The 57,162-nt window shown below is 64.5% G+C and carries 48 protein-coding genes and 2 tRNA genes (2 of these 50 running past the window's edge); 21 read left to right on the top strand and 29 right to left on the bottom strand.

What is annotated here, in order from left to right; translation table 11 throughout:
• The 5 genes from LB572_RS09305 to LB572_RS09285 form a co-directional block, all read left to right on the top strand.
• Positions 1 to 1,050, top strand: partial view of a CynX/NimT family MFS transporter gene (locus LB572_RS09305; protein ID WP_140801637.1) — the 3' portion only. The gene continues 252 nt to the left of window position 1, outside the view; the window shows 1,050 of its 1,302 coding nt (coding positions 253-1,302); its start codon lies beyond the left edge, outside the window; it ends in the stop codon at positions 1,048 to 1,050.
• A gap of 117 nt (positions 1,051 to 1,167) precedes the next feature.
• Positions 1,168 to 1,899, top strand: a complete 732-nt coding sequence (locus LB572_RS09300; protein WP_224667521.1) for a dienelactone hydrolase family protein — start codon at positions 1,168 to 1,170, stop codon at positions 1,897 to 1,899.
• A 182-nt stretch (positions 1,900 to 2,081) separates the two neighbouring features.
• A complete protein-coding gene (locus tag LB572_RS09295; protein WP_224667520.1) occupies positions 2,082 to 2,642 on the top strand; it encodes an RNA polymerase sigma factor in 561 nt (186 codons plus the stop codon).
• Positions 2,643 to 2,644: 2 nt separating this feature from the next.
• Positions 2,645 to 4,834 carry a vWA domain-containing protein gene (locus LB572_RS09290; RefSeq protein WP_224667519.1) on the top strand — a complete coding sequence of 730 codons (2,190 nt, stop codon included), beginning with the start codon at positions 2,645 to 2,647 and terminating at the stop codon, positions 4,832 to 4,834.
• Positions 4,835 to 4,981: 147 nt separating this feature from the next.
• Positions 4,982 to 5,260, top strand: coding sequence for a hypothetical protein (locus LB572_RS09285; protein WP_224667518.1), 279 nt, complete (start codon positions 4,982 to 4,984; stop codon positions 5,258 to 5,260).
• A 10-nt stretch (positions 5,261 to 5,270) separates the two neighbouring features.
• On the opposite strand, the gene bmt is transcribed toward LB572_RS09285, so the two are convergent.
• The 3 genes from bmt to LB572_RS09270 form a co-directional block, all read right to left on the bottom strand.
• The gene (gene bmt, locus LB572_RS09280; protein WP_224667517.1) at positions 5,271 to 6,293 is read right to left on the bottom strand and encodes a betaine--homocysteine S-methyltransferase; all 1,023 of its coding nucleotides are present in this window, start codon (positions 6,291 to 6,293) and stop codon (positions 5,271 to 5,273) included.
• Positions 6,294 to 6,376: 83 nt separating this feature from the next.
• Positions 6,377 to 6,979: a DUF1989 domain-containing protein gene (locus LB572_RS09275; RefSeq protein WP_224667516.1), complete on the bottom strand. Its 603-nt coding sequence runs from the start codon at positions 6,977 to 6,979 to the stop codon at positions 6,377 to 6,379.
• A gap of 51 nt (positions 6,980 to 7,030) precedes the next feature.
• A complete protein-coding gene (locus LB572_RS09270; protein ID WP_140801631.1) occupies positions 7,031 to 7,888 on the bottom strand; it encodes a helix-turn-helix domain-containing protein in 858 nt (285 codons plus the stop codon).
• Between the two features lie 227 nt (positions 7,889 to 8,115).
• On the opposite strand from LB572_RS09270, the gene LB572_RS09265 reads away from it, so the two are divergent.
• Both LB572_RS09265 and LB572_RS09260 read left to right on the top strand, forming a co-directional pair.
• On the top strand, positions 8,116 to 9,126 hold the full coding sequence (locus tag LB572_RS09265) for a fatty acid desaturase (protein ID WP_224667515.1): 1,011 nt from the start codon (positions 8,116 to 8,118) through the stop codon (positions 9,124 to 9,126).
• Between the two features lie 74 nt (positions 9,127 to 9,200).
• Positions 9,201 to 10,037 (top strand): phosphate/phosphite/phosphonate ABC transporter substrate-binding protein, encoded by an 837-nt coding sequence (locus tag LB572_RS09260; RefSeq protein ID WP_224667514.1) that lies wholly within the window; start codon positions 9,201 to 9,203, stop codon positions 10,035 to 10,037.
• On the opposite strand, the gene LB572_RS09255 is transcribed toward LB572_RS09260, so the two are convergent.
• From LB572_RS09255 to LB572_RS09240, 4 genes are all read right to left on the bottom strand, one after another.
• Complete coding sequence (locus LB572_RS09255; RefSeq protein ID WP_224667513.1) at positions 10,005 to 11,345, bottom strand: M24 family metallopeptidase; 1,341 nt, start codon at positions 11,343 to 11,345, stop codon at positions 10,005 to 10,007. The genes LB572_RS09260 and LB572_RS09255 overlap by 33 nt on opposite strands.
• A gap of 15 nt (positions 11,346 to 11,360) precedes the next feature.
• Positions 11,361 to 12,764: an ArnT family glycosyltransferase gene (locus LB572_RS09250; protein WP_224667512.1), complete on the bottom strand. Its 1,404-nt coding sequence runs from the start codon at positions 12,762 to 12,764 to the stop codon at positions 11,361 to 11,363.
• Positions 12,765 to 12,956: 192 nt separating this feature from the next.
• Positions 12,957 to 15,527, bottom strand: coding sequence for a GcvT family protein (locus LB572_RS09245; protein WP_224667511.1), 2,571 nt, complete (start codon positions 15,525 to 15,527; stop codon positions 12,957 to 12,959).
• A gap of 103 nt (positions 15,528 to 15,630) precedes the next feature.
• Positions 15,631 to 17,208 (bottom strand): trimethylamine methyltransferase family protein, encoded by a 1,578-nt coding sequence (locus tag LB572_RS09240; RefSeq protein WP_140809283.1) that lies wholly within the window; start codon positions 17,206 to 17,208, stop codon positions 15,631 to 15,633.
• A 200-nt stretch (positions 17,209 to 17,408) separates the two neighbouring features.
• Here LB572_RS09240 and LB572_RS09235 point away from each other — a divergent pair, with 200 nt between their 5' ends.
• The 4 genes from LB572_RS09235 to LB572_RS09220 all read left to right on the top strand — a co-directional run bounded on the left by LB572_RS09235 (position 17,409) and on the right by LB572_RS09220 (position 23,711).
• Positions 17,409 to 18,581, top strand: a complete 1,173-nt coding sequence (locus tag LB572_RS09235; RefSeq protein WP_224667510.1) for an MFS transporter — start codon at positions 17,409 to 17,411, stop codon at positions 18,579 to 18,581.
• A 94-nt stretch (positions 18,582 to 18,675) separates the two neighbouring features.
• Positions 18,676 to 19,836, top strand: coding sequence for an MFS transporter (locus LB572_RS09230; protein ID WP_224667509.1), 1,161 nt, complete (start codon positions 18,676 to 18,678; stop codon positions 19,834 to 19,836).
• A 73-nt stretch (positions 19,837 to 19,909) separates the two neighbouring features.
• Positions 19,910 to 21,982 (top strand): prolyl oligopeptidase family serine peptidase, encoded by a 2,073-nt coding sequence (locus LB572_RS09225; protein ID WP_224667508.1) that lies wholly within the window; start codon positions 19,910 to 19,912, stop codon positions 21,980 to 21,982.
• 349 nt (positions 21,983 to 22,331) lie between these two features.
• Positions 22,332 to 23,711, top strand: a complete 1,380-nt coding sequence (locus LB572_RS09220) for an aspartate aminotransferase family protein (protein ID WP_224667507.1) — start codon at positions 22,332 to 22,334, stop codon at positions 23,709 to 23,711.
• 312 nt (positions 23,712 to 24,023) lie between these two features.
• On the opposite strand, the gene mmsB is transcribed toward LB572_RS09220, so the two are convergent.
• A complete protein-coding gene (mmsB, locus tag LB572_RS09215; RefSeq protein WP_224667506.1) occupies positions 24,024 to 24,908 on the bottom strand; it encodes a 3-hydroxyisobutyrate dehydrogenase in 885 nt (294 codons plus the stop codon).
• Between the two features lie 22 nt (positions 24,909 to 24,930).
• On the bottom strand, positions 24,931 to 26,097 hold the full coding sequence (locus LB572_RS09210; protein WP_140809271.1) for an isobutyryl-CoA dehydrogenase: 1,167 nt from the start codon (positions 26,095 to 26,097) through the stop codon (positions 24,931 to 24,933).
• Between the two features lie 139 nt (positions 26,098 to 26,236).
• On the opposite strand from LB572_RS09210, the gene LB572_RS09205 reads away from it, so the two are divergent.
• Positions 26,237 to 26,842 carry a dimethylsulfonioproprionate lyase family protein gene (locus tag LB572_RS09205; RefSeq protein ID WP_224667505.1) on the top strand — a complete coding sequence of 202 codons (606 nt, stop codon included), beginning with the start codon at positions 26,237 to 26,239 and terminating at the stop codon, positions 26,840 to 26,842.
• Complete coding sequence (locus LB572_RS09200; RefSeq protein ID WP_224667504.1) at positions 26,842 to 28,317, top strand: cobyric acid synthase; 1,476 nt, start codon at positions 26,842 to 26,844, stop codon at positions 28,315 to 28,317. The genes LB572_RS09205 and LB572_RS09200 overlap by 1 nt, the downstream gene beginning before the upstream one ends.
• Positions 28,318 to 28,593: 276 nt before the next feature.
• Here LB572_RS09200 and LB572_RS09195 read toward each other — a convergent pair whose 3' ends face one another.
• The 4 genes from LB572_RS09195 to LB572_RS09180 all read right to left on the bottom strand — a co-directional run bounded on the left by LB572_RS09195 (position 28,594) and on the right by LB572_RS09180 (position 31,125).
• Entirely contained in the window at positions 28,594 to 29,013 is a 420-nt protein-coding gene (locus LB572_RS09195) for a VOC family protein (protein WP_140809265.1), read from the bottom strand.
• A gap of 85 nt (positions 29,014 to 29,098) precedes the next feature.
• On the bottom strand, positions 29,099 to 29,932 hold the full coding sequence (locus LB572_RS09190; protein ID WP_140809263.1) for a helix-turn-helix domain-containing protein: 834 nt from the start codon (positions 29,930 to 29,932) through the stop codon (positions 29,099 to 29,101).
• Between the two features lie 184 nt (positions 29,933 to 30,116).
• The gene (locus LB572_RS09185; protein WP_224667503.1) at positions 30,117 to 30,287 is read right to left on the bottom strand and encodes a hypothetical protein; all 171 of its coding nucleotides are present in this window, start codon (positions 30,285 to 30,287) and stop codon (positions 30,117 to 30,119) included.
• Positions 30,288 to 30,339: 52 nt separating this feature from the next.
• On the bottom strand, positions 30,340 to 31,125 hold the full coding sequence (locus tag LB572_RS09180) for a TSUP family transporter (RefSeq protein ID WP_224667502.1): 786 nt from the start codon (positions 31,123 to 31,125) through the stop codon (positions 30,340 to 30,342).
• 202 nt (positions 31,126 to 31,327) lie between these two features.
• On the opposite strand from LB572_RS09180, the gene LB572_RS09175 reads away from it, so the two are divergent.
• Positions 31,328 to 31,759, top strand: coding sequence for a TerB family tellurite resistance protein (locus LB572_RS09175; protein ID WP_140807760.1), 432 nt, complete (start codon positions 31,328 to 31,330; stop codon positions 31,757 to 31,759).
• A gap of 64 nt (positions 31,760 to 31,823) precedes the next feature.
• Here LB572_RS09175 and LB572_RS09170 read toward each other — a convergent pair whose 3' ends face one another.
• From LB572_RS09170 to LB572_RS09150, 5 genes are all read right to left on the bottom strand, one after another.
• Complete coding sequence (locus tag LB572_RS09170; RefSeq protein WP_224667501.1) at positions 31,824 to 33,446, bottom strand: ABC transporter ATP-binding protein; 1,623 nt, start codon at positions 33,444 to 33,446, stop codon at positions 31,824 to 31,826.
• Positions 33,443 to 34,312, bottom strand: coding sequence for an ABC transporter permease (locus tag LB572_RS09165; RefSeq protein ID WP_224667500.1), 870 nt, complete (start codon positions 34,310 to 34,312; stop codon positions 33,443 to 33,445). The genes LB572_RS09170 and LB572_RS09165 overlap by 4 nt, the downstream gene beginning before the upstream one ends.
• The gene (locus LB572_RS09160; RefSeq protein WP_140807757.1) at positions 34,309 to 35,256 is read right to left on the bottom strand and encodes an ABC transporter permease; all 948 of its coding nucleotides are present in this window, start codon (positions 35,254 to 35,256) and stop codon (positions 34,309 to 34,311) included. The genes LB572_RS09165 and LB572_RS09160 overlap by 4 nt, the downstream gene beginning before the upstream one ends.
• 28 nt (positions 35,257 to 35,284) lie before the next feature.
• Positions 35,285 to 36,766, bottom strand: a complete 1,482-nt coding sequence (locus tag LB572_RS09155) for an ABC transporter substrate-binding protein (protein ID WP_224667499.1) — start codon at positions 36,764 to 36,766, stop codon at positions 35,285 to 35,287.
• 115 nt (positions 36,767 to 36,881) lie between these two features.
• On the bottom strand, positions 36,882 to 38,159 hold the full coding sequence (locus tag LB572_RS09150; protein ID WP_224667498.1) for an acetylornithine deacetylase/succinyl-diaminopimelate desuccinylase family protein: 1,278 nt from the start codon (positions 38,157 to 38,159) through the stop codon (positions 36,882 to 36,884).
• A gap of 262 nt (positions 38,160 to 38,421) precedes the next feature.
• On the opposite strand from LB572_RS09150, the gene LB572_RS09145 reads away from it, so the two are divergent.
• The gene (locus tag LB572_RS09145) at positions 38,422 to 38,853 is read left to right on the top strand and encodes a L,D-transpeptidase (RefSeq protein ID WP_140807754.1); all 432 of its coding nucleotides are present in this window, start codon (positions 38,422 to 38,424) and stop codon (positions 38,851 to 38,853) included.
• A 23-nt stretch (positions 38,854 to 38,876) separates the two neighbouring features.
• Here LB572_RS09145 and LB572_RS09140 read toward each other — a convergent pair whose 3' ends face one another.
• The 9 genes from LB572_RS09140 to LB572_RS09100 form a co-directional block, all read right to left on the bottom strand.
• On the bottom strand, positions 38,877 to 39,869 hold the full coding sequence (locus tag LB572_RS09140) for a lipid A biosynthesis lauroyl acyltransferase (protein ID WP_140807753.1): 993 nt from the start codon (positions 39,867 to 39,869) through the stop codon (positions 38,877 to 38,879).
• Between the two features lie 6 nt (positions 39,870 to 39,875).
• Positions 39,876 to 40,904 carry a zinc-binding dehydrogenase gene (locus tag LB572_RS09135; RefSeq protein WP_140807752.1) on the bottom strand — a complete coding sequence of 343 codons (1,029 nt, stop codon included), beginning with the start codon at positions 40,902 to 40,904 and terminating at the stop codon, positions 39,876 to 39,878.
• Between the two features lie 38 nt (positions 40,905 to 40,942).
• Entirely contained in the window at positions 40,943 to 42,214 is a 1,272-nt protein-coding gene (locus tag LB572_RS09130) for a beta-ketoacyl-ACP synthase (protein ID WP_224667497.1), read from the bottom strand.
• Between the two features lie 77 nt (positions 42,215 to 42,291).
• The gene (locus tag LB572_RS09125; RefSeq protein WP_224667496.1) at positions 42,292 to 43,479 is read right to left on the bottom strand and encodes a beta-ketoacyl-ACP synthase; all 1,188 of its coding nucleotides are present in this window, start codon (positions 43,477 to 43,479) and stop codon (positions 42,292 to 42,294) included.
• A gap of 115 nt (positions 43,480 to 43,594) precedes the next feature.
• Positions 43,595 to 43,876 (bottom strand): acyl carrier protein, encoded by a 282-nt coding sequence (locus LB572_RS09120; protein ID WP_040981809.1) that lies wholly within the window; start codon positions 43,874 to 43,876, stop codon positions 43,595 to 43,597.
• A gap of 236 nt (positions 43,877 to 44,112) precedes the next feature.
• On the bottom strand, positions 44,113 to 45,255 hold the full coding sequence (locus LB572_RS09115; RefSeq protein ID WP_224667495.1) for a slipin family protein: 1,143 nt from the start codon (positions 45,253 to 45,255) through the stop codon (positions 44,113 to 44,115).
• A 353-nt stretch (positions 45,256 to 45,608) separates the two neighbouring features.
• Positions 45,609 to 45,678: transfer RNA gene (locus LB572_RS09110), tRNA-Met, on the bottom strand.
• 2 nt (positions 45,679 to 45,680) lie between these two features.
• Positions 45,681 to 45,754: transfer RNA gene (locus LB572_RS09105), tRNA-OTHER, on the bottom strand.
• Positions 45,755 to 45,961: 207 nt separating this feature from the next.
• Complete coding sequence (locus LB572_RS09100) at positions 45,962 to 46,510, bottom strand: histidine phosphatase family protein (RefSeq protein ID WP_224667494.1); 549 nt, start codon at positions 46,508 to 46,510, stop codon at positions 45,962 to 45,964.
• A gap of 162 nt (positions 46,511 to 46,672) precedes the next feature.
• Between LB572_RS09100 and LB572_RS09095 the strand changes: the two genes are divergently transcribed.
• The 3 genes from LB572_RS09095 (at position 46,673) to LB572_RS09085 (ending at position 50,364) form a co-directional block, all read left to right on the top strand.
• Entirely contained in the window at positions 46,673 to 47,623 is a 951-nt protein-coding gene (locus tag LB572_RS09095) for an AEC family transporter (RefSeq protein WP_140807748.1), read from the top strand.
• Positions 47,624 to 47,787: 164 nt separating this feature from the next.
• Positions 47,788 to 49,245: an NAD-dependent succinate-semialdehyde dehydrogenase gene (locus tag LB572_RS09090; RefSeq protein WP_140807747.1), complete on the top strand. Its 1,458-nt coding sequence runs from the start codon at positions 47,788 to 47,790 to the stop codon at positions 49,243 to 49,245.
• A gap of 93 nt (positions 49,246 to 49,338) precedes the next feature.
• Positions 49,339 to 50,364 (top strand): aldose epimerase family protein, encoded by a 1,026-nt coding sequence (locus LB572_RS09085; RefSeq protein ID WP_224667493.1) that lies wholly within the window; start codon positions 49,339 to 49,341, stop codon positions 50,362 to 50,364.
• Positions 50,365 to 50,409: 45 nt separating this feature from the next.
• Here the strand turns inward: LB572_RS09085 and LB572_RS09080 are convergent, their stop codons facing one another.
• The gene (locus tag LB572_RS09080; protein WP_224667492.1) at positions 50,410 to 51,327 is read right to left on the bottom strand and encodes a sugar kinase; all 918 of its coding nucleotides are present in this window, start codon (positions 51,325 to 51,327) and stop codon (positions 50,410 to 50,412) included.
• A 158-nt stretch (positions 51,328 to 51,485) separates the two neighbouring features.
• Between LB572_RS09080 and LB572_RS09075 the strand changes: the two genes are divergently transcribed.
• Both LB572_RS09075 and LB572_RS09070 read left to right on the top strand, forming a co-directional pair.
• Entirely contained in the window at positions 51,486 to 51,929 is a 444-nt protein-coding gene (locus tag LB572_RS09075; RefSeq protein ID WP_140807744.1) for a FixH family protein, read from the top strand.
• A gap of 7 nt (positions 51,930 to 51,936) precedes the next feature.
• Positions 51,937 to 53,142, top strand: coding sequence for a cytochrome-c peroxidase (locus LB572_RS09070; protein ID WP_224667491.1), 1,206 nt, complete (start codon positions 51,937 to 51,939; stop codon positions 53,140 to 53,142).
• Here the strand turns inward: LB572_RS09070 and LB572_RS09065 are convergent.
• Positions 53,139 to 53,591 carry an Lrp/AsnC family transcriptional regulator gene (locus LB572_RS09065; protein WP_040981793.1) on the bottom strand — a complete coding sequence of 151 codons (453 nt, stop codon included), beginning with the start codon at positions 53,589 to 53,591 and terminating at the stop codon, positions 53,139 to 53,141. The two genes, LB572_RS09070 and LB572_RS09065, sit on opposite strands and share 4 nt — an antisense overlap.
• 164 nt (positions 53,592 to 53,755) lie before the next feature.
• Between LB572_RS09065 and putA the strand changes: the two genes are divergently transcribed.
• Positions 53,756 to 57,162, top strand: partial view of a bifunctional proline dehydrogenase/L-glutamate gamma-semialdehyde dehydrogenase PutA gene (putA, locus tag LB572_RS09060; protein WP_224667490.1) — the 5' portion only. It continues 202 nt past the right edge of the window; 3,407 of the gene's 3,609 nt are visible here — the first part of the coding sequence; the start codon lies at positions 53,756 to 53,758; the stop codon falls past the right edge of the window.

Raw genomic sequence — 57,162 nt, 5'->3', positions numbered from 1 at the left:
ACGACGCTGCCGGTGCTCTGTCTCGGCCTGTTTGCCCCGTTCGCGCCGAGGCTTGCCCAGCGCTACGGCGCCGAACGGGCCTTGCTCGGCGCGCTCGTCGTGCTGGCGCTGGGAACCGGACTGCGCTGGTTCGGATCGGTTCCATTGCTGTTCGCCGCGACCTTCCTTGCCGGCGGCGCCATCGCCATCGGCAACGTGCTGTTGCCTGGACTGGTCAAGCGTGACTTCGCCGACAGCGCCGCGGTCATGACCGGCCTCTACACCATGGCGCTTTGCGCGGGTTCGGCCGCCGCCGCCGGCCTCACGCTGCCGATCGAGCATTTCGTCACCGGTTCGTGGTCGAGCGCGCTCGGTGCCTGGGCGGTGCCGACCTTGCTCATGCTGGCGATATGGATCCCACAGGCCCTGGGCAGCCGGCGGCAGGCAAGCCATCGCGGCTTTCGCGTCGTCGGCCTCTGGCGCGATCGTCTTGCGTGGCAGGTGACCTTGTTCATGGGCCTGCAGTCGGCGCTGGCTTATTGCGTCTTCGGCTGGCTGGCGCCGATCCTGCGCGAGCGAGGCTTCGATGCGGCAACCGCCGGCGCCATCGCATCGGTGTCCGTGATGGCGCAGGTCATCACCTGCCTTGCGGTGCCGTCCATCGCCGTGCGGCTGAGCAACCAGCGCGGCATCAACGTGGCGCTTGTTGCGATCGCGGTGGCCGCGCTGTTCGGCATTCTTTTCGCGCCGACCTCGACGGTACTGGTCTGGGCTGTTCTGCAAGGCATCGGGCAGGGTGGTCTGATCGCAGCCGCCATGACCCTGATCGTGCTGCGTTCTCCGGACTCGCATGTCGCGGCGCATCTGTCGGGCATGGCGCAAGGTGTCGGCTATGTGCTTGCCGCCTTCGGCCCGCTGCTGGTGGGGTTGATCCGCGGCTGGACCGGTAGTTTCTCGGGATCGGCCTTCCTGTTCGTAGCGCTCGGGCTCGGCGCGGCAATCATGGGGTTCGGCGCCGGCCGCGCCTTGCATGTCGGCGCAAGAACCTTGCCCATCGAGGACCAGAGTTGACTTCGTGGGTGGGACGCCGTAGCGCCCGCACGAAATGTTGACCGCCGGATCCGGCTGATGTCTTGCCCTGGTCATTGGCGCGGATATGTATCGCCCATCCGATAAATGGAGCAGGCGATGGCGAAGCAGGACCTTCAGATCAAGACGCTTGACGGCGTGGCAAGGGCGGGCCTTTTCCGACCGTCCACCAAAGCCGGTGCCGGCGTCATCCTCTATATGGACGCCTTCGGGCCGCGCCCGGCGCTCGACGAGATGGCCGAGCGGCTTGCCGGCGATGGCTATGCGGTGCTGGTGCCCGATCTCTTTTATCGCAACGCGCCCTATGGGCCGTTCGACGCCAAGACCGCCTTCGCGGTGGAGGAAACCAAGACCAAATTGATGGCGCTTGTCACCGGCACGACGCAGGAGATGACCATTCGCGACAACGCGGCCTTCCTCAATGCGCTCACGGCCGAAGGCATCGATGGGCCGATCGGCGTCGTCGGTTATTGCATGGGCGGAGCGCGGGCGCTGAACGCGGCGGCAACCCATCCCGACCGCATCGCCGCCGCGGCGAGCTTCCATGGCGGCAATCTGGCCAGCGACGCGCCGGACAGCCCGCACCGCAAGGCCGCCTCGATCAAGGCGCGCGTCTATGTCGGGGTTGCCGGCGTCGATCGCAGCTTCCCGCCGGAACAGTCGGCGCGGCTGGCGGAAGCCTTGCGGGTGGCCGAAGTCGACCATGCTATCGAGAATTATGTCGGCGTCGGCCATGGCTGGTGCATCAAGGACCATAGCGTTTACGACGAGGCGGGCGCCGAGCGCCATTGGAAGCGGCTGGGGACGTTCTTCAAAGAAACGCTCGGATAACCATCTCTCGCAGGTCGCGGAGGGCGCGCCGTGCGGCGCGAGCCTTCGAATGTCAGCGCTGCCCCTCATCCGTCCTTCGGACACCTTCTCCCCGTAAACGGGGAGAAGGAAATGCGCTGCCGCAAAAAAATCTTTTCATCGCCCCAAGGATTGGTCATTAGCCTTCGTCCAACAGGCAAATGATGGCGATGATGCTGGACGACAGCGAAGCCTCCGATGCCGAATTGATCGGGCGGGCGAGGGACGGAGACAGGGGGGCTTTCGGCAGATTGCTCGAAAGGCACTATGGCTTCGTCTATCGCGCCGCCTATCGCTGGTGCGGCCGCAAGGCCGATGCCGAGGACATCGCCCAGGACGTCTGCGTGCGGCTCGGCCGCGCGATCCGCGACTATCAGGGCAGCGGTGCCTTCACGACATGGCTCTATGCCATGACGCTGAACGCGGCGCGAGACCTGATGCGCAAGCGCGCCCGCGACACCGCCAAGACCGATGCCTACGGCGCCTATGCGTCGATTGCGGGCGAAGCACTGGCCGAGGCCGACGATCCCGCCGAAACGCTTTGGGCGGCGGTGCGGACGCTGCCCGACAAGCAGCGCGACGCGGTGCTGCTGGTCTATGGCGAAGGCCTCAGCCACGCCGCGACGGCGGAGGTGATGGCGATCTCGGAGACGACGGTTTCCTGGCACATCCATGAAGCGAAGAAACGGCTGAAGGTGCTGATGCGTTCAGCCGGGGAAGTGTGACCATGGTCGACGACAACGAACTCGAAAGGCTGCGCGACATCGCGGTACCGGCGCCTGACGGTGAGGCGAAGGCGCGCGCGCTCGCGGCCGCGATGCAGGCCTTCGACTTGGACGAAAAAATTTCGGCTGTCCCCCAAGGAACGCCTGCGGGCCTTCGTCTCACGGAGCGAGCACAAAAGCTCTGGAGAGACATCATGCAACGGAAACTCATTGCCACACCGGCCATCACCGCGCTGGTCGCGCTGCCTATCGCCAGCTATGCCGCTTTCGAGATGCTGAAGGAACAGCCGCCCGTCATCGGCGGCAACGGAACGGTCACCGAGACCTTGGCCGACAAGCGGGCGGCGCAGAAGCCCGCGCCCGAACAGCCCGCGATCAACGAGCCGCTGGCAGCAGCGCCCGCCAAGGCGAAGAAGACCGACGCCGACGCTGAGTATCGAGCCAATTCGCAAGTGGTCCCGGCAACGCCGGCCAAGCCGGCGACGGAAGTGGACGGCCTGGTCAAGCAGGAAGCGGCGCCCGATGCGTTGCCCCCGCCGGCACCGGCCGAGAGCGGTCAGCTCGCGGCCGGCGGCAAGGACGGGTCGCGTTCCCGGGTGATGATGAACTTCAAGCCACAATCACAGGATGAAGCGGCGAGAGCCGACCAGGCTCCGGCCGGGGAAGCTGCTGCGATGCCGGCGTCTCCTCCCGCAATGGTCGATTCCAAGCTGATGGTGCAGCCCGCGCCCATGCCGGCCGACCAGATGCAGCCGCAGGAGGAAAACCGCGACCGCATCGAGACCTTCAAGACCAATCCGGTGCATGAAACGGCGCAGGACCCGGTCTCAACCTTCTCGATCGATGTCGACACGGCCTCCTATTCCTTCGTGCGGCGCTCGCTCAAGGAAGGCAGCCTGCCCGACCCGGACACGGTCCGCATCGAGGAGATGATCAACTACTTCCCCTATGACTGGAAGGGGCCGGATTCGGCCAAGACGCCATTCAATTCGACCGTCACCGTCATGCCGACGCCGTGGAACGAGCACACCAAGCTCATGCATGTCGCGATCAAGGGTTTCGACGTGAAGCCGGCTGAGCAGCCGAAGGCCAATCTGGTCTTCCTGATCGACGTCTCGGGTTCCATGGACGAGCCGGACAAGCTGCCGCTGCTCAAATCCGCCTTCCGCTTGCTGGTCAACAAGCTCAAAGCCGACGACACCGTCTCGATCGTCACCTATGCGGGTAATGCCGGCACGGTGCTGATGCCGACCAAGGCGGCGGAAAGGCAAAAGATCCTTGCGGCGATCGACAATCTGGCGCCCGGCGGATCGACGGCAGGCGAGGAAGGCATCCGCGAGGCCTACAAGCTTGCCCAGCAATCCTTCGTCAAGGACGGCGTCAACCGTGTGATGCTCGCCACCGACGGCGACTTCAACGTCGGCCAGACCGATGACGACGACCTCAAGCGGCTGATCGAGAAGGAACGCAAGACGGGCGTGTTCCTCTCGGTGTTCGGCTTCGGCCGCGGCAATCTGAACGACCAGATGATGCAGACCATCGCCCAGAACGGCAACGGCACGGCCGCCTATATCGACACGCTGGCGGAGGCCGAGAAGGTGCTGGTCGATGATGCGTCCTCGACGCTCTTCACCATAGCAAAAGACGTCAAGATCCAGGTCGAGTTCAACCCGGCCGCGGTCTCCGAGTACCGGCTGGTCGGCTATGAGACCCGTGCCTTGAAGCGCGAGGATTTCAACAACGACCGCGTCGATGCCGGCGATATCGGTTCGGGCCATTCGGTGACGGCGGTCTATGAGATCACGCCGAAGGGCAGCGGCGGTGAACAGGTCGACCCGCTGCGCTACGGCCAGGCCACGGTCGACAATGGCGGCGTCGCCAATGCCGGCGAATATGCCTTCGTCAAGATCCGCTACAAGCTGCCGAACGAGAACGTGTCGAAGCTGATCACCACGCCGGTCACTGCCGCCAACGAGGTCAAGTCCTTCGACGCGGCCGGCACCGACCAGCGCTTCTCGGTTGCGGTCGCCGCCTTCGGCCAGAAGCTGCGCGACGAGGATCAGACGGCGAATTTCGGCTATGACCGAATCGCCGAGATCGCCAACGCCGCGCGCGGTGCCGATCCGTTCGGCTACAGGGCGGAGTTCCTGTCGCTGGTGCGCCTGGCCGCATCGCTGGACGGCAACAAGTAGAGGGCCGAAGGGCAGGGACTGAATCGCGAAGGCCGGCGGGGCAAATCCTGCCGGCCTTTTTGCGATCGTTAAATTGCGTGGCTTTTCCGGAATATCATCGCAATGAGCTTCTGTTAGTCAATGCTGATAGAGTTTGAGGGATCAGCAGTGCATATCAATACAACCGGGAACGCGGGCGGGACGGTGTACAACATGCCGGTCCGGGCACCTTCTGCCCCCACGCCGGAATCCGCGCGTATCAGCAACGATGTCAGCGCGACGCGCAACACCGCACTTTCGGCGCTCAACAACGATCGTTTTCGCGCGATGCTGGAGCAGATCAGCGATCCGGGCGCGTCGGGCGCCCTGATAACGATGAGCTCCGACAGCCAGAACGTCGTCGATTTCAACACAGCGCTGTCGCGCTACGCTGAAAGCAGCGAATAAAGCAGGCCTGTCAGGCGCGGCTGCGCCTGCGTTCGCGGCGGCTTTCGCTGGTTTCCGGGGTATTTGCCGTCGCCACCTTGTTGCGCATCGGGCCGATACGCTCGACGATCGTCTCGACGGTTGGGCGCGTCGACTTGGTGTGCGCGTCGAGCGCCTTGCGCATGGCGGCGAGGTGGGCGAACGAGGTGCCGCAGCAGCCGCCGACAATTTTTGCGCCGGCATCGACCGCCAGCCGCACATAGTCGGACATCAATTCCGGCGTGCCGGAATAGTGGATCTCCGCGCCGCGGAATTCCGGAATGCCGCAATTGCCCTTGACGATCACGGTTGCCTCCGGCTTCGCCTCGGTCATGTCGAGCAGCGAGGCCAGGATATCGGAAGCGCCGACGCCGCAATTGGCGCCGACACCGAGCGGGGCCTGCGACAGGCCGTCGGCGACGGCGTGGATGTCCTTCGGCAGCAGGCCCATCATGGTGCGGCCGGCCGTGTCGAAGGAACCGGTATAGGTATAGGGCAGGCCGACGCGGATCGCGGCCTGCGCGGCGGCGCGGATCTCGTCGGGCGCCGACATGGTCTCGATCCAGGCGACTTCGGCGCCGCCGGCCTTGAGACCCTCGATCTGCTCGGCAAAGGCCTCGACGGCATCGTCGTAAGTCAGGGCGCCGAGCGGCACCAGCAATTCGCCGGTCGGACCGACGGAGCCGGCGACGATCACCTTGCGGCCGGCCTTGTCGGCAACGGAACGGGCGATCTCGGCGGCGCGCTTGTTCAGCTCGTGCACGCGATCCTGCGCATGATGCAGCTTCAGCCGGTGGCGGGTGCCGCCAAAGGAGTTGGTCAGAATGATATCGGCGCCGGCATCGACGAAATTCCGATGCAGGCTGGCGATCGTCTCGGGCGACGTCTCATTGAGCAGCTCCGGCGCTTCGCCGGCTTCCAGACCCATGGCGAACAGATTGGTGCCGGTGGCGCCGTCGGCCAGAAGCACACCCTTTTCGGCAAGCAGGGCGTCAATCGGGTTGGTCGCGGTCATGACTTTGACTTTCGTGTTCGAATTCAAATAACGATATAAAGAAGTCTTTATGTCCAGTCAACGAACTTGCGACCGCGAAGGCCTTACGAAGCCGGAGTGATCTCGACCTCGATCTCGGTGCAGGCATCGCCATTGGTCGGGTGGTGATCGACCGAGCAGGCGGTGACGACAAGCAGGAGGTCCTGTTCGGCGCGCAGCGTCACGCAGCCACCCGGCGGATTGATCGATGCCTCGACCACCAGGGTCCCGTCCGGTTGCGGCATGGAGTTCTGGAAGAGGTCGACCGGGTCGGGCGCGAAGGGCAGGTCGATGCCTTCCGCGCCGAGCGCCTTCATCAGATTGTCGCGGCAGTTCGGGTGGTTGGGCAGGCCGGCGCGTTCGTAGAGCGCGCTGTCGCAGGCCGGATAGAGCATGTCATGCGGTCCGGGCGAGGCGTCCTCGATCAGCGTCAGCATGATCTTGCCGGCGGCGCTATAGAAATGGTCGCCGGGTTTCGGGAACAGCCGCTCGGTGATGTCGCGGGTCTGCGAGGTGCTCAGCCAGTCGAGACGGTCCCCGGTCGAGAAGGCCCAGAGGTCCGAGACCTGCTGGCCCTTGGGATCGACGATGCGGATCAGATCGCCGCGCCTGACGCGCATGGAACGGCCCGACTGAGGAGGGACAAGGATGTGACGCGATGCTTGCATGGGTTTTCCTGAAACGATGAGCGGCGGCCAGGATGATATCTATGCCGGCAATCAGACAGAGCCTGACGGGAAAGACATTGCGGCCAGCTTCTGCGTGAAGCTTGCCGCCTCATGCGCGTTGATGTCGGCGGCGCGGATCAGATTGTCGAAATGGCTGGTAAGCGTCCGGACCGGCTGGGTGGCGTTCAACACCAGATACATGTCGCCGACATAGATCGCGGCCCTATAAGGACCGAAGATCGTGTAGGGGATCGAATAGCGCATGCGGCCGTCATAAAGAAACAGCCGGAAAGTCGGGTAAAGGTCGTCGAGCAGTGTTGCCATGTGCAGCAACTGCTTGCGCCTTTCGGCTTCCGGGAAACGATCCCAGACCCCGAGACCGCGCGCAAAGATCTCAAGCGTGTGGCGCGGCATGCAGACCTCCATGTCGGTCTCCGGCCGTCTTGTATAGTCGATGCGGTATTGCGTTTCGCCGGCCTGCGCCTCACGGCTCTTGTTGGTTATTCCGGCCTCATACTCAACAAGGGCTTCCGTGCGCAAAAGGTCAGGGATGCCTGCCGGCACGTAGCGGATTTTCGTGCCCGCCGCCTCGGCATGCCACTTGGCGAGCAACGTGCGGTCGAAGCCGTCGGGCGCCTCCTCGATCTCGAGGCTCTCTCTAATTTCGCCGGTGACGCCCTCGTCCTGGGAAAGGCCCAGCAGCCAATCAAGCGACACCTTGAACTCGGCCGCAATGTTGAGAAGCGTCTCGGCGCGCGGCAAGCGGGTCGAGGCGCCTGACAGGAGTTGTGAGAGCGCCGAGCGGTCGATGCCGACGGCAGTCGCGAAGGCCGACTGGTTGAGGTCGGACCGTGTCAAGAGCAATTTCAGCCGCTCCCTGAACAGGGTCGAAAGATCGCGCTTGTCCATGACGCTGCTCCTGCTTTGGAGAGGAAAAATTTGCGCTGAAGCCGATCTGAACGTGGCTCAGGCGGAAATGAATCCCCATATCTGTTTACAATGTATAACATATGCGGCTGAAAATGCGCACTCGCAACAGTTTGTGCGCTTTGTCGCGTTGATATAACGGCAGGCTCCTGACACAATGCTGTCAGGAATCGAGCTGGTTCCGGCGACTGAGGGCAGTGGTCGATAGCATGGCAAGCATGAATAAGAGACGTAGCAGCACACCGGCGGTCGAATGGCCGACTGTCTTCCTCACACTCTTCTGCTACGGTGCCTGGCTCGCCACGGGTTTCCTTCTCTGGCCATCCCATCCGCTTTTGGCGCTTGCCGTCCTGCCCTTCATCCTGGCTCTGCAATCCTCTCTGATGCACGAAGTGCTGCACGGTCACCCGACCCGCAATGCCAAGCTCAATGAAACCTTCGTCTTCCTGCCGATCGGGCTGGTCTGGCCGTTCCGGCGTTTCAAGACCATCCATTTGCGCCACCACGCCGATGAGCGGCTGACCGATCCGCTGGACGATCCGGAGAGCTATTACCAGGCGCTTTGGATGCATGAGGAACTGCCGCCGCCGATGAAGCTTCTGCTCAAGATCAACAACACCATGGTCGGCCGCTTCATCCTCGGACCGTGGCTGTCGTCGATCGGCTTCTTCATCGACGACGCCAAGCAGATCATCGCCGGGGACAAGGCGATCCGCAAGGCGTGGCTGCTGCACGCTATCGGCCTCGCCGTGGTGGTGCCGATCGTCACATTCGGTTTCGGCATTCCGCTCTGGCTCTACATATTGGTGCCGGTCTGGCTCGGGCAGTCGCTGATTTCGGTGCGTACCTATGCAGAGCATCAGTGGTCGGAACATCCGGAAGGGCGCACGGTGATCGTCGAGCGCTCTCCGCTCTCCTTCCTGTTCCTCAACAACAATCTGCATTTCGTCCATCACAAGAGCCCGACCATTGCCTGGTACAGGCTGCCGACGCTGTTTCGCGAGCGCCGCGAAGAGTGGCTGCGGATGAACAATGGTTATGCCTATCCGAACTATTTTGCGATGCTGAAAGCCCACGCCTTCAAGGCCAAGGAGCCGATCGTCCATCCGGTGCTGCGGCGCGCACCGGAACCTGGCCGCGCTTTCAAGCCGCGCGTGCGGGCGCGCAATGTCAGCGGGTTGGGAACAGCACCCGTTCCCGCGGAGCCGCCGAAAGAGTAATTTCGACTTTCCGCGGCCGCTTTCGTGGCGGAACACAGGCGCCGAAGGTTGCCTGTCTTTGAAAGCTATTCGACATGAGTAAGTTCGTTGCGGCCCTGCCGATGTATGACTGGCCCGAAGCGCGTGGCGAGGTCGATGCGCAATGGGCACGGCTTCGCGACGCCTTCCGGCAAAGGGGCATCGATGCGCCGGAGGCCGTCGTGCGCAGCAATGGCGAACTGCCGCCGGTGCCTGGCGGCATTCTCGACGACGCCGGCAAGCCGATCGCACCCGACCCGGCGACGCTCCCCCCGTACGAGTTCGATTTTCACCAGCTCTGGCTGAGCCCCGCGCTGCTCTTCGGGCAAACATGCTGGGGGCCGATGGAACTCGGCCTCGCTCCGCATGTGCAGGTGATTGCCCAACCAAGCTACGATGCGTTCGAAGGCGGGCAGGGCGAGCTCTATTCCAGCGCGCTGGTGATGGCTGCGGACGGTGGACCGTCGCTAGCCTCGCCGGCGGATGGCAAGGCTGTCATCCCGCTCGATCTCATTCGCGGCAAGCGCTTCACCTTCAACAATCCGGACTCGATGTCCGGGCTGATCGGGCTGACGCGCGACCTGGAGGCCATGGGCGCGAGCCTCGACATCTTCGCCTCGCGCAGCGAAAGCGGCGGCCACCGGTCGTCGATCGTGGCGGTCGCCGAAGGCAGGGCCGATGTCGCGGCTATCGACTGCGAAAGCTGGGCGCTGGCGCAGCGTTTCGAGCGGGCGGCGAAAGGCGTGAAGGTGGTCGGCTGGACGGCGCGGCGCAAGGGCCTGCCCTACATCACGGCCAGGACGACGCCGGAGAAAGTCATTGCCGCGATGCGCGACGCCGTCGCGGCGGTCGAAAGCGGATCAGAGCAGCCGCTCGTCCAGCTTGTAGGCTGAAAGCTTCTCGTTGCCGGTCTCGGTGATCAGGATCTGCTCCTCGATCTTGACGCCTTCGCGTCCGCCAAGCCTGCCGATATAGCTTTCGACGCAAAGTACCATGCCAGGTTCGAGCACGCCGTCCGGCGTGTCGGCGGTCCAGTCGCCTATATGCGGCAGCGTCGGATATTCGTCCGCCAGACCGACCCCATGATAAAGCACGCCGTAGCGCGTCGGGTAGCAGTCGTCCGGCGGCACCGCCGAGCGCTCGACGAGATCGCGGAAGGAGATGCCCGGCCGCATCAGGTCGGTGTTGTGGGCGATCTGGCCGGCGGCGATACGGAACAGGTCGCGCTGCTCGTTCGACGGTTGCCTGTCGCCGCAGAGCCATGTGCGCGAAAGGTCGGCGCAGAAGCCATAAGGGCCGATAAGGTCGGTGTCGAAGGCGACAAGGTCACCGTTCTCGACGACGCGCGAGGAGCATTCCTGGAACCAGGGATTGGTGCGCGGTCCGGACGACAGAAGACGCGTCTCGATCCACTCGCCGCCGCGCGCGATGTTGCCGCGATGCAGTTCCGCCCACAATTCGTTCTCCGAGATGCCGGGCTTCAGCGCGGCTTCCATCTCGCCCATCGCCGCCTCGCAGGCGACGATGGCGCGGCGCATGGCGAGGATCTCGTCGGGCGATTTGATGAGGCGCGCATTCTCCATCACGGCCTCGCCATTGCCTATCGCGATGCCGCGGCGCGCGAGCTCCTCCACGCCTTCGGGGTTGATGTGGTCGACGGCGATGCGGCGGTTGCCGCCGCCATGCTCGGCAACGAGCTCGGCGATGCCCGCGCCCCAGCGCCGCACCTTCTGCTCGGTAAGCTCGCCGCTGTACAGATACATCCACGACACGGCCGGGCGCACCTCGTCGACGACACCCGAGTGGTCGGACAGGTGCTCGCAGGAGAAATAGTCGAACAGCACCACCGGCCCTTCCGCTGCGACGAAACAATGGCGTGTCGGGTTGTGCGCGACCCAGAGCTGCATGTTGGTCGAGTCCGTCGCGTAGCGGATATTGACCGGGTCGTAGAGCAGGGCGCCGGCGCAGTCGCGGCGCTTCAGCTCGGCGCGGATGCGCTCCAGCCGGTATCTGCGCATGGCGGGCAGGTCAGGCGCTGCGATGCCGGCCGCGGCCCATTCCGCTTCGGCCGTCGCGCCATAGCCCAGCACATGCTGGTTGAGCGAGGCCGCCTTCTCGCGGGAGACCTCGCGAAGCGCTTCGACCGAGCCGGGTTCGAAGGGCATGATCTTGCGGTGGCGGCCGAAGCGTTGCTTGTCCATTCGTCCCCTGAACCCTTACTGCGCGGTCTTCTTGTGCAGTCTGGTGATCGTGACTTTGCGCGGCGGGAAGCCGAGCGCCTGCGGCACTTCGACAGTGCGGTGGACGGTGTCCATCACGTAGCCAGCTTTCGTCATTTCTTCAAAGACATCCGAGGGCGGTTCCCTGTCATCGGTCAGGACAAGCACCGCCGGCTCGCGGATCGACCGGGCGAAGTCCGGCGTCTCGTCATCGAGCGCGATGAGATCGGCATCGACCAGGCGAAGATTGCCGACCCAGAACCAGCTCGAGACCACGGTCTTGACCGGTCCGTCGGCGTTGATCTGCTTGTAAAGCGACTGGTAGTCCGTACGCACGATGCCGCCGCGGCTGTCGCCGCCGTGCAGGTGCATGTACCAGCTCAGCGGCAGCACCAGCATAGCAAGAAGAGCGCCGACGAAGACGATGGTGGCTTGCGTCTTTCGGCCCTTCTGGCCCATGGCGTCGAAGCGCATGGCAAGGGCCGCGGGCAGGAGGATGAAGATGGGCAGCATCCAGCGGTCGCGAAACTGCGTGATGCCAGCCGCCAACACGACTGCCACCATCACCACCAAGCCAAGGACGATCGCCCGCCACAACAGCTTTTCCGGCCACCGCACCGGCTGAGGCGACTCAGTCCGGTTTCTCATCGCCAGGACATAAGCGGCGGCAAAAATCACGGCAGGCAATCCGGCGAAATTGACGATCGCATTGGCCAGTCTGCGGCTGCCGAGAAGTGCTGTTTTCGCAATGCTGCCGCCTTCGGCGACGCCCAGGCCATCTTGGTGCGAGAGCAGATCTTCCAGATGCGTCAGGCTCCAATAAAGCGTCGGCAGGCAGGCAAGGACCGCTACCGCCACGCTGATCAGGAAACGGCGGTCGAAGATCGCCTCACGCGTTTCGCGAACCGAGAGGGATGCCAGGAACAGGGCGGCAAGGAAGATGACGATGTTGTATTTCGACAGCATCGCGGCCGCCGTCGCCAGGCCGAAAAACGCATAGGCAACGGCCGAACGCCGCTTCTCCACCTCGACAAGCGCCAGAAGCAACACCGAGGTGAAACAGAATATGGCGACCGAGTGGGTGAGGGCGTGCTGCATCTCCCAGAAGACCTGGGGAAACAGAAGCAGCCCGAACATGCCCGAGGCAGCGGCGCGGTTCGAGTAGCCGAGGCGGCGTATGGCGGTGAAATACGCTGCCAGCCCCGCGGCCAGCAGGCCGTATTTGACGATCTTGAGGGCAAGGACGCTGGTTCCGACCAACGAGGCCGCAAGCATGGCGAGCCAGGTGTACAAAGGCGGCTGCGAACTGCCGTAGCCGGCAGCCAGGAACCGCATTTCCATCAGTTGCTCGGAATCGTCGACACCGACGCCCGTGGCCGCAACGTGGGACAACAGGGCCATCACGACGATCTGGGTCAGACAATAGAGGAGGACCGACGCGATCGCGGCGCTGAATGGACCGACCCGTTCATCGCAGAGCCAATCGGTCCATTTCTCTAACTGCCGCAAGGGGATGGTCTTCTCATGCTGATGCGCCGGTAGCGGGCCCGACCATGCCATAGCGCCCGGCGCAATCCAATGATTCCCGAGGCTTCAGGTCCGCATCTTCTCGCCGCTCGGATCGAAGAGCGGCTCGACATTGATGCGGGCCGGGCGGCGGTGACCGAGGATCTCGATCTCGAACAGGCCGGCGCTTTCGTCCTCGGCAAGAGCCGCCGGCACGTAGCCCTGCGCCATCGACTTCTGGACGTAATGCGCATAGCCGCCCGAGGTGACCCAGCCGACGACGCGCCATTCGCCGTCGATGATGCCGCGCACGGCGGAAGCGCCCTCGGCTGCCTTCGAGCCACGCACTTCCTTCCCCGTCTCATCGAAGCGCGGCGCGCCGTAACCATGCGGCTTTTCGACCGTGCCGTAGTCCTTGCTGACCTTGGCCCAGATCGGCTCGTCGCCCATCACGTCGGCGTCTATGGCGTCGACGATGAAGGAAACGCGGCGCAGCTTCGGACCCTCGGCGTGTTCCTTGGCCGACGCCTCGCGCCCGATGAAGTCGTTCTTCTCCAGCTTGATGAAGCGGTCCATCGAGCCTTCGAACGGCCCGTAGATCGGCCGAAGCTCGCGGAACCAGGTCGGGAAGTTCTTTTCCAGGCGCATGGAGAGCAAAGCGCGCATGCCGAAATCGACCAGGCCGAACTCTTCGCCGGCGTCCTTGATCGCCTTGTACACCAGGCGCTGATAGGCAGGCGCCATCCAGATCTCATAGCCGAGATCGCCGGTGTAGGTGATGCGGTTGACCATGCATGGCGCGCCGCCGACCGCCATTTCGCGGAAATCCATGAAGCGGAAGGCTTTGGTCGAGATGTCGACATCGACCAGCTTCTGCAGCAGGTCCCGCGACTTCGGCCCGGCGATCGAGAGACCTACCAGCGTCTGGTCGAAGCGGTGGATGCGCACCGACCCATCCTTCGGCAGGTGCTTCTCGAACCAGCGCATATGGTATTTCTGCGCCGCCGACGAGCCCCAGATCATGAAGCGGTCTTCACCGGCCTTGGCGATGGTGAAGTCGCCGATCAGCTTGCCGAACTCGTTGACCATCGGGGTCAGCACGATGCGGCCGACCTTCGGCATGCGGTTGGTCATCAGCCGGTTGAGGAAATCCTCGGCGCCCGGACCCGACACCTCGTATTTGGCGAAGTTGGCGATCTCGGTGACGCCGACCTTCTCACGCGTCGTACGCACTTCCTCGCCGATCGGGCCGAAGTCGTTGGAGCGGTGGAAGGACACGATGTCCTTCGGCTCCGTGCCCTTCGGCGCGAACCAAAGCGGGGTTTCCAGGCCCCAGCTATCGCCCATGACGGCGTTGTTGGCGAGCATGGTATCGTAGAGCGGCGTCGTCTGCGCGGGCCTAGCGGCAGGCAGCTCTTCGTTCGGGAAGCGGATCGAGAAGCGCCGCGAATAGTTCTCGCGCACCTTGGCGTTGGTGTAGCGCAGGCTCGCCCATTCGCCGAAGCGGGCGACATCCATGCCCCAGACGTCGAAGCCCGGATCGCCATGCACCATCCAGTTGGAGAGCGCCAGGCCGACGCCGCCGCCCTGGCTGAAGCCGGCCATGACCGCGCAGGCGCACCAGAAATTGGTCAGGCCCTGGACAGGGCCGACCAGCGGGTTGCCGTCGAGCGCGAAGGTGAAGGGGCCGTTGATGATCTGCTTGATGCCGGCTTTCTCGATGCCGGGGAAATGCTTGAAGCCGATTTCCAGCGACGGCGCGATGCGGTCGATGTCGGGCTGCAAGAGCTCGTGGCCGAAATCCCACGGCGTGTTGACCGGCGACCACGGCTTGCAGGCCTTCTCATAGGTGCCGAGCAGGATGCCGTTGCGCTCCTGGCGGGTGTAGATCTCGCCCTTGAAGTCGAGCACGCCGATCATCTCGCGGCCGGTCGACTTGTTGAACTCCTCGACCTCCGGCATCGGCTCGGTGAGGAGATACATATGCTCCATCGCCAGCACCGGCAGCTCGACGCCGACCATGCGGCCGATCTCGCGCGCCCACAGGCCGCCGCAATTGACGACATGCTCGGCGTGAACCGTTCCCTGCTCGGTGACGACGTTCCAGGTGCCGTCCGGCTGCTGCGTCAGATCGACGACGCGGTTGCGCAGCACGATCTCGGCGCCGAGCTTTTTCGCGGCCTTGGAATAGGCGATTGTCGTGCCCGAAGGATCGAGATGGCCTTCGACCGGATCCCACATGGCGCCGACGAAATTCTTCTCGTCCATCAGCGGGAACATCGCCTTGGCTTCCGAAGGCGTGATCAGCTCGGTGTCCATGCCGAGATAGCGGCCCTTGGCGTGGGCAAGCCGCAGAAAGTCCATGCGCTCGGGGGTATCAGCCATCATCACGCCGCCGGTCAAATGCAGCGAGCAGGACTGGCCGGAAATCTCCTCGATCTCCTTGTAGAGCTGGACCGTGTAGGCCTGCAGCTTGGCGACGTTCGGGTCGCCGTTCAGCGTATGGAAGCCGCCGGCCGCATGCCAGGACGAGCCGGAGGTGAGCTCCGAGCGCTCGATCAGCATGATGTCGGTCCAGCCGGCCTTGGCGAGGTGATAGAGCACCGAGCAGCCGACGACACCGCCGCCGATGACAACCGCTTTAACGTGAGATTTCATACAGATGGGTCCGTGTTTACAGAGACTGAATCGAATGATTGGGTTTGAAGGCTAAGCGAAGCTCGACTGAGCGCAGTCGACTGTCCACCCTCAACACTGAAAATCAGAAATCGGTCGGCGCGCCGCCTTCGGCGCGGCGCTTCTCGACGAAGTCGTTGAGCTCCTCGCGGATGGCCGGGTCCATATACGGCTCCTCGTAGGAGGCAAGGCGTTCCTTCCAGACCTTGTTGGTCCGCTCCATCGCCGTCGGCGAGCCGGCCTCGGTCCAGCTCTCGAAGTTGCGCCAGTCGGAGACGATCGGTGAATAGAAGGCGGTCTTGTAGCGCGCCTGCGTGTGCGGAGTGCCGAAGAAATGACCGCCCGGGCCGACCGACTGGATGGCGTCGAAGCCGAGCGCGTCCTCGGAGAGGTCGAGCGGGGTGAGGAACTCGGCCACCATCTGCAAAAGATCGATGTCGAGGATGGTCTTTTCATAGGAGCAGCGCAGGCCGCCTTCCAGCCAGCCGGCGCCGTGCATCATCAGATTGCCGCCGCCCTGGATCGCGCCCCATAGCGAGAAGACGCTTTCATAGGCGGCCTGCGCGTCCACCGTGTTGGCGGCGCAGGTGTTGGAGGTGCGGTAGGGGATGTTGTAGCGGCGGGCGAGCTGGCCGCCGACGAGCTGGGCCTTCATGTATTCGGGCGTGCCGAAGGCCGGCGCGCCGGACTTCATGTCGACATTGGAGGTGAAGCCGCCATAGCCGACCGGCGCGCCTTTCTTCACCATCTGCGCGAAGGCGATGCCGGAAAGCGCCTCGGCGTTCTGCTGCACCAGCGCGCCGGCGACAGTGACGGGCGCCATGGCGCCCGAGAGCGTGAACGGCGTGACGATGACAGCCTGGCCCATGCTCGACATCTGGATGATGCCCTCCATCATCGGCACGTCGAGCTTGAGCGGCGAATTGGTGTTGATGATGGTGAAGACCGACGGTTCCAGCATCAGCTGCTCGCGGCTGATGCCGCGGGCGATGCGGGTGATCTCGATGCCGTCGACATTGCGCTCCTTGCCGAGCGAATAGATGTGGAAGACCTTGTCGGTCAGCATGGCGAGGTCGCGGATGCATTCCAGGTGCCGCACCGAGGGGTGGATATCGATCGGCTCGACCGGATAGCCGCCGGTGCATTGCAGGATGTTGTGCATCTGCGCCAGGCGCAGGAAATTGCGGTAGTCGGCCTGGTTGCCGGGCCGGCGGCCGCGGTCGAGGTCGGAACAGTTCGGCGCCGAGGCCATCATCGACAGGATGACGTTGTTGCCGCCGAAACGCAGATTGTGCGCCGGGTTGCGGGCATGCAGCGTGAATTCCGACGGGCAGTGCGAGACGAGCTCCAGGATCATGTCGCTGTCGAAGCGCACACGCTCCGAGCCTTCGCGCACATCCGCGCCATGCGCCTTCATGATGCGGCGGGCTTCCTCGTGCAGAACGTCGACGCCGATTTCCTTCAAGACGCGCAACGAGGCGATATGGATCGATTCCAGCTCGTCGTCTGACACCAGCTTGGTCGGGGTCAGCGGGTTCTTCAATTGCCGGAAGGCGGGCTGCTCGAAAGCGGCCGAGCCGCCGGCGCGCTTGCCCGCGCGGCCGCCACGGCGGGCGCGATCGGTTGCCAGGGCCGGCTCGGCGGGATGAAGGGCGGCAGTCATGAGAAGCCTCGTGAGGATGCGAAATTGGCCGCATAATGGACTGGCGGCAATGCAACCGGTGAGGAGGCGGCGACCACTAGGACGAGGGAAGCGACATGCCGGAGGGGGAGCGGGCTGGATCGCCAAATTGCTTCCGCTGAGGCATCAGGGAGGCTCTTGCTGCTGATAATGATGCCGTGATTGTTCAACCGCGAGCCACAATGACCGCTTCCGTCCAGACCGTTGAAGACAGACCGCAATGGGCGGCCCTTGCCGGCGTCACGGCAGCACTTGCCATGTTCGGCGCGGCGCAAGGGTTGAGCTCGCCGCTCTTCACGCTGCTGATGCAGAAGCAGGGCTTTTCGCCGGGCTTGATCGGTCTTTCGGCGGCGATGATGCCGGTCGGGCTGATCCTGTCGGCCTCCTTCGTGCCGGCGGCCGTGCGGCTGGTCGGCGCGCGAAACCTGGCGGTCGGCTGCTCTCTGCTTGGAGCACTGTGCTTCCTGGCCATAGGCTATTTGCAGAACTGGGTCGCCTGGTACATCATCCGCTTCGTCATCGGCGTGGTCATCAACCCGCTCTATGTGCTGGGCGAGGTCTGGGCGCTGTCGCTGGCGCCGCCATCGCGGCGCGGACGCGTCATGGGCGTGTTCAACACGCTGATGGGCGCCGGCTACGCGGCCGGGCCGTTCACGCTCACGCTGGTAGGCACAGTCGGCTGGGCGCCGTTCGGCGTCGGCATTGCCGGCTTCACCCTTTGCGCCGTCATTCTGCGCCTCGTCTCCTCGAAGCTCACGGGTTTCGAGGATGACGGGCAGCCAGCCGGGAGCTTTTTCGGTTTTGCCCGGCTGGCGCCGGCGCTGCTCTTGGCCGTGCTGGTCTCCGCGGCGGTCCAACAAAGCACCTATGCGTTGGTCCCCGTCTTCGGCGCCGGCTATGGATTGCCCGAGGCGACGCTTGCCGCGCTGGTGATGATGCTTTCGCTGGGCAACATCGTCCTGCAGATCCCGCTCGGCCTGCTTGCCGAACGCTTCGGCGGGCGGCCCATGATCCTCGCCTGTGCAATGGCGACGACGGCTTGCGCGATTCTATTGCCGCTGTTGATCACCACGCCATCGATCTGGGGCGTGCTTCTGGTGATGGGCGCGGTCGGCTATGGCGTCTACACGATGGCGCTGGTCGAGCTCGGCGGCCGCTTCAAGGGCTCGCTGCTGGTCACCGGCAATGCGGCTTTCGCGCTGCTATGGGGCGTCGGCGGCATCGTCGGGCCGCCCGGCGCCGGCGCCCTGATGCAGGCGATCGGGCCGCTCGGGCTGCCTGCCGTCATCATTGGGCTCGACCTTCTGCTGGTGGCGTTCGCCCTGTATCGGTCCCTGCGGCGCAAGCGTTCCTGACAGGGATTGGCTGGAGCATCCGCTTTCGCCGGCGGTGGGCCTTACGGCAACCGGCCACAACGGTTATGCCTCCAACCGATTGGATCAGGAACTGATGGCTCTGGCGGATTCAGAGAGCAGCGGGAGCGTGCAGTGGGCAGCGATCACCGGCGTGATCGCGACCGTTTCGGTGTTCGCCATAGCGCAAGGGCTTTCCTATCCGCTGCTCAGCTTCATCCTGCAACGGCAAGGCGTCTCGCCGGCGGTAATCGGGCTGTCGGCGGCAATGACGCCGGTCGGCTTCATCCTGTCCTCGCCGCTGATCCCGGGATTGGCGCGCCGGTTCGGAGCAGGGCGCACCGCGCTCACCTGCGCCGCGCTGTCGGCGCTGGTGCTGGCACTGATCGGCTGGACGCAGAATGTCTATCTGTGGTTTCCGCTGCGCTTCCTCATCGGCGTGGTGACCAATCCGCTTTATGTCTTGAGCGAAATCTGGGTGATCGCGCTGGCGCCGCCGTCGCGCCGCGGCCGCGTCATGGGCGTCTACTCCACCATCATCTCGGCGGGCTTCGCGGCCGGACCGCTCTGCCTGCTTGCCGTCGGCACCGAGGGCTGGCCGCCTTTCCTGGTCGGCATTTCTGCTTTCGTCTTTTGCGGCGGCTGCCTGGCCGTGGTGGTGAAGCGGCTGCCGAAGGTCGACGAGGCCGAGAACAAGGTTTCGGTGCTGGGCTTCATACCATTGGCCTGGCTGCTCATGTCGGCGGTGGTCGTCGCGGCGGGTTTCGAGCAGGCGATCCTGGCGCTGCTGCCGGTCTATGGAACGCATCACGGCATTCCCGAAGCGCGCATGTCGGCGCTGCTGTCGGCAATGATCGCCGGCAACATTGCCATGCAGGTGCCGCTCGGCCTGCTCGCCGAAAGGCTGACGGCGCGCCTTGTTCGCTTCGGCTGCGTCGTCGTGACGATCCTCGGATGCGTGCTTTTGCCCGCTCTGATCGAGACGCCGCTGATCTGGGTCTGCGTCTTTGTCTGGGGCGCGGTTTCCTACGGCATCTACACGATGTCCATCATCGAGCTCGGCGAACGTTTTACAGGCTCGGCGCTGGTCGCCGGCAACGCCGCCTTCTCGCTGATGTGGGGCCTCGGCGGCATCATCGTGCCGCCGCTGACCGGCAGCGTAATGGACGTCGTTGGCGCCGGCGGCCTGCCGGTCACCCTCGGTGCAATCTGCGCGGCGCTGGCTGCGGCGACGGTCGCGCGACGGCGGGTTTTGTGATCGATCCCGCCACGGCTCTTGAATATCAACGCAGCGAACGCGATGTAGGCGGGGCCGCGAGATGGAGTCCCGCATGACCAGCACGATGACCAGAACCCAGCCCGAATTGACCGCCAATGATCCCTTCCTCTGGCTGGAGGATCGCAACGGCAAGGAAGCGTTGGACTGGGTTCATCGCCAGAATGCGCTGACCGTCGCCGAATTGCAGGGCGATCCTTCCTATCAGGCGACTTTCGAGACCGCGCTCGACCTGATGACGGCCCAGGATAATATCCCGGTCGGAGCAGCGCTTGCCGGTTACGTCTATAATTTCTGGCAGGACAAGACCAATGCGCTGGGACTCTGGCGGCGCACGCCCGTCGCTTCCTACAAGACCGAGAAGCCGGAGTGGGAGACCATCATCGACTTCGACCAGCTCTCGGCGAAAGAAGGTGTGAAGTGGGTGTTTGGCGGAGCCAGCCGGCTCTACCCCGAGTTCAACCGCTGCCTGCTCTACATGTCGCCCGATGGCGGCGACGCCAGCGAGATGCGTGAATTCGACATCGCGACGAGGTCCTTTGTCGACGGGGGTTTTTCCGCGCGCGCCTCCAAGTCCGGCTTTTCATGGCTGGACAAGGATACCGTCATCGTTTCGGCGGCTTTCGAGGAAGACGACAAGACGCAATCCGGCTATCCGCGCGTGATCAAGCTGTGGCGGCGCGGCACGAAGCTCGAGGACGCCACGCAGATCTTCGAAGGCGAGAAGCAGCATCTCGCGGTCGGCGGCGGCGTGGAACATGACGGCGACAAGCGGCATGTGCTGCTCGGCAAGACGCTCGACTTCTTCACCTCGCAAAGCTTTTTGCGATTGGCCACGGGCGAAAACAGGCGCATCCCGCTGCCGGACGACGCCACCGACACGGCGATCTTCAAGGGCCAGCTGATCTTCGGCGTGCGCAGTCCGTGGACGGCGCCGGACGGCACGCGCTGCCTGCCCGACGGGCTTTACTCGTTCGATTTCGACCGCTGGATCGAGAGCGGCGCATTCGGTCCGTTCCAGACCGTGCTCGAGCCGGCGCATCGTGTCTCGATCGCCGGGCTCGCCAGGACGCAGGACCGGCTGTTCATCAATTTGATGGACAATGTCCGTGGCAAGGTCATCGCCTGCGACCGCACCGCCGATGGCTGGTCGCTGAAACGGATCGCGCTGCCCGACAACGGCAATGTCGGCATCAGCCATGTCGAGCATTTCGGCTCCAGCGTCTCCTTCTCCTTCACCGATTTCCTGACGCCGAGCTCGATCATCTGGTCGGACGACAATGGCGAGACGCTTGAAACCGTGAAGTCGCAGCCGGCCCGCTTCGACGCCGCGCCTTATGTTTCTGAACAGTTCGAGGCGCGCTCGAAGGACGGCACGATGATCCCGTATTTCGTGGTGCGGCGACGCGACCAGAAAGGACCGGTGCCGGCGCTGCTCTACGGCTACGGCGGCTTCGAGGTGCCGCTCTTGCCCGGCTATGCCGGCATTCGCGGCAAGCTCTGGCTGGACAAGGGCAACGCCTATGTCCAGGCCAACATACGCGGCGGCGGCGAGTTCGGCCCGGCCTGGCACCAGGCGGCGCTCAAGGGCAAGCGCCAGAACGCCTTCGACGATTTCGCGGCGGTGGCCGAGGATGTGGTCAGGCGCGGCATCACCACGGCGACACAGCTCGGCATCCAGGGCGGCTCCAATGGCGGCCTGCTTACCGGCACGTCGCTGACGCAGCGGCCGGAACTGTTCGGTGCCGTCATCATCGACGTGCCGCTGCTCGACATGCTGCGCTACACCGAACTGCCGCCCGGCGCCTCGTGGATCGCCGAATATGGCGACCCGTCGAAGCCGGAGGATGCAGCCTGGCTCGGCGCCTATTCTCCCTACCAGCATGTCTCGGCCGATGTCGCCTATCCGCCGGTGCTGTTGATGACGTCCACCGCCGACGACCGCGTGCACCCCGGGCATGCCCGCAAGATGGCGGCGCGGCTGCAGGAGGCAGGCCACGGCAAGACGCTGTTCTTCGAGGAAACCGAAGGCGGCCATGGCGGACGCGGCGACCGCCGGCCGCAGGCGGCGCAGACGGCGATGCGCTATATGTTCCTGCAACGGGCGCTTGGCGGTAAGGTGTATTGATATTCAGGTGATGCCGGCCTGCAAATAGCGGTTTTCTGCGCTTCCGGTGCTCACGTACTTTGAGTACGCTCCGCTCCGGTTCTCGGAAACCGCCATTTTCGGCTCGGCCTGACCTGAATCTCAACCCACCTTGGCACGGCTTGAATTTTGGGCCTCAGGCGGCATAAGCTGCCGCCATGATCCGCTTCAGCACATCTGGCGCCTTCGGGGTCGCGGTGACGCCGTCACCGCGGACCCTTCGCGCCGAGCTGTTGCGGTTGTGTGCCCGCATCGGCTATTCGCCGCCTGCCTTCCTCTGACGAATCCGCCCCGGCCGTGCCGGATTGATTCAAGAGGAAAGATCAAAGCCATGACTTATCAGAATTATTCGCTGAAGCAGCTTCAGCAGATCGACGCCGCGCATCACCTTCATCCCTTCACCGACCATAAGGAACTGCGCGAAACGGGGTCGCGCATCATCACCCATGCCAACGGCCCGTTCATCTACGATGCCGACGGCACCGAAATCCTCGACGGCATGGCGGGCCTTTGGTGCGTCAATGTCGGCTACGGCCGCGACGAGCTCGCCGAGGCGGCATCCGCCCAGATGAAGGAGCTGCCCTACTACAACTCCTTCTTCAAATGTTCGACGCCGACGCCGGTGCTGTTGTCGAAGAAGCTGGCGGAGCTGGCGCCCAAGCATGTCAGCCAGGTTTTCTACGGCTCGTCCGGGTCGGAAGCCAACGACACTGCTCTCAGGCTCGTGCGCCACTACTGGGCGCTTGAAGGCAAGCCCGAGAAGAACCGCATCATCTCGCGCAAGTCGGCCTACCACGGCTCGACGATTGCCGGCACCTCGCTCGGCGGCATGGAGCCGATGCACAAGCAGCTCGGCGGCGCGGTGCCCAACATCGTCCATGTAATGATGCCCTATGCCTATGAGCTGGCGCTGCCGGGCGAGAGCGACCATGATTTCGGTATTCGCGCGGCGAAGGCGGTCGAGGACGCCATCCTCGAGGCTGGCGCCGACAGGGTCGCGGCCTTCATCGGCGAACCGGTGATGGGCGCCGGCGGTGTGAAGATCCCGCCGATGAGCTATTGGCCGGAAGTGGAGCGCATCTGCCGCAAATACGATGTGCTGTTGATGCTGGACGAGGTCATCACCGGCTATGGCCGCACCGGCGAATGGTTCGCGGCGCAGACCTTCGGGATCGAGCCCGACACCATCACCACCGCCAAGGCGCTGACCTCGGGCTACCAGCCGCTGTCGGCGCTGCTGGTCGGCGACCGCGTGGCCAGGACGCTGGTCGAGAAGGGCGGCGAGTTCTATCACGGCTATACCTATTCCGGTCATCCGGTGGCCTGCGCGGTGGCGCTCAAGAACCTCGAGATCATCGAGAAGGAAGGGCTGGTCGAGCGGGTCAAGAACGACACCGGTCCCTATTTCGCGCAGGCGCTGCAGGAGCGGATCGCCGGGCACAGGCTGGTCGGCGAGGTGCGTTCGATCGGCCTGATGGGCGCGATCGAGATCGTCAAGGACAAGGCGACCAAGGAACGCTATCTGCCGTCGGGAAGTGCCGCGGTCCTGGTGCGCGACCATGCGATCGCGAACGGCATGATGCTGCGGGCCACCGGCGACACGATGATCCTGTCGCCGCCGCTGATCTGGACGCGCGACACCATCGACATGGCCTGCGAGCGCATCGCCAAGGCGCTCGATCTCGCGGATGCGGATTTGCGGAAGCGGTAGGCCAATTTACACCGGGCGCTCCTCGATCGGGCGCCCGGTCCAACTTCCCGGACCGTCCAAAACGCAAAAACCGCGCCCCAACGGGAACGCGGCTTTGCCAGATACGCATGGCGTTTCGCTACGAAACACTTGCGAAACTTACGGGCTCCGGTACGCGAGACCTGATCCGGAGCGCCGGGCAGACGCGATGTCCGCCTCGCAGTCCGTTTTAAAGGCACATCGTTACCGGTGAGTTAGCGAGACCTTAAGCAAATCTAAATTTGCCGGCTTCCGAGCGGCAAAAATCGAAAATAACCTTTTTAAATCAAGTTGTTATGCCTGATTTCCGCGCAGGAAATTAATAATGCCGGAAAAATCGGCGCCGGCATGACCCTGCGCGTTGAACAAGGCATAGAGCTGCGTGGCCTCGGCGCCGAGCGGGGTCACGGCGCCCGCGCCTTGTGCTGCTTCCTGCGATAATTTCAGGTCTTTCAGCATGAGCGCGGCGGCAAAGCCGGGCTTGTAGTCGCGGTTGGCCGGCGATCCCGGCACCGGGCCGGGGACCGGGCAATAGGTGGTCAGCGACCAGCATTGGCCCGACGAGGTGGAGGCGACGTCGTACAGCGCCTGGTGCGACAGGCCCAGCTTTTCGGCGAGCACGAAGGCTTCGGCGACGCCGATCATCGAGATGCCGAGAATCATGTTGTTGCAGATCTTGGCCGCCTGGCCCGCGCCGTCGCCGCCGCAATGGACAACGCGTCCGGCCATCGGCTTCAGGATCGGCTCGGCGACAGCGAAGGCCTCGTTCGAGCCACCGGCCATGAAGGTCAGCGTGCCGGCCGTGGCGCCGCCCGTGCCGCCGGAGACAGGTGCGTCGATCGACTGCAGGCCATGCTTCGCGGCAATCGCATGCGCCTTGCGCGCCGATTCGACATCGATGGTCGAGGAATCGATGAACAGCGCGCCTTTCTTTGCCTTGGGCGCGATGTCCTCATAGACCGACAGCACATGCTTGCCGGCAGGCAGCATGGTGATGACCACGTCGGCGTCCTTCACTGCCGTGGCGGCGTTCGCCATGACGGTAATGCCGTGCTCCTTGGCAGTCGTGAGGTTCTCCGGAACGAGATCGAAGCCGTAAACAGCGTGTCCCGCCTTTACGAGGTTGGCAGCCATCGGATTGCCCATATTGCCCAGGCCGATGAAGGCGATGGTGCTCATTGTCTCTCTCCCAAAAGTCTGTTCAGCGGCCGATCAACGAGCGCGCGATGATGACGCGCATGATCTCGTTGGTGCCTTCGAGGATCTGATGGACGCGCAGGTCGCGCACCAGCTTCTCGATGCCGTAGTCGTGCAGGTAGCCATAGCCGCCATGCAATTGCAGCGCCTGGTTGGCGATGTCGAAGCCGATGTCGGTAACGAAGCGCTTGGCCATCGCCGACCATTTGCCGGCGTCGGCCGCCTTGCGGTCGAGCTTCGAGGCGGCGGCGTAGAGGAAGATACGGGCCGCCTGCAGTTCCGTCTCCATGTCGGCCAGCCTGAACTGCAGCGCCTGGAACTGATTGATCTTGGAGCCGAAGGCTTTGCGCTCGGAAGTGTAAGCGAGTGCCTTGTCGAGCGCCGACTGCGCTCCGCCCAGCGAACAGGCGGCGATGTTGAGGCGGCCGCCGTCGAGCCCGGCCATGGCGATGCCGAAGCCGGCGCCTTCGGCGGCAAGCAGGTTCTCGGCCGGCACCTTGCAATCCTCGAAGATCACCTGGCGGGTCGACTGCATGTGCCAGCCCATCTTGTGCTCGTTGGCGCCGAAGGACAGGCCCGGCGCATCCTTGGGCACGACGAAGGTCGAAATGCCTTTCGGCCCGTCCGCGCCGCTGCGCGCCATCACGACATAGAGATCGCTGTCGCCGGCACCGGAAATGAACTGCTTGGCGCCGTTGAGCACGTAATCGCCGCCGCTTTTGACCGCGCGCGTTTTCAGCGCGGCAGCATCCGAGCCTGAGCCGGGCTCGGTCAGGCAATAGCTCGCCAGCCACTCCATCGAGGTCAGCTTCGGCAGGAAGCGCTGGCGTTGCTCGTCGCTCCCGAAGCGGTCGATCATCGAGGCCGCCATGTTGTGGATGGAAATGAAGGAGGAGAAGGCCGGATCGGCGTGGGCGAGCGCCTCGAAGATCAGCACGGCGTCCAGCCGCCCAAGCGCCGAGCCGCCGACATCGTCGCGCACATAGATGCCGCCGAGGCCGAGCGGCCCGGTCTCGCGGATCACATCGGCGGGGAAGTGCTTCGCCTTGTCCCAGTCGAGCGCATTGGGCGCGACGCGGTCCGCCGCGAAGGCCTGGGCCATCTCCTGGATGGCGCGCTGTTCCTCATTGAGTTCGAACTGGCCAGCGCCCGCATCGACTGCCGCGTCCATGGCGTGCTCCCTGTCGTTTCAGGCCTTCTGGCCTGTCGTTTTTGGCTTTGCGCGTCGTTCAATCTAGACCAATGATGCCGCCGCGCAACCCGGGCCGTTGAGAACCGGCTGTGCATGGAATGACTAACGGAGCTCTTGCGTGCCGACAATTTTCGATGAGTTGCTGGAGCGATTCCACGTCTGTCTCGCCGGCGTCGACGACGATCTGGTCGCGGACGAAGTCGCGCGTATCGACTGGGATATGCCTGTCCGGTCCCTCGAACCGCGCGCGCTTGGCTGCCTTGGTCATCTCGATCGCATCGCCGAGCTCGCGCCGGCCGGCGCCAAGCCGCTGGCGCGGTTCGTTGCCGACCGTCGGGACGAGCTGCGCTGGGGGCAGACCTATACCGCCGCGGATTTCGGGCAGGGTTTTGTCGACAATTACGGCTGGCTGGAAGTGTTCGGCACGCGCGGGCATTTCGTCAATGAAGAGGTTGCGGCCGGTCTGCTGATCCTTGGGCCGGACATGGTCTATCCCGACCATCACCACATCGCCGAGGAGATCTACATCCCGCTGACCGGCGGCACGAAATGGCGCATGGGCGAGAGCGGTTTCCATGTTCGCGACGCCGGCGAGGTCATCCACCACGCTTCCAACGTCAATCATGCCATGCGCACGGGTAAGGAGCCGCTGATGGCACTTTATCTTTGGCGGGGCGGGCCGCTGGCACAGAAATCGACCATTGGCTCGGGGGGCAGGGGCTGATGGCAAAAGCGATCATGCTGCAGGGCACCGGCTCGGATGTCGGCAAGACCGTGCTGGTGGCGGGGCTCTGCCGGGCCGCGAAAAAACGCGGGCTGAAAGTCAGGCCGTTCAAGCCGCAGAACATGTCGAACAATGCCGCCGTCGCCGGCATCCCGGGCGGCGACAAAGCCGGCGAAGGCGAGATCGGCCGCGGGCAATGGCTCCAGGCGCTGGCCTGCGGCGTGAGACCGACGGTGCATATGAACCCGGTGCTGCTCAAGCCGCAGAGCGATATCGGCTCGCAAGTTGTGGTGCAGGGCAAGGTGCATGGCGAGGCGCGGGCACGTGACTACCAGGCGATGAAAGCCGGGCTGATGGACGCGGTGCTGGATTCGTGGGCCAAGGTGGGCGAGGGCGCCGACCTGGTCATCGTCGAGGGCGCAGGCTCGCCGGCCGAGATCAATCTCAGGAGCCGCGACATTGCCAATATGGGTTTTGCGACGCGCGCCAATGTGCCGGTGATCCTGGTCGGCGACATCGACCGCGGCGGCGTCATCGCTTCCGTCGCCGGCACGCATCTCATCCTTCCGGAGGAAGACCGGCGCATGATTGCCGGCTATCTCATCAACAAGTTCCGCGGTGATGTCTCGCTGTTCGACGACGGGATAAGCGCAATCGAAAAGTTCACCGGCTGGCGCTGCTTCGGCGTCGTGCCATGGCTGAAGGCGGCGGGCCGGCTGCCTTCGGAGGATTCCGTCGTGCTCGAGCGCCTCGCTTCCGGCGAGAAACGGGCGTTGAAGGTCGCGGTGCCGATGCTGGCGCGCATCGCCAATTTCGACGACCTCGATCCGCTGAAGGCCGAACCGCAGGTCGAGGTGGTGTTCGTGCCGCCGGGCAAGAGGCTGCCGGAGGATGCCGGGCTTGTGGTCATTCCCGGTTCGAAGTCTACCATCAGCGACCTGCTGAAATTCAGCGAGAATGGCTGGGATCGCGATCTTGCCGCTCATCGCAAGCGCGGCGGTCATGTCGTCGGCATTTGCGGTGGCTATCAGATGCTCGGCCGCGTGGTGCGCGATCCCGACGGCATCGAAGGCAGCGTCACCGAGGCCGAAGGCCTCGGCCTGCTCGATATCGAAACGGTGATGGAACCGGAAAAGACCGTGCGCAATTCAAGCGCGCACTCGGTGCAGTTCGGCCTGCCGCTCGAAGGCTACGAGATCCATCTCGGCCGCACCACTGGCCCGGACACGGCGCGGCCGTCGGCGATTCTCAACGGGGTCGAGGACGGTGCGGTCTCGGCCGACGGCAAGGTGATCGGCACCTATCTGCACGGGCTGTTTTCCGCCGACGCCTTTCGCGCCGCCTACCTGGAGAGCCTCGGCGTCATGGGAGGCGGCATCGACTATCGCGCGGACGTCGAGAGGGCGCTGGACGAGGTCGCGGCGGAGTTGGAGCGCCACCTCGACTGCGACGCGATTTTTTCGCTGGCGCGGTAGACGGCCCTGTCGGGACCACAGGGTTTGTGATTGGCGAAAACACCCATCGGGTCGTCATCCACGGGCGGAGCAAGGAGCGTAGCGACGCAGCGCAGACCCGAGGATCCATTCCGTGACCTAAAAGCGTTGCAACGGTGCAAAATTCTGCTCCGCTGCACTCCTCGTGCAAGGTAACGGAATGGATCCTCGGGTCTGCACGTCCGCTTCGCTCCCGCTCCGCCCGTGGATGACGAAACTGTTGAGGCTTTCGCCAATCTCTAGCGTCGGCGCTGAGGCTCACGCCTTCTCCCCGGCCTTCGGCCAATAGGTGCCGAAGGACCAGACATTGCCTTCAGGGTCGAGGCAGATGAACTCGCGGCTGCCATAGTCGCGGTCGACCAGTTCCTGGATGATTTTGGCGCCGGCCTTCTTGGCGCGCGCATAGGTGGCATCGGCGTCATCGACGGCGATGTAGATCGATTTGCCGCCGCCACCGCCTGGATCACCGACCATCTTGCCGTAATCGTCGTCGCGCGCGCTGCCCAGCATGATCATCGAGGATCCGAAGGTCAGCTCAGCGTGGTGGACGATGTCGCCCTCGCCATAGCGGGCGCGCAGCTCGAAGCCGAAGGCCTCGCTGAGCCAGTCGATCATCTTGGCGGCGCCCCTGTAACGCAGGGCCGGATAGAGACGGGGTGCTTCGTTTGCTGTCGGCATGACATTCTCCCTATGTTGGTTGATGATTGCCAGTCTGTACGAAGGCGGTTTCCGCGTCTTGAAGAAATGTTACCTCGGCTGAGGCCTACATCGACGCCGCGAGGCCGGTCGGCGTCTTGCCGGCAAGCTGGCGGAACTCGCGCACCAAGTGCGCCTGGTCGGCATAGCCGCAATCGGCGGCGATGCCGGCCCAGTCATCATCCTGCCGCTTCGAGAGCGAGAGCGCGCGATTGAAGCGCACGATGCGCGACAATGTCTTCGGGCCGATGCCGATCGCATCGGTGAATTTGGCCGCCATGTGCCTGCGGCTCCAGCCGATCTCGCCGGCGAGCGCAGAAATGCGAGTGCGGCCGCCCGACGCGACGACCGTCCGGTAGGCCCAATCGACTTCCGGCGAAAGGGCGTTCGCTTCGGCGAGGCGGCTGGTAATGAAGCCTTCGGCAATGTCGAAGCGCGCATTCCAATCCGCCGCTTCGCCGAGCTGTTCGCGCAGCGCGATGCCATCGAAGCCCAGCGCGTCGTCCAGCCCGACCATACGGTCCCGCAACTCGCTCATCGGCAGGCCGAAGAATTGCCTGGCGCCAAGCGGCGTGAAATTGACCTGGACGCAGCAGGCGCCGCCGAAGGATTCGATCATGACCGGCCCGGCATAGAGGCCGGCGGCAAAGCTGGCGTAGCGGTCGTTGTCGCCCGGGCTGTGGCCGAGCCCGATGGCGAAGGCTTCGGCGAAGCTGATCACCAGCGGCACGGTGAGCGAAGCATATTCGACGATACGGAAATGACCGGGCCATATCTCGCGATAGCCGCAGATGTCCGTGACGATGCCTGCAAGCGAGGCAGAGGGCTTGCGCCGCACCATCTCGAAATGGAGGGCGGGAGAGCGATTATCCTGGCGATGGCGCTCTGGCTCTTCGGACATGACGCAAGCCTAGTGCATTTCACCGTTTCATGGAAACGGCGAAATGCCCTATCTCTTTGTTTTTACGCAATTCCGGACGGAAAACCGCTCACACTTTTCCTGGAATTGCTCCAGCAGACCGCGCCCTCAAATCAAAAGCGCCCGGCAGGGCCGGGCGCTCCGAGTTGCCTAAGATCTGCGAATTTCAAGCGCCGCGCATCAAACAGCCGGCGGCGAGCACGACATAGGCGATGAGTATGATCCAAACGGATGCAAGTGGAATGAATGCAAGAACGCCAAGAGCGGCGAGAAGGCCGATGATGGCGATGACCAACGAAATAATGAACACGATCTGGGTGGGCGCACTGAGATTCATGTCTGGTCCCTCCAACGTGATTCGCAACACCCCAATTGTAGCAGCAGGTGCCTCACACACCAATTAGCTGGCGCAAGGGATTGGCCGGTTCGGCCAGCAGCTTCGCGGCGAGCGCCAGGCAGACGACGACCAGCAGCGGCTTGATCAGCCTGGCGCCGATGCGGATCGCCAGGCTTGCGCCGACACGGGCGCCGATGAACTGCGCCACGCCCATCATCAGACCGATCTTCCAGTCGATGACGCCGACGGCGGCGAAGACGACGAAGCCGCCTATGTTGGAGGCGAAATTGAGCAGCTTGGTATGCGCCGTCGCCTTGAGCACGCCATAGCCGGCAAGGGTGACGAAGGCGAGCATGTAGAAGGAGCCGGCGCCGGGGCCGAAGACGCCGTCATAGAGGCCGACCACCGGTGGGATGATCAGCCCGAACAGGAAAGGCGACAGCCGCTCGGCGCGATCGACGTCGTCCATGTTCGGCTTCAGCGCGAAATAGAGCGCGATCGCGATCAGGAGCAGCGGCAGCAAAGCGCGCAGGAAATCGCCGGGAACGACGGTCGCCAAAAGCGCACCGACCGCGCCGCCGACAAGCGCCAGCAGGGCCGACGGCAATTGGCGGCGCAGGTCGACCTGGCCATTGGCGGCATAATGGATGGTGGCCGAGCCGGAACCGAACATGCCTTGCAATTTGTTCGTGCCGAGGGCTGCGACCGGCGAAAAACCGGCGAGCAGCAGCGCCGGGATAGTGATCAGCCCGCCGCCGCCGGCGATCGAGTCGACGAAGCCGGCGGCAAAGGCGGCGGCAACGAGTATGAGGACGGTCTGCAGCGTAAGGTCGATCATCGGGGGAGGGGCGCCTGGAAGGAAGCCGCAGCTTCCATCACGCTCGCCCCGTTTGCGCAAGAGCGATTCCACGCCAGATCGGTTCGCCGCTACACGCCGAACCGCTCTGTTCTTTGGCTTGGCGCAATTGCGGACGGAAAACCGCTTCACACTTTTCCTGGAATTGCTCTAACAATCAGGTGGAATCGCAAAGGGGAGCTTGGTGGCGATGGCGCTGCTCGACCAGATACGTTCGATCTTCGACGGTGACCCGGGTGTTCGCAAGGTGGCGGACGACCCGGTGCTGTCGGCGGAACTTCTGATGCTGTTTCGCATGATCCTGGCCGACGGCTCGGTCTCGGAGAGCGAGATGGTCGTCTTCCGGCGCATCTGCAAGGAAGCCTTCGGCATCCCCGAGGCCTCCATCGACAGCGTCATCGAATATCTCAACGATTATGGCTACGAGACCAATGGCTCGCAGGCGATCGCGCTGTTCCGCGACCTTGATGTCGAGCGTCGGAAACTGCTTGCGCGCCACATGGCCGAGATCGCCAAGGCCGATGCCAAGCTGGCGGAAAGCGAGGTGAAGCTCCTGCGCCGCACGCTCGACCTGCTCGATATCAGCCCCGTCGATTTGGTGAAGCCGGAAAACTGAAGCAATTCCAGGAAAAGTGTGAAGCGGTTTTCCGTCCGGAACTGCATCAAACAAATAGCCTGGCTCACCCCTGCTCCTGCATCTTGCGCGCGATGGCGCGGTGGAGGTCGGGCGCTGCCGCGACCAGCGCCTGGGCTGCTTCCGAGCGCGGATGGTCGAGCACGTCGGCGGCGCGGCCGCGTTCGACGATCCTGCCTTCATGCATGACCAGCACCTCGTCCGCCATGGCGCGGGCGACCGTCAGGTCATGCGTGATGAAGAGATAGGCGATGCCGAGCTTCTGGTTCAGCTCGGCGAAAAGGTCGAGGATCTGGGCGCGGATCGAGACGTCCAGCGCCGAGACCGGCTCGTCGGCGACCACCAGCTTCGGACGCGTGATGATGGCGCGGGCGATCGACAGGCGCTGGCGCTGGCCGCCAGAGAATTCATGCGGGTATTTGTCCATGTCGCGCGGCCCGAGCCCGACTTCATGCAGCGCATGCGCGACCATCTCGCGGCGCTCGGGCTTTGCGGGCTGCTTTTCCAGAAGATGCAGCGGCTCGGCCACCAGCTTCTCCACCTTCTGGCGCGGGTCGAAAGAGCCATAAGGATCCTGGAACACCACCTGCATGTCGCGCCGGGCCGGCCTTAGCGCCGCTTCCGGCCTGCCCGTGATGGCCTCGCCGCGAAAGCGGATCGTGCCGGCCGTCGGCTTGTCCAGCGCCAGGATCATGCGGGCAAGCGTGGACTTGCCGCAGCCCGAGCGGCCGACCAGCGCCACCGATTGCGCGGGCTCGATGGCGAGCGAGACATCGTCGACGGCGCGGATCGGCTGCGCCGGCCGGAACAGGGATGTGCGCCGGCCCGGATAGGCCCGGCCGACATTTTCGACTTCGAGCAAGGGCTTTGCCGATCCGGCAAGGTGCGGTTTCGGGCGAGCTGGCACATGCATCGATGCCAGCGCCAACTCGCGCGTGTAGGGATGCTGCTGCTCCGACAGCGTGCGGGCGGTGTCGCCGGCTTCCGTCACTTCGCCGCGGCGCAGGATGGTCAGGCGATCCGCCATCTCGGTCACAACTGCGAGGTCGTGCGAGATGAGCAACAGGCCCATGCGGTTCTCGCTGACCAGATCGCGCAACAAGTCGAGGATCTGCGCCTGCAGTACCACGTCGAGCGCCGTCGTCGGTTCGTCCGCGATCAACAATTTAGGTTTAAGTGCGCAGGCGATGGCAATGATGACGCGCTGGCGCTGGCCGCCCGACAATTCGTGCGGGTAGCGCGACAGCGGGAATTTTGCTTCGGGCAAACCGACGCGGTCGAGGATTTTTCGCGCGCGCTCCTCGGCCTCGGCCCGGCCCGCCTTGGTGTGCCAGCGTATGCCTTCGGCGACTTGCTCGCCGATGGTCTTCACCGGGTTCAGCGCCGTCATCGGCTCCTGGAAGACCATGCCGATATCGTCGCCGCGCAAGGCGCACATCTGGTCTTCGGTCGCGCCTAGGATGTCGATGCCGTCGAAGGCGACGCGGCCGTCGGCGCGCGCCAGATGCGGCAAAAGCCGCATGATCGTCAGCGCCGTCATCGACTTGCCGGAGCCGGATTCGCCGACCAGGCCGACCACTTCGCCTGGCGCGATCGTCAGCTCGACGCCTTTCAGGATCGGCGTGGCGCCGATCGCCAGCGACAGGTTCTCGATCTCCAGCAGGCTCATCGGCGCCGCCGCGATTTCGGATCGAGGATGTCGGCGATGCCGTCGCCGAGCAGGTTCAGCCCAAGCACGGTGATGACGATCGCCATGCCGGGGAAGATCGCCATCCAGGGCGCGGTCACCATGCGCGTCTGCGCGTCGAACAGCATGCGGCCCCAGCTCGGCATTGGCGGCTGCGCGCCGAGGCCGACATAGGAAAGCCCGGCTTCGGCGAGAATGCCGAGCGCAAACTGGATCGTGCCCTGGACCAAGAGCAGCGTGGCGATGTTGGGCAGGATGTGCTCGATGCTGATGCGCGTCATGCCCTTGCCGGCGGCGCGCGCGGCGAGGATGAACTCGCGCGGCCAGATGGCTAAAGCGCCGGCGCGCGTCACGCGGGCGAAAACCGGGATGTTGAAGATGCCGATGGCGATGATGGCGTTGACCGCGCCCGGGCCGAAGGTCGCGGTGATCATGATCGCCGAGAGCAGCGCCGGAAAGGCGAAGACGAGGTCGTTGACGCGCATCAGCGCCTCGTCGGCCAGGCCGCCGCGCGCGGCGGCGAAAGCGCCGAGCGGCACGCCGATGCCCATGCCGATGCCGACCGCGACCAGCGCGACGGCGATCGAGTTGCGGGCGCCGATCATGATCATCGACAGGATGTCACGGCCGAAATGGTCGGTGCCGAACCAGTGCGCCCAAGAGGGCGCCTGCGTCTTGTCGGCGATCACCAGCTTTGTGACGTCGTAGGGCGTCCAGATGAAGGACAGCAACGCGACGGCCACGATCAGCAGCGTGATGACGAGCCCAATCAGGAAGGAGCGGTTGCCGAAGGCTTTGGTCAGCACGCCGGCGATGGTTTCCTCGGGCAGGTCGACGCGCATGGTCATTGCCGGCCTCTGAGGCGCGGGTCGACGATGGCGTAGGAGAAATCGACGACGAGGTTGATCAGGATCACGGCGGCGACCAAAAGCATGACGATGCTCTCGACCACGATCAGGTCGCGCTGGGTGATGGCCTGGAAGATCAGTCGGCCCAACCCAGGTAGGTAGAAAACATTCTCGATGATGATGGTGCCGGCAAGCAGGAAGGCGAATTGCAGGCCCAGGATTGTGAGCACGGGGATCATGGCGTTGCGCAGCGCATGGCGCCACAGTACGGCGCGGTAGGGCAGGCCCTTGGCGCGCGCGGTACGGATATAGTCCTCGTTGAGCACCTCGATCAGCGCCGAGCGGGCGACGCGGCCCAGGATCGCCGCCTGCGGCAGCGCCAATGCAATGGCCGGCAAGATCAGGGATTTTAGTGCAATCCAGATGCCCGCGCCCCAGCCGGGAAAACCGCCGGCGGGAACCAGATGCAGCCAGACGGCAAACAGATAGATCAGCATCAGCGCGAACCAGAAATTCGGCACGGCGACGCCGAGCTGCGCGGCACCCATGGTGAGCGTGTCGCCCGCGCGGCCCTGGCGGCTGGCGGAGAAGACGCCGACCGGAATGGCGATGATGGTCGAGAGCGCCAGCGCGATCAGCGCCAGCGGCAGGGAGACGACGACGCGTTCCCGCACGAGGTCGATGACGGGCACCGAATAGGTGTAGGAACGGCCGAAATCGAGGCTGAGCAAGCCGCCTGCCCAACGCAGATAGCGCAACACCAGCGGCGCATTCAGCCCCATCTGGTCGCGCAGCACTTCGACCTGCTCGGCGCTGGCATTCATGCCCAGCATCAAGCGCGCCGGGTCTCCAGGCAGGATCTCCATGACCGCGAACACCACCATCGAGGCCAACACCAGGGTGAGGGCCGCGATGATGAGGCGTTTGAGGAGGTAGGCGGTCATGGAAAGCGATCAGGCGATCGCGCCGGCCTCAGTCGGTCCATTTCACCTTGGTCAGGTCATCCGCCTCGATCGGCCAGTTCGTCCACATGCCCTGCAGCTTGGCGTCCCAGACGCCAATCTTCGGCAGCTCGAACAGGTAGACGGCGGGCACGTCGTGCGCGAGAATCTTCTGCGCCTCGCCCAGCAGTTCCAGCCTCTTGTCCTTGTCGACCGTGGTGCCGAGCTCCTTGATCACATCGTTGAACTTCGGATTGTCGTACTGGAAATAGTAGCCGGGCCGCGAATAGATATCGATGTCGTTTGGCTCGACATGGGAAACGATCGTCAGGTCGTAGTCCTTGTTGGTGAAGACCTGGCTGAGCCACTCCGCCCATTCGACCGGAATGATCTGCAGATTGACCCCGATCTCCCTCAGTTGGGACTGAATCACCTGGCCGCCGTCGCGCGCGTAGGGCACGGGCGGCAGCTTGATCGTGGCCGAAAAGCCGTTTTCCAGCCCCGCTTCCTTCAGATACTCCTTGGCCTTGGCGATGTCGTGCGGGTAGACGCCGGTGAGATCGACATAGCCCGCATCGCCTGGCGAAAAATGAGAGCCGATCGGCTTTCCAAGACCGTTCGAGGCCGCGTCGATGATGGCGCTGCGATCGATCGCAGAGGCGAGCGCCTGCCGCACCGCAAGCTTGTCGAAGGGTGGCTTCTTGTTGTTGATCGACAGGATCGTCTCGCCCTCGGTCGAGCCGATCACGACGCTGAAGCGCGGATCGGACTGGAGCTGCCCGAGCGCGTCTTGCGCGGGCATGTTGGCGAAAGCCTGGATGTCGCCCGAGAGCAATGCGGGGACAGCCGCGGCGGCGTCGGGCACGATACGGAATGTCGCCTTGTCGAGCGCGGCGGGTGTGCCCCAGTAATCCGGGTTCTTGACGAGCGTGATCTCGGAACCCTTGGCCCAGTGATCGAGCTTGAATGGACCGGTGCCGATCGGCTTGTCCTTATTGCCGTCAGCCGACCCCTTCGCCACGATCACCGCCGCAACCTGGCCCATGTCGTAGAGGAAACTGCCCTGCGGCCCGTCGAGAGCGACCTTGACGGTCGCCGGATCGGCCGCCGTGACATCGGTGATGTGCGCAAAGAGCTGCTTTTGCGGATTGAGCGAATCCTTGGCACGCGCTCGGTCGAGCGAGAATTTCACGTCGTCGGCGCTGAAGGCCGAGCCATCGTGAAACTTCACGCCGGAATGCAGCTTGAACGTGTAGACCTTGCCGTCGTCGGAGACGGTCCAGCTCTCGGCGAGACCGGGTTGAACCTGGCCGTTGTCGTCGATGCGCGTCAGCCCTTCAAAGACATTGGCATAGGTGACTTCGCCGATGGCCGCGGCCGCCCCGGCGGTCGGATCGAGATGCGGCGGCTCGAGCACGATGCCGAGCGTGAGGTCGGTGCGCGCGGCAAAGGCCGACGTGGCGGCGGCAAGCGACAGCACAGCCGCGGCCAGGATGGTCTTCCACAGTTTCATCGCTGAACTCCCATTGCTCAAACGTGCTCAAGCTGGCGGATAGAAGCGTGATTTCGCGCGCGAGTAAATTGCGTTTCGTGCTGCCCGGCGGCGCCAGGCGGAATGTTTTTACCTGTCATCCGGTCGTGCCACGCAAGAGCACATTGAGGCCGATCGCCATCACCTTGGCCGATTCCACCATGTCGGCGATGCCCACCCATTCGTCCGGCCTGTGCGCGAGATCGAGAATGCCCGGACCATAGGCGATGCAGTCATAGAGATGGCCGAGGCGCGCGACATGCTTCTGGTCGTAGGTGCCGGGCGAGATCACGTAGTCGGGCTCGCGGTCGAACACCTCCATGATGCCTTTTGCGACGGCTTTCACCACCGGCGCGTCGCGCTCGGTCATGAGCGGCAGCACCTCCATCAGGTCACGGATCTCGTAATCGAATTTCCTGCGCTCGCGTTTCAGCCGCTCGAGGATGTCGGTGACCTCGCCTTTGACGGTGGCGATGTCCTCTTCGAGCAGAAACCGCCGGTCGATGGTGAGCCGGCAGGAATCCGGCACGTTGGGCGAGGGGAGCCCCGGCCGGAAATCCTCGGTCTGGCCGCCATGGATGGAATTGATGTTCATGGTCGAGCGCTTGGCGCCTTCCGGCACCACCGGCATGCGCGTCATCTTGCGGTCGAGCGCCGGGAACAGCTCGTCCTCGAAGGCCTGCAGGACGGCGCCCATATGGCGCACTGCATTGTCGCCGAGGAACGGCATCGAGCCATGCGCGATCTCGCCCTTGGTCTCGATCTCGGCCCACCAGACGCCGCGATGGCCAAGGCAGATGCGATCCTTGTTCAGCGGCTCGGGAATGATGACGTGGTCGACCTTCGGCTTCGAGAAATAGCCAAGCCTGGCCAGATGGGCGACGCCGCCGAAACCGCCGGATTCCTCGTCCGCCGTGCCCGATATCTCGATGGCGCCGGGAAAGTCCGGATAGACTGCCATGAAGGCTTCGACGGCGATGACGGAAGCGGCCAGACCGCCTTTCATGTCGCAGGCGCCGCGGCCATAGACCCTGCCGTCCTTCACGACGCCGGCAAAGGGGTCGACGGTCCAGCCGTCGCCGGCCTCGACCACGTCGATATGCGAGTTGAAATGCACGCAGGGGCCGGGCGAGCGGCCGTCGAAGCGGGCCACGACATTGACGCGTGGGTAGCGGTCGCTGTCGCCGGGCGCGCCTTCGGCACGGATGAATTCGGTTTCGAAGCCCAGTTTCCTGAGGCGAGCGCCAAGGAACTCGGCGCATGGCCGGTAGGCTTCGCCTGGCGGATTGACGGTCGGGAAACGGATCAGGTCCGCGGTCAGAGCAACGAGATCGTCGACCCGGTCCTCGACCGCCTTGAAAAGTCGTTCATTCATCCGATCGATTGAAGAAGGAACGCAGCACTTTTGCAAGCAACCAGTCGCGCATTGCCACACGACGATCCGGGCATGGCCCAACGCCCGCGCCTAAACTTCAGAGGGTGCGTGTCGCGGCGGCAACTATACCGGGAAAATCGTTCAAATTCGCCGCATTGGATTGGCGGATTCGTCAACGAGTGTGTGGTACTTAACGCATCTGCCGGCAAAAAGATGGAAAAACCGCGCGAATGGCAGGGGTCAATCAAAGGGGTTTGATCGCATGAAAAAGTTCGTTCTCATGGCAACCGTGCTGGCAACCGCGTTGTTCGGCATGTCCATCGCGAGCCGGGCAGCCAACCTGGTCGCCAATATCGACGTCTCGTCGCAGACCATGACCGTCAGCAAATACGGCCAGGTGGTTTATCGCTGGAGCGTGTCGACCGCGCGCAAGGGCTACTTCACGCCGCGCGGCAGCTACCGGCCGCAATGGACCGCCCGGATGTGGTATTCGCGCAAGTACGACAACTCGCCGATGCCTTATTCGGTGTTCTTCCACGGCGGCTACGCCATCCACGGCACCGGGTCGGTGAGAAATCTCGGGCGCCCGGCCTCGCATGGCTGCGTTCGCCTGCATCCGGCCAACGCCGCGACCTTCTATGCGATGGTCAAGGAAGCCGGTTTCGGCAACACGCGGATCGTCGTCACCAACTGATCCGGGGCGGCAAAGCCGGCCGGTTATTGGCCGGCCGTCGCCTTCGCCTGTCCGCGCTTGCGGCGGCGGCCGCTGATTTCCCAGCGCTTGTGGAACCACATCCACTGGCCAGGGTCCTCGCGCACCCAGCGCTCGACCACGTCGGTGAGCAGCTGGGTGGTGGCGCTGACGTCGACGCTGCCGCCCTCGGTACGCGGCAAGGTCAGCTTGTCCTCGATTTCCAGACGGAAGCGGTTGTCCGGTAGCCTGACGCAGCGGGCAGGGTAGACGTCGCAGTCGTAGTGGCGGGCCAGCATGCCGAGCATCGGATTGCTTTGGCATGGGCGGCCGAAGAACGTCGTGTCGACGCCGCCCGAGAATTTCTGATCGACCAGAACACCGATATTGCCGCCCTTTTCCAGGATGGCGGCAAGGGCGAAGGACGCGCCGGTAGAGGAGGGCAGCAAGGCCCCCATCGAGGAGCGGCGCGTCGAGTGGATGTAGTCGGCGAGATAGGGGTTGTTCGGCGGGCGGAACAGCGCCGTGATGTTCATGCCGAACGTGGCGGCGGCGACCGGCAGCAGCTCGAAATTGCCGAGATGGCCGGTGAACAGGATGTGCGGTTTCTTCTCTGCGGCGATCTCGACGAAATGCTCGATGCCGCGCACCTCGACCCGGCCGGGCTTCGAAGCGTTCGGATCGAAGTCGAACAGCGCATCGAGGAAGATGTATTCGGCCGCGAGGCGCGCCATGTTGCCCCACATGTCGCGCGCGATGGCTTCGATCTCGGCGTCGCTCTTTTGCGGGTAGGCAAGGCGCAGATTGTCGACCGCAACGCGATGGCGCCCGACCAGCGGGCCGATGCGGCGGGCGACACGGTCGGCGAAGTTGAGCGCGCTGTCCGGCGGCAGAAGGCGCAGCAGCGAGAGCAACACGATGGCGAGCTTGGCGACCAGCCAGTGCTCCAGCTGGCGCAGCCGCCGGCCGTAGCGGAACATGAAGTCCCGGCGGGCTTTCCTGAACACCTTGCCGACCATCCTGTTTTAGGAAACGCGAAGGATGATCTTGCCGAAGACGTCGCGGCCTTCCATGCGCTTCAGCGCGGCGTCGATGTCGTCGAAGCCGACCTCGGTATCGATCACCGGGGCAACGAGGCCGGCGGCCATCTTCTGCATGGCGTTGGCCATGTTCTCAATGCGGCAGCCGAAGGAGCCGAGCAGCTTCAGCTGCTGCTGGAAGAGCTGCATCAGATTTACCTGCGTCGACACGCCCGAGGTCGAGCCGCAGGTGACGAGGCGGCCGCCGCGCTTCAGGCACAGCATCGAGCCAGCGAAGGTGTCGGCGCCGACATGCTCGAACACGACGTCGACGCCTTTCTTCTTCGTCAGCTTGCGCACGACGCCTTCGAAGCGGTCCTCGCGGTAGTTGATGACGTGGTCGGCGCCAAGCGCCTTGGCCTTGTCGATCTTGTCGTTCGAGCCGACCGTGGTGATCACCGTGCAGCCCATCTTCTTGGCGAGCTGGATGGCTGCGGAGCCGATGCCGGAGCCGCCGGCATGGACCAGGATGGTTTCGCCGGGTTCCAGCCTGGCATTGTCGAACAGCATGTGCTCGACCGTACCGAAAGTGACGGGCGCGACCGCCGCGCCGATCTCCGTGACGCCGGGAGGGGCGGGCACCAGGAGGCGCGCCGGCAGGTTGATCTTTTCCTGGGCGAAGCCGTCGAGGTGGAAGCCATGAACGCCGGACACATGCTCGCAGAGATTGTCGCGGCCTTCGCGGCAGGCGCGGCAGAGCCCGCAGGTGCGCGCGCCGTAGATCGATACCAATTGTCCCGGCAGCAGGTTGGAGACGCCCGGCCCGACCGCCTCGACCTCGCCGGCGGCCTCGGCGCCGACGACCAGCGGCAGCTTGCGCTTGGCAAACGCCATGCCGCGCCAGCCCCAGACGTCGATATGGTTGAGCGCCACCGCCTTGATGCGGAGGGTCACTTCGCCCAGCGAAGGCGGCGGGGGAGGCGGCAGGTCCACCGTTTCAAGGCGGCGGTCCTCGATAAGTTGCAATGCGCGCATAGGGCCTGTCGGGTTCTATAGGAGCGGAAAAAGTCCGCTTAGACCGGTTCCCGCGCCATGACAAGGCAAGTGTTCTGGCCGCCGAAGCCGAAGGAATTCGACAAAACCGTGCCAACCTCGGCGTTGCGCTTCTTGTTTGGCACGACGTCGAGGACAATGGCCGGATCGGGATTGTCGTAATTGATCGTCGGCGGGATGACGCTTTCGCGCATGGTCATCAGCGAGAAGGCGGCTTCCACCGCGCCGGCGGCCGACAGCGTGTGGCCGATCATTGACTTGTTCGACGAGATCGGCATCGAGCCGATGCGCTCGCCGAAGACGGTGGACAGCGACAGATGCTCCATCTTGTCGTTTTCGGGCGTCGAGGTGCCGTGCGCGTTGACGTAGTCGATCTCGTCTTCGCCGAGGCCCGCATCGGCAAGGGCGGCACGCACGGCCGCGATCGCGGGTGAAGCGTCGGGCTTGGAACGGGTGCGGTGGAAGTCGTCGGCCTTTTCGCCGCAGCCGCGCATGATGCCGAGGATCGTCGCGCCGCGCGCAAGCGCTGCTTCCAGAGATTCCAGCACCAGCGCGCCCGAACCTTCCGCCAGCACGAAGCCGTCGCGGTCCTTGGAGAAGGGCTTCGAGGCCTTCTCGGGGATATCGTTGTGGGTGGAAAGCGCCGACAGCAGCGAGAAGCGGATCAGCGCCTCGGCTGTGGCGGATCCGTCGGCGCCGATCGACAGCGCCTTGTCGCACTCGCCGCGCCGGATCGCCTCGACGCCGAGCTGGATAGCGGTGGCGCCGGATGCGCAAGCCGTGGACAGGGTGATCGGCAGGCCCCGCGTGCCGAAGCGGTCGGCCAGCCTGTCGGCAATCGAGCCGAACTGCGTGGTCTCGAAGATGTCGAGTTCCTTCAGCCCGCGCGCGACCCTCAGCAGCCTTTCGGCGCCGATATCCTGCTTGTCGGAATTGTAGAGCGAGAAACGGTCGGCCCAGTCGAGCTCGACGGGTGGCGAAGCGAGGAACAGCGGTCCGCTGAAATCGCCGGAATCGAGGCCTGCTTCCGACACTGCCTCCTGCGCCGCCGTCTCGGCCATCTCGTAGGTGAGGGGGCTGGCTCCCTTGGAGCTCGACGGCAGGAAATCGACCATGCCGGAGATGCGGGTGTTCAACTGATCGACCGGGAAGCGGGTGATCGGATGGATGCCGGACTTGCCCGAGGTCAGCGCCGCCCAGTTATCGGCCTTGCCGACGCCGAGCGAGGTCACCACGCCGATGCCGGTAACGGCGACGATCGGCCTGCCCATGTGATCGCGAAGATTGGCCATGCTTTGTCTGCCTCGTTATCGAGCAATTCCAGGAAAATCGTATAGCGGTTTCCACCCGGAATTGCGTAAAAACCGATCTAAGCGGCTTTAACCAGCCCCAGGCCCTCGAATTGGTGATAGCCGATCGCGGTTGCAAGGACGGAATTGGGGGCGCCTTCGAACGGGCGCTCCACTGTGGCATCGAAGACAGGATAACCGGCCTTGCGGTCGACAGCCATCGCCGCGAGCGCAACCGCAAAGGGGAATTGAGCCTCTTTCATATGGCCGGTCAGCGTCGAGAAGGCACGCACGGCCAAGGCCGGGTTGGCGTCGAATACTGCCTTTTCGGCAGCTGTTGCGGCATGCGCGCCGGAGGCGGCGGAAATCGTCAGCAGGTCGCCATCGGGAAGGGCGGCTTGCTTCAGCAGCGTGGCGATTTCGGCATTCAGTTCACCACGCCAGCGTCTGGCGCGGCCGGAGACGACGGGGCCAAGCTCGGCGTAGATCTTGCGGCCCCGGCTTTTCGCGTGCTCGCGCTGTTCCAGCACCAGGAAGGCGCCGCCGGAGCCCGTCACCACGCCGCCGCCTTCGGCGCCCTGGCGCTGCCAGACCGGCTTCCATGGGCCGCGATGCAGGTAACCGGCGAGCTCGTAGCCGAGCAGCATGTCGGAATGCTCGGTCTGGAAGGCGCCGCCGACCAGAACATGGGTCGACTGTCCCGAGCGGATGCGCGCGGCCGCCGTCTCGACAGCCGAGACGCCGGCGCCTTCCTCGCCCATGAAGGTGCGCGAGGAACCGGTGACCTTGTGGACGATCGAGATGTTGCCGGCGAGCAGGTTGGAGAGTTGGGCGAGGAACAAAGTCGGCCGCAGTTCCGTGGTCAGCTTCTCGTTGAGCAGCACGTCGCGATCGTTGCGGCTCTCGGAAGCGGCAAGGATCGCGGCATCGACGGCCTCGTCGCGCTCGCCGCCACCGGCCGCCACCACCATGTCCATGGTGGTGCAAAGCTCGTCATTGCCCTTGATGCCGGCGTCGTCCAGCGCAAGGCCGGCGGCATAGGTGCCGAGACGCTGCCAGGTTTCCATCTGGCGCTGGTCGCCGCGCTTGGCGATCTGCAGGTTCCAGTCGATCTCGGGCAGGGGATGGATCGTATAGGGCGCGAAACGCGCCGCATCGAGCACCGGCTGCAAGCCAGGCTGCGTCAGCTTCTGCCAATGCGCGTCGGGGCCTTCTCCCAATGAGGAGACAAGGCCGATGCCGGTGATGACGACGTCGTGAGAACTCATGGGTGGCTGTTGTGGGTCAGGCGACTTTTTGATCTTGCGCATGATCCTTTCCGAAAATCGATGCCGATTTCGAGGTCATGCGCCGAGCGCGTCAAGTTCGCGCGCTCTGTGGACATCAGGCGTTCTTGGCCGCGACCAGGGCATCGATCTTGGCGCACAGGTTCTTCATGACGAAGTAATCGTCGGTCGAAGCCTTGCCGTCATTGACCTCCTGCGTCCACTTCTCGAGCGGCACCTTGATGCCGAATTCCTTGTCGATGGCAAAGACGATGTCGAGGAAATCGAGGCTGTCGATGCCGAGATCGTCGATCGTGTGGCTCTCTGGCGTGATGGTGTCGATGTCGATCTCGCTGGTGTCGGCAATGATCTTGGCGACTTTCTCGAAAGTGGTGGACAAGGGCTCTTCCTTCGGGTTGCGGGCGGAATCTGTCCGCATCTTGTTTTGGCGCTGTCTAATCGGTTTTTCCCGGCAGGAAAAGGCCTGATGCGCCGGGGGCAGATGGGTAAGGGGTCGGGGAAACGCAAAAGGGCCACCGGTCGAACCGGCGGCCCTTCCCACTTTACGTTGCGTCAGCTTCTATTTCGATGCGTGCCGTTGTCCCAAAACCGGAACCACTTTTGGGGCGACATGCATCAGTCGCGGAGCTTGACCAGGTCGTTGAGCAGCCCGCCCGTACCGTTATGGACGGTGAGGCGCTCGACCTTGCCGGCGATGGCTTCGAGAGCCTCGAGCTCCTTCAGCCGCAGCATCACCGGGTTCTCGGCCATCACCTTGGCGGTGTTGAGCAGCGAACGCGTGGCGTTCGTCTCCTCGCGGCGCCTGATGACGTTGGCCTCGGCCTGCTTCTCGGCCGCGACCACCTGGTTGAGGATCTCGCGCATATCGCCCGGCAGGATCACATCCTTGAGAGCGATATCGCTGACCTCGACGCCGATCGCGGCCATGTCTTCGCGCACCTTGGCCGCCGCGTCCTCGTCGACCGTGACCTTCTTGTCGAGGATCTGGTCGAGCGTGAGCGTGCCAAGCGTCTTGCGGAAGGCATACTGCAGGGCGCGGTAGAGCGCTTCCGAGAAGTCCTTCACCGTGCTCACCGCCTTGACCGGATCGACGACCCGGTATTCGGCGGCGATGTTGACGCGGATCGTCACGCGATCCCTGGTCAGCATTTCCTGCCCGGCGACATCGAGCGACTGGCGCTTGACGTCGACCACCTTCACCTGGACCATGCGGCCGACATTCCAGAAGGCGTGCACGCCCGCGGCAAGTGTGCGGGTGTAGACGCCATCCACGAACAGCAACCCGACCTGGCCGTCCACGACCGGATGCAGGAACACATGTTCCGTCTTCCGGGCCTGGCCGATCCGGCGCATCAAGCCCGGATCGACGGCGAGATCGGCCGCCGTGTCGACAGACGTCACCTTCCACGGACCGGCGTCGGTCCACAGCACGAGCTTGCGGTCCGGCGACAGCACAGAATGCAGCGCGCCGTCGCGCTCGATGACCGCGACATCCGTGCGCCCGGTGCGGACGACGGTGAAGTGACGCGCGGCCACGTCCGGGAGCTTGTCGAACAACGCCTTCTCGTAAGCCGAAACGAATTCCGGGTTCTTCAGGTCGTGCCTGGAGGTTTCCAGGTTTCCGCGCCGGTTGGCGAGCCAATGTTCGCCCGGCATCAGGATCGCCTGGATCTCACCCTTGTAGAGGGCGACGGCACGTTCATTTTCCTTCACGAGGACGCGCTGGCGTCCAAGAAGCTTTTCGAGAATGGTCTTCATTGTCTTACTCCTGTCGGGCATGGCCCCATGCGAGGCGTCACGTCATGCGTCGATCGTCCTTTCATTTCACGTTTCACGTCGTCTTCCGGGCACGAATGATCCGGGGACCGGTGGCACCGCCAAGCAGCGGGCCTTCGGGAGCGGATCGCGGGGCGGCAGAGCAGGCGCCGAAGGCCGAAGCCTTCCTTGCCGGCACTGCCGCGCCTTGATCGTCACCGCGGGCCTGGCCGCGAGCCGATGGCGCAAAACTTCGCCGCCCGGCGCGGCCGAAGCCTTGCCGTCCGTGAAGTCCTGGCATTCCGGTCCCCGGACCGTTTTTCGAATAACACCGTGCAGGGTGCTGGCTTTCGAGGCCAATGGAGAAGGATTCGAACCTTCGACCGTCAGTTTATGAGTCTGATGCTCTACCCAACCTGAGCTATCCGTGGTGCTGATGAAGGGACTCGAACCCCCGACCTCCGGACCCAAATCCGGCGCTCTCCCTCTGAGCTACATCCGCGATCCCAATCCACGAAACGGCGCCGTATACAGGGCGGCAAAGCCGCCTGCACGGGCGGAGACGGAAGCTCCAACCGTTGTGCTCGCTTCGGTTTTCGTGACCGGGAGCGCGCCTATAGACCCTGCGACGGGTTGTCGCAAGCGGCATTGTCGCGGCGGATTTGCGGCTTCTTCCGGGAGTTGTATTTCGGCAACACTGGTCGGCACCTTAAAAGGTGACCCGTCCCAGCACCTTGAGGCCGTCGCCATCCGGCGCCACCACCACGGCTTCGCCCTCGCGCGGTGCAACGCCTGTGAGCGCCTGGATGTTTTCCAGATGCGTGACCAGCACCAGGTTGTCGGAACCGGAATAGCCGCTTATTTCCTTCATGATCGCGGCCACCTGGGCGGCCTTTTCGGCCGGGTCGGTTTTGAGCAGGTCGAGCGGCGCGAAGGGCTGCGGCTCGGCTTCGAAAGCGATACGGGCGGTATCGAGGCAGCGGCAGTAGCGGCTGGAGAGCACATGATCGATCGGGGCCGCGCGGGCCGCGAACAGCGCGCCGATGCGGCTCGCCTGCTGCTTGCCGCGCTCCGACAGATTGAGCTGCGTGGCGCAATTGCCGATGTCGAAATTGGCCGGGTCGGTCGCCCCGGTGACGAAGGCATGGCGAAGCAGCACGACATGGCCGCCGTCGCGCAGCAGCGCCCAGCCGGCATCGGTCGCGTGGGCAAGGCTCGGAGCAGACAGGAGAAAAAGCGCCAGAACAAGTCGCAGCATTGGAAGTCCTTTGGCGGCCCAGGCGAGGCCAGGGCCGTGATTGGCATATAGGGACCGCAAAGCCGGCCGGAAAACAAGCAGAGGCCCGGAGATAGGCGCGCCGCGCCGATTGCACCGCGCTCAGGGCTCGCCTATCACGGGAAAAATGTCTCCGCCCAGAAAATGACTCCGCTCACCGAAACCGTCCTCTTCGTCTTCAGCCTCGTGGCGCTCGGCTATCTGGCCGGGCTCACCGGCTATCTGAAGCCGGCGAGCGGGGAGGGCATTTCCGAATTCGCCGTCAACGTGGCGATGCCGCTGCTGCTCTTCCAGACCATGGTCAAATCGGATTTCCACGGCGTCACGCCCTGGTCGCTGTGGGGCGCCTATTTTGCCGCCGTCGCCATCACCTGGGCCGCTGGCCATCTGGTGATGACGCGGCTGTTCGGGCGAGATGCGCGCGCGGGTATCGTCGGCGGCGTGTCCTCGGCCTATTCCAATGTCGTGCTGCTCGGCGCGCCCTTCATCCTCGGCATATTCGGCGCCAGCGGCTTCGAGGTGCTGTCGCTGCTGGTCTCGGTCCACCTGCCGATCATGATGATGGCTTCGATCGTGCTGTTCGAGATGTTCGGGCGTGGCAGCGGCGAGACTGTGCATCCGCTGCGTGTCATCAAAAGCTTCCTCAGGCGGCTGTTCATCAATCCGCTGATCATCGGCATCCTGGCGGGGCTCGGCTGGCGCCTCACCGGCGCGGCGCTGCCGGATCTCATCGAGCGGCTGGTCGACACGCTGGCGGATACGGCAGGCCCGGTGGCGCTGTTCGCCATGGGGCTCAGCCTGCGCCGCTTCGGCATCTCCGGCAACATCCGGCCGGCGCTGGCGCTGTCGGGCCTGAAACTGTTCCTGATGCCGGCGCTGGTGCTGGCCTTCGTATGGCTGCTCGGCCTGCCGCCGCTGACGGCCAAGGTCGCGGTGGTCGTTGCAGCGCTGCCTTCGGGCATCAACTCCTATCTGATCGCCGTCCAGTTCAACACCGGCCAGGCGCTGGCCTCGAACCAGATGACCCTTGCCACCGCGAGCGCGGTGGTGACCACGTCGTTCTGGCTGACGGTGGTGGTGCATATTTTCGGATAGGCTTCAGCGGCTCGCCTTTGCTGGCCCAACCCCTATATGCCATCTTATGATTGCCTGCCCGCCTTTCCCTAGGTAAGAGCAATGCGCCAGTGTGCGGCTTAAGCACGCTTCAACGGATAATCCAGAAAAACGGCCCGATCAGCGCGCCGAACGGAGGCCAGACCATGCTTCAGAAAACCAGCCATTTCATGCGCCAGGCCAATCTCATCAATGGTGAATGGGTGCAGGCCGACAGCGGCCATACCATCGACGTCAACAATCCGGCGACGGGCCTCAAGATCGGCACCGTGCCGAAGGCCGGCAAGGCCGAGACCCGCCGGGCCATCGAAGCCGCCGAGGAAGCTTTCAAGAGCTGGCGCAAGACCACCGCGCTCGAGCGTTCGAAGCTGTTGCGCAAGCTGCATGACGCGATGATGGACAATCAGGACGTGCTGGCCGAACTGCTCACCATCGAGCAGGGCAAGTCGCTCACCGAATCCAAGGGCGAGATCGGCTCGGCCGCGGCCTATATCCTGTGGTTCGCCGAGGAAGGCCGCCGCGTCTATGGCGACATCGTGCCCTCGCCGTGGGGCGACCGCCGCATCCTGGTGACCAAGGAGCCGGTCGGCGTCATCGCCGCCATCACGCCGTGGAACTTCCCGTCCTCCATGCTTGCCCGCAAGATCGGTCCGGCCCTGGCGGCGGGCTGCACGGCGGTGGTCAAGCCTGCCTCGCAGACGCCTTATTCGGGCCTCGCCTGGGGCGCGCTCGTCGAGGAAGTCGGCTTCCCGAAGGGCGTCGTCAATGTCGTCACCGGCTCGGCCGGTGAGATCGGCGACGAGATCTGCGCCAATCCGTTGGTCAAGAAGATCACCTTCACCGGCTCGACCGAGGTCGGCAAGATCCTGATCCAGAAATCGGCCTCGACTGTCAAGAAAGTGTCGATGGAGCTTGGCGGCAACGCGCCGTTCCTGGTCTTCGACGACGCCGATGTGGACCGTGCGGTGGCGGGCGCCATCACCGCGAAATACCGCAATTCCGGCCAGACCTGCGTCTGCACCAACCGCTTCCTCGTGCAGGCCGGCATCTATGACAAGTTCGTCGAGAAGCTCGCCGCCGCCAGCAACAACCTCAAGGTCGGCTCGGGCCTCGAGGAAGGCGTGCAGCAGGGGCCGCTGATCGACGAAAAGGCGGTCGAGAAGGTCGAAGAATTCATCGCCGACGCAACGTCCAAGGGCGGCAAGGTCGTCGCCGGCGGCAAGCGCCATGCGCTGGGCGGCTCGTTCTTCCAGCCGACGGTGATCTCCGGCGCCACGCCGAACATGCGCTTCATGAAGGAAGAGATCTTTGGGCCGATCGCGCCCGTGTTCAAGTTCGAGACCGAGGAAGAGGCGGTCGCCTTGGCCAATGACACCGAGTTCGGCCTCGCCGCCTATTTCTACACCAGCGATCTCGGTCGTGCTTTCCGCGTCATGGAAGGCCTGAAATACGGCATGGTCGGCGTCAATGAGGGCCTGATCACCACGCCCGAGGCGCCGTTCGGCGGGGTCAAGGAATCCGGTCTGGGCCGCGAGGGCGGACATCAGGGCATCGAGGACTATCTCGACACCAAATATGCCTGCTTCGGCGGCCTGGGACTCTAACGCCAATTCATGGGCAAGGGCGGGCTTTGCCATGCCCTTGCCGGATGATACGAGGGCGGCCTAAATCCACCGATCGGAAATGACATTTCGGGCATGGCGATGAAAGACGGCGAGGTCTTCGGCACGACACAGGCGGGCGAGGCCGTGCGCCGGTTCACGATCCGGGGAGGCGGCCTCACCGCCAACATCATCGGGCTGGGCGCCATCGTCCAGGACCTGCGCCTTGCCGGCCACGATGCGCCGCTGGTGCTGGGCTACGACCGCTTCGAACCTTACGAGACCGACCGCGCCTTCTTCGGCGCCGTGGTCGGCCGCTTCGCCAACCGCATCGGCGGCGGCCGCTTCACCATTGCCGGCAACCGCTACCAGACGGAGCGCAACTTTCTCGGCAAGCACACGCTGCATGGCGGCTCGGAAGGGTTTTTCCACCGGCCATGGAGCGTCTCGCTGCATGGCCGCGATTTCGTGACGCTGACCTTGCACGACCCGGACGGCGCCATGGGATTCCCGGGGGCGCTCGACGTCACTTGCACCTACCGGCTGAAGATCCCCGGCACGCTCAGCATGGAACTGACCGCGACCTGCGAGGAGCCGACGCTCTGCAACCTCGCGCAGCACTCCTATTTCAATCTCGACGATGGCGGGGCCGGCGACATCCTCGACCACCGGCTGATGCTCAACGCCGGCGCCTACACGCCCGTCGATGACGAGATGATCCCGACCGGCGCGGTGAAGCCGGTCGACGGCACGCCTTTCGATTTCCGGCAGGCGCGGGCGCTGCGCATGGAAATGGAAGGCGAGCAGCTTCGCTACGACCTGAATTACTGCCTGGCCTCCAGCCGCGGGCCGCTGCACCAAGCCGCCTGGGTGCAAGGCGCCAATTCCGGCGTCGAGATGGAAGTGTGGACCACCGAACCGGGACTGCAGCTCTATAGCGGTCAGTTCGTCGCGCCGACATCGCCGGGGCTCGATGGCAGCCGCTACAAGGCGTTTTCAGGCCTCTGCCTCGAAGCGCAGACCTGGCCGGATGCGCCCAACCGGCCCTATTTCCCGCAGGCCACGCTGTGGCCGGGGCAGATCTATCATCAGGTGACGGAATATCGGTTCCGGCTGCCCTAAGGTTCTCTGATATTGAAGTGATGTCCGCATAAGCTTCGACGGCGCTTAACTGTCGAACGCGATCCGCAACGTCTCGAATGGCGCCAGCGCGCCGCGAACCTGGACGACCGCGGCGGCGACTTTGTGCGCACGGCGCGCCGCGTCGGCGGGTGCGTGGCCGGCTAGCCGCGCGGCGAGATAGCCGCCATTGAAGGAATCGCCGGCGCCCGTGGTGTCGACAGGAGCGGCCACATGCACCGCGTCAACAGTTTGTGAAGCGCCGTTCAGCGTGATCAAGGCCGGCTGCTCGCCATTCTTGACCACGACTTCGCCGGCCAGCCTGCCAAGGCGCTTGGCCGTGATCTCGGGTGTCTCGTCGCCGAACAACATCTGCTCGTCCGGAAAAGTCGGCAGCGCGATGTCGGCCACCGCAAGGGCCTCCAGGATCGCGGCCTGGGCCATCTCGCGGCTCGGCCACAGACGCGGCCGGTAGTTCGGGTCGAAGGCGATGAGCGAGCCGGCCTTGCGGGCGGTCGCGATGGCGGTCAGCAAAGTTTTCCGCGCGGCCTCGTCCAGAATTGCCAGGGTGATTCCGGAAAAATAGACAAGCGCCTGGTTTTCAAGGCTTTTCGCCAGCGCCGCCGGATCGGATGCGAGCCGGCGCGCGGCCGCATCGTTTCGCCAGTAGGTGAAAGCGCGTTCGGCCCCGGTGAGCGTTATGGCGTAAAGTCCGGGGCGCGCGCCGGCAATGACCGGACTGTTGCCTATGCCGATGCCGTTCTGGCCGAAGAAGGCGATCTGGTCGCGCGAGAAGGGGTCGTCGCCGAAGGCCGACACGTAGGTCGCGGACCGCTCCGGGCTCAAGGCGTGCAACGCCCAGAGCGTGTTAAAGGTATCGCCGGCAAAACCCATGCGCCAGTCCGGGCCGCTCTGGCCCGACAGTTCCAGCATGCATTCGCCGATCGACGCGATACCATTGGCCATGCGGACGTATCCCTTCCTAAGATGTTGTTGCTGTAGCTTTTCGCGGCCGGCAGCGCCATGCTTGGCGAGCGGCGAATTTTGCGCCAGAAGCGATTTCCCACGGGCAGGGCGGGACGCGACAAGCGGCCCGCGACGTTAGCAGCCGAAGAGGAACGGGTTTGGCATCGATATGGCGTTACATTCTTGCGGGTCTCGGCCTGGCCGCCCTGCTGGCCGGCATCGTGGCCGCGGTCTATCTGACGCTGCCGCAGTCGGCCTCCGGTCCGGACATTTCGCGCACCAAGAAGACAGCGAATGGCCTGTTCGTCGCCAGCTTCGAGCCGGAGCGCGGCGTCGTCCGGCAGGGCGAGCTGCAATCCTGGCTGCTGACGCTGAAGACCGCGGCTGGCGCGCCGGTGGAAGGGGCCGCCATCACCGTCTCCGGCGGAATGCCGCAGCACGACCACGGCCTGCCGACCAGTCCGCAGGCGACCGATTACCTGGGCGATGGACGCTACCGCATCGATGGCATCAAGTTCACGATGAGCGGCTGGTGGCAATTGCGCTTTGCCATCTCCGCGGGCGCCGGCTCCGGGGTGGTCGTCTTCAACATCGTGTTGTGAGCGGGCAATGAGGCTGACCAGCGTTGCGGGTTTGCTGGCCTTGGCGGCCTTGGCAGGGTTGGGCGGCTGCGGCAAGCCGCAGTTGAGCGACGCCGAAAAGAAGACCATCGCGTCGCTGGCGCTGAACACGCTGCCGTCCCTGAAACCCGACACCACGAACCAATATGGTGATGCGCCGGCGGCCGCAGCGCTTGGCTCGACGCTGTTTTTCGATGGCGGCATAAGCCGTGACGGCACGGTGTCCTGCTCGACCTGTCACAAGATCGACCGCCAGTTCCAGGACGACCTGCCGCAGGCGGTCGGCGTCGGCCACACCAACCGCCGCACCATGCCGCTGGCGGGCGTGGCGCGCAATCCGTGGTTCTTCTGGGACGGCAGGCGCGACAGCCTCTGGGCTCAGGCGCTGACGCCGCTCGAAAATCCACTGGAGCAGGCCGGCAACCGGGCGGCTTTCGCACATTACATCAAGAAGCGGTTCGGCGAGCGCTATGAGCGCATCTTCGGGCCACTGCCGGACCTTTCGACCGTGCCGGCCAATGCCAGCCCGCTCGGCACGGATGCCGAGAAGGCGGCGTGGAACGCCATGCCCGCCGGCCAGCAAGACGACGTCAACCGCGTCTATGCCAATATCGGCAAGGCGATCGCCGCCTTCGAGCGCTCGATCGAGCCGCAGCAGACGCGTTTCGACCGCTTTGCCATCGATCTGGCAACCGGCGCCAAGGCGGAAGGGGACGCGGCGTTCTCGCCGGAGGAGATCCTCGGGCTGAAGCTGTTCATCGGCAAGGCCAATTGCGTGACCTGCCACAACGGCCCGCGCTTCACTGACAACTCCTTCCACAACACCGGCGTGCCGCCGGTCGACGGCCTGCCGCCGGACCGCGGGCGCGTCGATGCGGTGGCGCAGGTCGAGGCCGACCCCTTCAACTGTCTCGGCAAATTCCGCGACGGCGACGAAAGCGCCTGCCGCGAGCTGCGCTTCATGGTGAAGGACGGTCCGCAGATCGTGCGCGCCTACAAGACACCGTCGCTCAGGGGCGCCGCAAGCCGGCCGCCTTACATGCATGCCGGCCAGTTCGCGACGCTCGACGAGGTGGTGGCGCATTATTCGAAGGCGCCGCTCGCCGCTGAAGGCGTGTCGGAGGTCCATCCGCTCGATCTGTCCGACCGCGAGCGCGCGGCGCTGGTGGCGTTTCTCAAGACGCTGTCAGACTAGCGGTCCTTGACCGTCTCCATCGCCACGAAGGTCGACGTCTGGGCGACGTGGGGCAGGGCCGAGATGCGCTCGCCGAGCACGCGACGATAGGCGGCGATGTCGGTGGTGCGGACCTTCAACAGATAATCGAAGCTCGACGCCATCATGTGGCACTGCTCGATCTCGGGCACGCCTTGCACCGCGCGGTTGAAGGCGTCGAGCGCCGCCGAGCGCGTGTCCGACAGCTTCACCTGGACGAAGGCGACATGGCCTTCGCCCATGCGCTCGCGGTCGATGACGGCGCGGTAGCCTCTGATGTAGCCGTCCTTCTCAAGCCGCTTCACGCGCGCCTGCACGGGTGTCTTCGACAGGCCGACCTTCAAAGCCAGCTCAGACATCGAAAGCCGGCCGTCACGCCCGAGCGCGGACAGGATGTTGCGGTCGATGCGGTCCAATTGGTCTTCGGTCATCGATTTGACAGTCAAAACGCTGGGAAAGAAGCTCATATGATAGATTGAATGGACTAGCTTGTCGATTTCTTTGGACCGACTGAAATTCGCAGCTGTGCTAGCTTGCGCCATCCGGTCCGGCGACCGCCAGACCGTTCGCCCACGCTCGCTTTCATGGATCCGACATGCCGCTCGACGCCATCCGCCAGCAGATCCGCGCCAATTATTTGCCCGACGAAGACGAGGCGGTGAAGCGCCTGTCGGCGGCGGGGGGCTTGTCAGCCGAGGAGCGCAAGGCGATCTCGACCCGCGCGGCCGATCTGGTGCGCGCGGTGCGTGGTTCGACCGATCCCAGGCTGATGGAGGTCTTCCTCTCGGCCTACGGCCTGTCGACCAAGGAAGGCGTGGCGCTGATGTGCCTGGCCGAAGCGCTGCTGCGCGTGCCCGACACCGAGACGATGGACGATTTGATCGCCGACAAGATCGCGCCGCATGACTGGTCCGCGCATTCGGGCGGCTCCAGCTCGATCTTCGTCAACGCCTCGACCTGGGCGCTGATGCTAACCGGCCGTGTGCTCGACGAAGGCGAGGGCGGTATCGAAGGCACGCTGCGCGCCATGGTACGAAGGCTGGGCGAGCCGGTGATCCGCAAGGCGGTCGCGGCAGCGATGCGCGAGATGGGCGAGCAGTTCGTGCTCGGGCGCACCATCGCCGAGGCGATCAAGCGCGGCCGGCCGATGACGCAGAAAGGTTATCTCTACTCCTTCGATATGCTGGGCGAAGCGGCCCGCACCGAGGCCGATGCGCTGCGCTACCACCGCGCCTATGCGGATGCGATCTCGTCGCTGGATTCCGGGTCGAACGGCCCCGACATCCGCTACAATCATGGCATTTCGGTCAAGCTCTCGGCGCTGCATCCGCGCTACGAGGAGGCGCAGAAGGAAAAGATGCTGCCGGTGATGGCCGAGCGGCTCTTGTCGCTGGCGCTTGCCGCGCGGCACTCGCGCATGGGTCTCAACATCGACGCCGAGGAGGCCGATCGCCTCGACCTGTCGCTCGACGTCATCGAACGGGTGCTGGCCGAGCCGGAACTTGCCGGATGGGACGGTTTCGGCGTCGTCGTCCAGGCCTATGGCCCGCGCGCGGCCTTCGCCATCGACTGGCTCTATGCGCTGGCGAAGAAATACGACCGCCGGATCATGGTGCGGCTGGTCAAGGGCGCCTATTGGGACACCGAGATCAAGCGGGCGCAGACGCTCGGGCTCACCGGCTATCCGGTCTTCACCCGCAAGGCCAACACCGACGTTTCCTACATGGCCTGCGCGAAGAAGCTTTTGTCGATGACCGACCGCATCTATCCGCAGTTCGCCACCCACAACGCGCACACGGTGGCCGCCATCCTGTCGATGGCGAAGGATCGCGAATCCTTCGAATTCCAGCGCCTGCACGGCATGGGCGAGGCCCTGCACGAGACAGTGCGCCAGGCCGAAGGAACGCGTTGCCGCATCTATGCGCCGGTCGGCGCGCATTCCGACCTGCTCGCCTATCTGGTGCGGCGTCTGCTGGAGAACGGCGCGAACTCCTCCTTCGTCCATCAGTTGACCGACGAGGAGGTCGAGCCGGAGGAGATCGCGCAAGATCCGCTCGATGCCGTCGAGAAGCAGGGTTCTGCCGCCAATCCGGCGATCGCGCGCCCAGCGGCAATCTTCGGCGCGGGCCGCCGCAACTCGAAGGGCTTCGACATCACCGATCCGGTGACGCTCGCGGCCCTGGATGAAGCGAGGGCCGCGTTTGCCGGAGCGGATCGTTGGCACGCTAAGCCTGTCACCCGCGCGGCCGGCTACGGCAAGCCGCGCCAGATCGTCAATCCGGCCAAGCCGGACGAAGTGGTCGGCACCGTGCATGAGGCTGCGGCCAAGCAGGTGGTGACCGCTGTGCGCATCGCCGTCGACGCGCAGTCGGCCTGGGCCAAGCGTCCGGTTGCCGAGCGTGCCGCGATCCTCAACCGCGCCGCCGATCTCTACGAGGCCAATGCACCCGAGTTCTTCGCTCTCGCCACGCGCGAGGCCGGCAAGTCTCTGGCCGACGGTGTTGCCGAGGTGCGCGAGGCGGTCGACTTCCTGCGCTACTACGCGGCCGAGGCGGCGAATGCCGAGGCGGGCACGCAGGCGCGCGGCGCGATCGTCTGCATCTCGCCATGGAATTTTCCGCTGGCGATCTTCACCGGCCAGATCGCGGCGGCTTTGGTTACCGGCAATTCGGTCATCGCCAAGCCCGCCGAGCAGACGCCGCTGATCGCCTTCCGCGCCGTCGAAATGCTGCGCGAGGCCGGTGTGCCGGAGGATGTCATCCAGCTGCTGCCGGGCGACGGCCCCTCGGTTGGCGGGCCGCTCACCGCCGATCCGCGCATCGCCGGTGTCTGCTTCACCGGCTCGACCGAGGTCGCCAAGCTGATCGAAAAGCAACTGGCCGAGACGGCTGCGCCCGACGCCATGCTGATTGCCGAGACCGGCGGCTTGAATGCGATGATCGTCGATTCCACCGCGCTCCCGGAACAGGCGGTGCGCGACATCCTCGCCTCGGCCTTCCAGAGCGCCGGCCAGCGCTGCTCGGCGCTGCGCGTGCTCTATGTGCAGAAGGACGTCGAGAAGAAGATGCTGGAGATGCTGAAGGGCGCGATGGAAGCGCTCACCATCGGCAATCCCTGGGCCATCTCGACCGATGTTGGCCCGGTCATCGACGACGAGGCGCAAGCGTCGATCAGCGATTACTGCAAGAAGAAGGGTCTGGAAGGCCGGCTGATCGCGAAATTGGAAGCGCCGGCCACCGGCCGGTTCGTCGCGCCGCATGTCTTCCGCGTCAAGGGCATCGAGGAGATGGAACGCGAGGTGTTCGGCCCGGTGCTGCATGTCGCGACCTTCGATGCCGACGAGATCGACGCGGTGATCGCCGCCATCAACCGCAAGGGCTACGGCCTGACCTTCGGCCTGCACACCCGCATCGAAGGCCGCGTCCAGCATTTCGTCGACGGCATCCATGCCGGCAACATCTATGTCAACCGCAACCAGATCGGCGCCGTCGTCGGCTCGCAGCCATTCGGCGGCGAGGGGCTGTCGGGTACCGGCCCGAAGGCCGGCGGGCCGCATTACCTGCGTCGCTTCCGCAAGGGGCCGGAGGCCGGCACCGAGCTTGGCGAGGGCCACAAGGTGACCGCGACCGAGCTCGCCGACAACCTGCCGGATCCGACGCTGGGTGGCTGGTCGACGCGGCCGGATCGTGTGGCGATCCTGAGGAAGCATCTGCGCGGCAAGGGCGCGGCGGCAATCGCCGCCGCGGCAAGTCTCGATTTCGGCCAGGTCGACCTGCCCGGGCCGACGGGCGAAGCCAACACGCTGTCGCTGTCGCCGCGCGGCCGGGTGCTCTGCCTCGGCCCGGATGGCGAGACGCTGCTGTCCCAGACGATCCAGGCGCTGGCGGCCGGCAACGCCGTGCTGGCGGTGGCGCCAGGCGCGCCGGCGGCGCTGTCGGCGCTGACCGGCAAGGGCCTGCCGTTGGCGGCGATCGATGGCCGTCCCGACCCGGTCGAGGCGCG

The organism is Mesorhizobium sp. BH1-1-5, assembly GCF_020165615.1.
GTDB lineage: Bacteria > Pseudomonadota > Alphaproteobacteria > Rhizobiales > Rhizobiaceae > Mesorhizobium.
This window is presented reverse-complemented; position numbering and strand designations above follow the sequence as displayed.

Excerpts from the sequence above, each read along its gene's own strand:
- LB572_RS09195 (WP_140809265.1), bottom strand. The coding sequence starts at position 29,013 with ATGCCGACAGCAAACGAAGCACCCCGTCTCTATCCGGCCCTGCGTTAC.
- LB572_RS09150 (WP_224667498.1), bottom strand. The coding sequence starts at position 38,159 with ATGAATGAACGACTTTTCAAGGCGGTCGAGGACCGGGTCGACGATCTC.
- LB572_RS09275 (WP_224667516.1), bottom strand. The coding sequence starts at position 6,979 with ATGCAAGCATCGCGTCACATCCTTGTCCCTCCTCAGTCGGGCCGTTCC.
- LB572_RS09090 (WP_140807747.1), top strand. The coding sequence starts at position 47,788 with ATGCTTCAGAAAACCAGCCATTTCATGCGCCAGGCCAATCTCATCAAT.
- LB572_RS09065 (WP_040981793.1), bottom strand. The coding sequence starts at position 53,591 with ATGACCGAAGACCAATTGGACCGCATCGACCGCAACATCCTGTCCGCG.
- LB572_RS09095 (WP_140807748.1), top strand. The coding sequence starts at position 46,673 with ATGACTCCGCTCACCGAAACCGTCCTCTTCGTCTTCAGCCTCGTGGCG.
- LB572_RS09100 (WP_224667494.1), bottom strand. The coding sequence starts at position 46,510 with ATGCTGCGACTTGTTCTGGCGCTTTTTCTCCTGTCTGCTCCGAGCCTT.
- LB572_RS09200 (WP_224667504.1), top strand. The coding sequence starts at position 26,842 with ATGGCAAAAGCGATCATGCTGCAGGGCACCGGCTCGGATGTCGGCAAG.
- LB572_RS09145 (WP_140807754.1), top strand. The coding sequence starts at position 38,422 with ATGAAAAAGTTCGTTCTCATGGCAACCGTGCTGGCAACCGCGTTGTTC.
- LB572_RS09235 (WP_224667510.1), top strand. The coding sequence starts at position 17,409 with ATGACCGCTTCCGTCCAGACCGTTGAAGACAGACCGCAATGGGCGGCC.
- LB572_RS09115 (WP_224667495.1), bottom strand. The coding sequence starts at position 45,255 with ATGAAGACCATTCTCGAAAAGCTTCTTGGACGCCAGCGCGTCCTCGTG.
- LB572_RS09245 (WP_224667511.1), bottom strand. The coding sequence starts at position 15,527 with ATGAAATCTCACGTTAAAGCGGTTGTCATCGGCGGCGGTGTCGTCGGC.
- LB572_RS09155 (WP_224667499.1), bottom strand. The coding sequence starts at position 36,766 with ATGAAACTGTGGAAGACCATCCTGGCCGCGGCTGTGCTGTCGCTTGCC.
- LB572_RS09135 (WP_140807752.1), bottom strand. The coding sequence starts at position 40,904 with ATGCGCGCATTGCAACTTATCGAGGACCGCCGCCTTGAAACGGTGGAC.
- LB572_RS09255 (WP_224667513.1), bottom strand. The coding sequence starts at position 11,345 with ATGGACAAGCAACGCTTCGGCCGCCACCGCAAGATCATGCCCTTCGAA.
- LB572_RS09250 (WP_224667512.1), bottom strand. The coding sequence starts at position 12,764 with ATGGCCCTGTTGTCCCACGTTGCGGCCACGGGCGTCGGTGTCGACGAT.
- LB572_RS09225 (WP_224667508.1), top strand. The coding sequence starts at position 19,910 with ATGACCAGCACGATGACCAGAACCCAGCCCGAATTGACCGCCAATGAT.
- LB572_RS09165 (WP_224667500.1), bottom strand. The coding sequence starts at position 34,312 with ATGACCATGCGCGTCGACCTGCCCGAGGAAACCATCGCCGGCGTGCTG.
- LB572_RS09070 (WP_224667491.1), top strand. The coding sequence starts at position 51,937 with ATGAGGCTGACCAGCGTTGCGGGTTTGCTGGCCTTGGCGGCCTTGGCA.
- LB572_RS09190 (WP_140809263.1), bottom strand. The coding sequence starts at position 29,932 with ATGTCCGAAGAGCCAGAGCGCCATCGCCAGGATAATCGCTCTCCCGCC.
- LB572_RS09140 (WP_140807753.1), bottom strand. The coding sequence starts at position 39,869 with ATGGTCGGCAAGGTGTTCAGGAAAGCCCGCCGGGACTTCATGTTCCGC.
- LB572_RS09180 (WP_224667502.1), bottom strand. The coding sequence starts at position 31,125 with ATGATCGACCTTACGCTGCAGACCGTCCTCATACTCGTTGCCGCCGCC.
- LB572_RS09265 (WP_224667515.1), top strand. The coding sequence starts at position 8,116 with ATGGCAAGCATGAATAAGAGACGTAGCAGCACACCGGCGGTCGAATGG.
- LB572_RS09260 (WP_224667514.1), top strand. The coding sequence starts at position 9,201 with ATGAGTAAGTTCGTTGCGGCCCTGCCGATGTATGACTGGCCCGAAGCG.
- LB572_RS09130 (WP_224667497.1), bottom strand. The coding sequence starts at position 42,214 with ATGGCCAATCTTCGCGATCACATGGGCAGGCCGATCGTCGCCGTTACC.
- LB572_RS09220 (WP_224667507.1), top strand. The coding sequence starts at position 22,332 with ATGACTTATCAGAATTATTCGCTGAAGCAGCTTCAGCAGATCGACGCC.
- LB572_RS09240 (WP_140809283.1), bottom strand. The coding sequence starts at position 17,208 with ATGACTGCCGCCCTTCATCCCGCCGAGCCGGCCCTGGCAACCGATCGC.
- LB572_RS09270 (WP_140801631.1), bottom strand. The coding sequence starts at position 7,888 with ATGGACAAGCGCGATCTTTCGACCCTGTTCAGGGAGCGGCTGAAATTG.
- LB572_RS09080 (WP_224667492.1), bottom strand. The coding sequence starts at position 51,327 with ATGGCCAATGGTATCGCGTCGATCGGCGAATGCATGCTGGAACTGTCG.
- LB572_RS09230 (WP_224667509.1), top strand. The coding sequence starts at position 18,676 with ATGGCTCTGGCGGATTCAGAGAGCAGCGGGAGCGTGCAGTGGGCAGCG.
- LB572_RS09085 (WP_224667493.1), top strand. The coding sequence starts at position 49,339 with ATGGCGATGAAAGACGGCGAGGTCTTCGGCACGACACAGGCGGGCGAG.
- LB572_RS09160 (WP_140807757.1), bottom strand. The coding sequence starts at position 35,256 with ATGACCGCCTACCTCCTCAAACGCCTCATCATCGCGGCCCTCACCCTG.
- LB572_RS09295 (WP_224667520.1), top strand. The coding sequence starts at position 2,082 with ATGGCGATGATGCTGGACGACAGCGAAGCCTCCGATGCCGAATTGATC.
- LB572_RS09300 (WP_224667521.1), top strand. The coding sequence starts at position 1,168 with ATGGCGAAGCAGGACCTTCAGATCAAGACGCTTGACGGCGTGGCAAGG.
- LB572_RS09170 (WP_224667501.1), bottom strand. The coding sequence starts at position 33,446 with ATGAGCCTGCTGGAGATCGAGAACCTGTCGCTGGCGATCGGCGCCACG.
- bmt (WP_224667517.1), bottom strand. The coding sequence starts at position 6,293 with ATGACCGCGACCAACCCGATTGACGCCCTGCTTGCCGAAAAGGGTGTG.
- LB572_RS09125 (WP_224667496.1), bottom strand. The coding sequence starts at position 43,479 with ATGAGTTCTCACGACGTCGTCATCACCGGCATCGGCCTTGTCTCCTCA.
- LB572_RS09210 (WP_140809271.1), bottom strand. The coding sequence starts at position 26,097 with ATGGACGCGGCAGTCGATGCGGGCGCTGGCCAGTTCGAACTCAATGAG.
- mmsB (WP_224667506.1), bottom strand. The coding sequence starts at position 24,908 with ATGAGCACCATCGCCTTCATCGGCCTGGGCAATATGGGCAATCCGATG.
- LB572_RS09185 (WP_224667503.1), bottom strand. The coding sequence starts at position 30,287 with ATGAATCTCAGTGCGCCCACCCAGATCGTGTTCATTATTTCGTTGGTC.
- LB572_RS09290 (WP_224667519.1), top strand. The coding sequence starts at position 2,645 with ATGGTCGACGACAACGAACTCGAAAGGCTGCGCGACATCGCGGTACCG.